We start from the raw sequence: 56613 nt of genomic DNA, 5'->3' as shown, positions 1-56613 counted from the left end.
GGTTTGAGTGGAAGTTCGGTGTGGCGGCGATCATCGCCAATTTGCACGACGTGGTGATCATCCTGGGGTTCTTTGCGTTCTTTCAGTGGGAGTTCTCGCTGTCGGTGCTGGCCGCCGTGCTGGCTGTGCTGGGCTACTCGGTGAACGAGTCGGTGGTGATCTTTGACCGGATTCGGGAAGCCTTCCGCAAATACCGCAAGATGACCACCGCCGAGGTGATCGACCACGCCATCACCAGCACCATGAGCCGCACCATCATCACCCACGCTTCTACCGAGGCGATGGTGCTGTCGATGCTGCTGTTTGGTGGGCCCAGCCTGCACTACTTTGCGCTGGCACTGACTATCGGCATTCTGTTTGGCATTTATTCGTCGGTGTTTGTCGCGGCGGCCATTGCAATGTGGCTCGGGGTAAAACGCGAGGATCTTGTCAAGCCCGCCAAGAAGGACGGGGATCCCAACGACCCCCATGCCGGGGCAACCGTTTGACCCGGTAATATCTGCCCATGCAGCCCACGCCCTCTTCCGTTCCGCAGCGCCGACTGGCCCGCCAGGCACGCCAGCGGTTCGTGGAGGGGCTTTGCGCAGGTCTGCCCGACCTGGACAAAACCGTGTTGGATTTCGTCACCACGTTGATGACCCAAAACGGCACCGCCCGCGAGATGCAGTCCCGCCGCGATGCATGGATGCTGTACCAGCAGCACAACGCGGCCTGGATTGATCGCGCTGGCAAGGTTTTGCGGGAAGCGCTGGCCCCCCACATCAGCACCACCCGAGGCAGCCAAGCGCACGCAGGATTGGGGAGCAGCCAGTTCGAGCTGCTGAGCGACGATGTGGTCGAAAACAAGATCGTCGCCTCCCGCATGGCGCTCACGGTGAGCGAGCAGGTCAGCAACCAGTTCGATACCCTGCGCCAACGCACCCAGTCGCTGGAGGGCCAGGAGCTCGATAACAGCGACATCCTGCGGCCTGACACCGTGTGCCTGCTGCTGGTGGAGCAATGGGTGGAGGCTGGCCTTCCCCGCACCGACTTGCTCACGGTGGTGGACCCTCTGCAGCGTGAACTGGCCAACTTGCTGCAAAAGCAGTACCAGGCGGTGAATGTTTTCTATGTGGAGCAAGGCGTCACACCGCAAAACGACCTGAAGTCGCGCGTGCGCCGCACTTCCGGCGCAAGCGTCACGGGCAGCGGCAGCGAATCGGGCGCAGGTGGGTTGGCGTCTCAGGCACTCGCCCAAACGCGAGAAGCCATGGCCGCCGCACGAGGGGGCATGGGAGCGCAACAGCAACCTCCGTGGGCGGGCCAACACCCACAACAGCGCGTGCAGCAGCCCTCGGGCGGCTACCTGCAGCAACGGGGGATGCAACAAGCTGGCTACGCCACAGGCATGACCCCTCTGTCGCGCGCCCGCCAAAGAGCGCAAGGCGTGATGGGACAGCTTCGCCGGTTGCTCACGCAGCCTGCCACGGGCTTTGACATGGTGAATGCGCCGCCTGCGTCGGCGGCGCTCGCCCACGCTCTCACGGCGCACCGAGTGCATGCAGACACTTATTACAGCGGCGTCGCCACGCTGATGGAGGACTACAGCCCCGCGGCCGTCGTGCAGTTGGTAGGCACCGTGCGCGAGCGGTCCACCGAGCTCAAGAAGAAAGCGAGCACTGCGGGCGAAAAAGCCATCATCGAAGTGGTGGCGCTGATGTTTCAGAGCATTCTTGCGGAAGACCGTATTCCGCCCGCTGTGCGGGTGTGGTTTGCGCGCCTGCAGGTGCCGGTGCTGCGCGTTGCTCTGGCAGAGCCTGAGTTTTTCAGCAACCTGGACCACCCGGCCCGCAAGCTGATCGACCGCATGGGTGCGTGTGTGATGGGCTTCAATGCGTCCAGCATCAACGGCAGCGCGCTGGAAGCAGAAATCCGCCGCGTGGTGCAGGTGATCGAGCAATATCCGGAAACAGGGCGGCGCGTCTTCCAGCTGGTCTATGACGAGTTCGAAAAATTCCTGTCCAAGTTCCTGACTGAAAAGCAGGCCACATCGCGCCTGGTCAGCGTGGCCCAGCAGGTCGAGCAACGAGAAACTTTGGCTATCCAGTACACCATCGAGCTGCGCACCATGCTGCGCGACATGCCTGTGCGCGATGAGATCCGCGAGTTTCTGTTCAAGACCTGGGCGGAGGTGCTGGCCTTGTCGGCGGTGCGCGATGGTCCGCAGCACGCCGATACTATTTCGCTCAAGCGCACGGCAGCAGACCTGGTGTGGGCAGCCAGCGCCAAACCCAACCGCAGTGACCGTGCACAAGTCATTCAAAATCTGCCTGGGTTGTTGCAACGCCTGCGCCAGGGTTTGACGCTGATGAACGTGAACGGAGAAGCCCAGGATGCCCAGATCAAGATCCTGACCGACACACTGGCCGATGCCTTCCTGTCCAAGACGGCGTCCATCCCGCAAGCGCATATCGACGCCATGGCCAAGCGACTGGCCAACCTCGAAGACTTCATCAGTGACGCAACGCTGGGGGACATGCCACTCAATGCCGACAACATCGAAATGATGCTCGGCATCGATGCATCCTCCATCCATGTGGTGGCCGACAACGGGGCCCCGGTGGATGAGGCCATGGTAGTGTGGGCACAGCAGCTACAGCCTGGCACCTGGTACACGCTGGACCACAACGGTGCCTCGGCCCAAGTCCAATATGCCTGGCAAAGCCAGCGCAAGCAGTTGCATCTGTTTGCCGCGGTGGACGGCAGCAGCTACCTTATCCAGTTGCGCCGTCTGGCGGCCTACTTGCAGGCAGGCCTGCTGGTTGCCCAGGATGAAGAAGGCTTGACCGTGCGCGCGACCCGTGACGCCCTGGCCAAGCTGGATGCCAACCCCGAGCGGTTGCTCGACTGACTCGGTATGTCGTCATTGCAGCAATCTGACTACCTTAGATTGCCGTAAAGCGTGACTCCGTAAGCCACTGGGACACTTCGCAATTCGCGGAATGGCCCGGTCCAAAACTCACGCACTGCCCATCCGCTGAAACAAACCGCCAGGCAAGCGCGCCACGCGACCTTCCAGCTCCAGTTCCAGCAACGCCACCTGCAACGACGCTGCATCCATGCCCGTGCGGGCGACGAGAGCATCCACGCTCATGGGATCAAAGCCCAAGGCTTCGAGCAGCGGGTCGTCGGGTTCATCAGGTGCCGTGGTCAAGTCCTCAGCGTCAGAAGGCGCAGTTGTCGCGGTCAGCCCCGGTGCAGAAGGCAACCGCAGCTCTTCGAGGACATCCTGTGCCGACTCGACCAGTTTGGCGCCCTGGCGTATCAGCGCGTGGCATCCGCGCGACTGGGGTGCGTGGATGGAGCCAGGGATCGCAAACACCTCTCGGCCTTGTTCCGCCGCCATCCGCGCAGTGATCAGCGAGCCCGAAGCCAGCGCCGCCTCCACCACCAGCGTCCCCTGCGAGAGCCCCGAGATAATCCGGTTGCGCTTGGGGAAGTTGGCGGGCAGCGGCGGTGTGCCCAACGGATATTCGCTGACCAGCAGCCCATTCGCTACGATCCGATGAGCAAGATCGAGGTTCTTGCGAGGATAGACACGGTCCAACCCCGTCCCCACCACGGCGATCGTGGCGGCTACAGGGGCATCCGGCACTGCCGCATCCAGCGCCCCTTCGTGCGCTGCGGCATCGACCCCCAGGGCCAGGCCAGACACGACGGTGAGGCCCGCACTGTGCAGGGCCCGTGCAAACAGCCGAGCATTTTCTGCCCCTTGCGCTGTAGGGTTGCGGCTTCCCACTATCGCCAAACACCGCTCCCGCGGAAACAGCCGCTGTTGTTCGAGCCAACGCGTCGGCCCCATGACATAGAGCATGAGCGGTGGATCTTCTGTGTCCAGCAGTGCCTGCGGAAAGCGCGCATCGCCCAGCGTCACCACAGTGCGCCCAGGCCCTGCTGGGTTCGCATCGGCCAGCCACTTCCACGTAGTCTCCAGGAGGTCGCTCCACGTAGGAGGCAATTCAAGCAGCGCGCGAGCCTGTACGGGAGTCACGCACTGCAGGAGTGTCGCTTCTGGCTGCTGGAAGATGGCTTGCGGCAGACCAAATGTGGACAGCAGACGCCTGGCGGCGCCGTTGCCGACGCCCGGGGAGAGGGTCAGCCGAAGCCACCCTCCAAGTTCTTCGCGGTCCATGGGATGAATAAACCAGTTGCAGGCACCGGCACGGATTCAGCAAAAACCCGCAGCCAGTGCAACTGACCCGTGACTTATTCTGGATTGACCAAGCGGTCACCCACACGCACGCCATTGCGGACATCAAGGATCAACACGTAAGACACCCGGTCAAACGTGCGAAATACCATGGCCATCCCATTGGTTTCGCTGGGCAACTTGATCATTTCCTTGGAATCGCTGGTGGCGTCCTTGATTCGCTCACCCTTGGTAAGAATGCTCAGCACATGGCCAGGCTCCATGCCATCGCGCGCGCCCATGTTGATGGAAACCACCTGGTTCTGCGCTGCATAGGCAACGGCAGATTCACCATAGATGGAGACCACGCGCGCGTCCACGGTGCGCTCTGGAGCACGTGGCGTGTAACTCACGAAGCCGCGGCCGGGTTCAGCCAGCAAGCGGTCTCCTGCGCGGATTTCTTCTTTGGTGCCGGATATGTCCACCGTTGCAGGCACTTTGTCTTTGGTGAATCCGCCCTTGCCGTCCGGCACATCTTCTGTGGTCTCGCCACGGATCAGTTCTGCTTTGCCCAGGTACTGGGCTTCGTAGCCCAGGATGTCGCCGCTTACCGGGTCCTTCAATGGTTTCGCGTTGCGGTACACGCGGTAATACCGTTGCTCGCCAGGGGCCACGCGCAATGGGGCAGACTCAATGCCGCGGGCGTAGGCGCGATCACCCTGGGCCATCAAGACCCGCTCTTCGGTTGTCGCCACGATTCTTGGTGCCCGCTCCAGTACCGAAGCATCTACGACCACGGGCTCCACCAGGAATGGCTCGATCAGATGGGGCTTGAGAGTAGGAAGTGCGGTGCCCAGGAGGCTGTCGCTGCGCGTACGGGGTGAAACGCGCACGGTCTCCGATGCACCGGGCGGGCTGGTCCGCAGGCGCGCGTAGCCACCTTCCTTGTCCAGATACAGCGTTTGACCAGGAAAGATCAGATGCGGATTGGGAATGGCCTTGAGGTTCATCCCCCACAGCTCGGGCCAACGATAAGGCCGCAGCAGGTACATGCCCGAGATACCCCACAAGGTATCACCACGCTTCACCGTGTAACGATCCGGCGCATTGGGCGCCAACTCCGACAGGGGAATTCCGCGCTCGGAGACTTGCTGGGCGGTAGCGCGCTGGCCACCGCTAATTGGATAATTCTGCGCCTGAACAGGGGCAACCAGCATAGCGCCCGCGATGATGGAGAGCGCGCCCAGGGCGGTACGCCGCACGCTGGTGAATGCCGTCATGTTGTTCCTTTTGTCATGCATTGTGAAACGCCCCCTCACTGGCGCCACGACACCCGCGGCATGCGGGTGACCGGGCAAATTCGTTACCTACCGCCTCAGATTCTCTGCTCAAGCCCTTGATTCGGCAACGATTATTGGGTTTACGGGGTGCAGCAGGCCCCAAAAGTGGCGAAAATAGCGACATCTCTTACCTGCATCCATGGCAATCCTTCCCATTCTCTGCTACCCGGACCCTCGGCTTCACAAGGTGGCGCAACCCATTCAGGCGGTGGACGACCGCGTCCGGTCCCTCGCATCCGACATGCTCGCCACCATGTATGACGCCCATGGCATCGGCCTGGCCGCCACGCAGGTGGATGTGCATGAGCGGCTGGTGGTGATCGACGTTTCAGAAGAGCGCAACGAGCCGCTGGTGCTGATCAACCCCGAAATCGTCTGGGCCAGCGCCGAGAAACACCTGAACGACGAAGGTTGCCTGTCTGTGCCGGGCATTTATGACGGTGTGGAGCGTTTCGATGCCGTGCATGTACGGGCATTGGACGCCCAGGGCACCTCGCGCGTGATTGATGCAGAGGGTTTGCTGGCCGTGTGTATCCAACATGAAATGGACCACCTGATGGGCAAGGTGTTTGTGGAATACCTCTCGCCGCTCAAGCGCAACCGCATCAAGACCAAGATGATCAAGCAGCAGCGCGAGGCCCGCGAGTGATTCGTTCAGCACTCTGCACCCTGCGGGGCAGCAGAGTGCTGACGCGCCTGGCGTTCGTGCCGTTCGTGGCGTTGACACTGCACCTCGTTGGTTGCGCTTTGCCCGCCAAGGAAGCGCCAGGGGCTGTTCAGTCTGAAGTGATTGCCCGCCTGGGGCCGCCCACTGCCATATTTGCGCTGCCGTCCGGGCAGCGGCTGTTGTATTCCGAGCTTCCCGCTGGTTTTGAAGCGTACAACCTCGATTTCGACGCCACAGGCAGGCTGGTGCGCAATGAACAGGTGCTGACCCAGACCCGGTTCGAAAACATCCCCACCGGCGTGTGGACCCTCGCTGGCGTGCAGCGCACCTTCGGCCCTCCTTTGCTCGTAGAGCGAGTGTCCCGCTTTGATGGCGACATCTGGACCTACCGCTTCCGCCAGATCTCCGACCCGCGCCTTGCCCACGTGCACATTGATCGCCAAGGCATCGTGCGCCTCGTGATGTTCACTGACGAGCTGCCCCTCTTCGACAACGCGCGCGATTGAGCGCTTATCTTTCGACATTGGTCCCCATGAGAGTCATATTTGCCGGCACGCCCGAGTTTGCCCGCGTCGCGCTGCAGCGTTTGCTGGATGCAGGGTTCACCGTCCCACTGGTCCTCACACAGCCCGACCGCCCCGCGGGCCGGGGCATGAAGCTGCAGGCATCGCCCGTCAAGCAGTGCGCGCTGGAGCAGGGCATTACCGTGGCACAGCCCCGCAGTTTGCGGCTGGACGGCAAATACCCGGACGACGCAGCCGCCGCCCGCGAGGCCCTGCTGGCCGCGCAGGCCGATGTGATGGTGGTGGCCGCCTACGGCTTGATCCTGCCGCAGTGGGTGCTGGACCTTCCGCCCAAAGGGTGTTTAAACATCCACGCCAGCCTGCTGCCGCGCTGGCGCGGCGCCGCACCCATCCACCGCGCCATCGAAGCAGGTGACGCAGAAACGGGCGTCACCATCATGCAGATGGATGCGGGGCTGGACACTGGCGACATGCTGCTTTTGGAGCGCGTTGCCATCACGCCCACAGCTACCACGGCCACGTTGCATGACCGGCTGGCATCCCTGGGCGGCCGGATGATTGTGGAAGCCCTGGAGCTGGCAGCTTGCGGCGGGCTGCATGCCACACCGCAGCCATCGGAGGGCATCACCTACGCCCACAAGATCGAAAAGGCTGAAAGCGCCATCGACTGGTCGTTGCCTGCAGCGGCCATTAGTCAGCGCATCCGGGCGTTCGATCCGTTTCCTGGCGCCAGCACCGAAGCAGGCGGGGAAACCATCAAGATATGGTCTTGCGAAATTGATAGCAGCCAGCGCTTACCAGACAAGCGCTACGGGCATATTTTGTCTATAAACGACGCCGGGATCACCGTGGCCTGCGGTCAGGGCGCTCTGCGCCTGACCACCTTGCAACGCGCGGGCGGCAAGCGTTTGCCTGCGGCAGACTTTCTGCGCGGTTTCGACCTGGCAACCGGCACAACCCTGGGCAGCACCACGTCGCCCGACCCCGCGCCTGCGACCCCATGAGCCACACGGCGACCATCCGCCGTACGGTGCGCCACCCGTCGTTCCGGCTCGCCGCGCTGGACATGGCGGGCACGTCGCTGGGCATTGCCGCCTGGGGCCTGGTGACCGGCGTGGCCATGGTCAAAAGCGGCATGCCCGTGGGCATGGCCATGTTCATGTCCCTGGCGGTCTATGCAGGCAGCGCGCAGCTGGCGGTCATCCCGCTTTTGTCGGTGGGCGCTCCCTTGTGGGTGATCTGGCTCACGGCCGCGTGCGTCAATCTGCGCTTTGTGATTTTCAGCAGCATGTGGCGCAGCTACTTTGCGCACTTGCCGCTGCGCAAGCGTCTGGCCATTGGCTACTTCAGTGGGGATGTGATCTATGTCGCGTTCATGAAGCGTTTCCCCGACCCACGGCCAGAACCCGAACAGATTCCGTATTTCTGGGGCGCCGCCAGCAGCAACTGGCTGGCGTGGCAGGTGCCGTCGATTGCGGGCATCCTGCTGGCTAACGCTGTACCGCTGTCTTGGGGCCTGGGGTTTGCGGGCGTGCTGGCGCTGCTGGGCGTGTTGCTGTCGCTGCTGTTTGACCGCGCCACCTGGCTGGCCACCGGCGTGGCCGCCACCGCAGCCATTGCCGCATTTGCGCTGCCCCTCAAGCTCAACATCCTCGTCGCGCTGGCCGCAGCCGTGGCTGCGGGCCTGCTGATGGAGGCGGTAGACCGCCGCCGTCACAAGCCCGAGTTGCTGCTGGTGCCCGCCAACAGCGTGATGCCCCCCGAAGAACGGGAGCATGTGGCTGCGGGCGATGTGGTGCCGCTGCGTGAAGAGCGTCATCCATGAGCGCCGTGCCGGGCCGCCCCAAACAAGCTCGCACCGCAGTGCGCAGCACGGAGGTTTCCAGATGAGCTGGTCCTGGATCGGCCCTTTCATCGCCATCGTGGGCTTGGCGGTCATCACCATCGTCTCGCGCTCGTTCTTCATGATTCCCGAGCGTGAGCTGCCGATGCCCGACTGGCTCAAGCGGGGCCTCAAATACGCGCCCCTGGCCGCTCTCGCCGCCGTGATCGCGCCCGAGATCCTGATGACCCAGGGCGAGTTCATCGACACCTTCATGGACGCGCGCCTTCCTGCTGTCGTCTGTGCCAGCGCCTACTACTTCTGGCGCCGGGGCATCCTGGGCACCATCGTGGTCGGCATGGCGGTGTACTTGCCCCTGCACATTGGCTGGGGCTGGTAGAGAAGCCCCCCTGAGCCGCTGCGCGGCTTCCCCCCAGGGGGACGACGCCAGTGGCCTGGCAGAGCCAGTTCCACGGCGTCCGCTGGCATGGTGCGTGCCGGTTGCACAGTCTTCGCTAACTAAAATGGCAGCCCGCAAGCCCATCCACTTCACACCTCCCGACATGAACATCCTCCGCTTTTCCGACCTGTGTGCCCAGGGCAAGGCCCAAGGCCAGCGCGTTTTCATCCGTGCCGACCTCAATGTTCCGCAGGACGACGCCGGGCACATCACCGAAGACACCCGCATCCGTGCATCCATCCCCTGCATCCGCATGGCGCTGGACGCGGGCGCTGCCGTCATGGTGACCAGCCACCTGGGACGCCCGACCGAAGGCGAGTTCAAGCCTGAGGATTCGCTGGCGCCCGTTGCCGCCCGCCTGGCCGAGCTGCTGGGGCGCGAGGTGCCGCTGGTCTCCAACTGGGTGGACGGCGTCACAGTGGCCCCCGGCCAGGTCGTGCTGCTGGAGAACTGTCGCCTGAACGTGGGCGAGAAGAAGAACAAGGAAGAACTTGCGCGCAAACTGGCCGCGCTGTGCGACATCTTTGTGAACGACGCATTCGGCACCGCCCACCGCGCTGAGGGCACCACCTACGGCATCGCCCAGTACGCGCCCGTCGCGTGCGCCGGCCCGCTGTTGTCGGCCGAAATCGATGCGCTCACCAAGGCCCTGGCCCACCCGCAGCGCCCGCTGGCCGCCATCGTGGCGGGCTCCAAGGTGTCGACCAAGCTCACCATTTTGAAGAGCCTGGCCGACAAGGTGGACCAGCTCATCGTGGGCGGCGGCATTGCCAACACCTTCATGCTGGCCGCCGGCCTGCCGATTGGCAAAAGCCTGGCCGAACCCGACCTGCTGGACGAAGCCCGCGCGGTGATGGCCGCCATGAAGGCACGCGGTGCCGAGGTGCCGATCCCTACCGACGTGGTCACCGCCAAGGCCTTTGCCGCAGACGCACCGGCCACCGTCAAGGCGGCTGCCGACGTCGCTGCCGATGACCTCATCCTGGACATAGGCCCACAGACCGCCGCACGCCTGGCCACGCAGCTCAAGTCGGCCGGCACTATCGTCTGGAACGGCCCGGTGGGCGTGTTCGAATTTGCCGCGTTTGAAAACGGCACGCGCGAACTGGCCAAGGCGATTGCCGAATCTCCCGCCTTCAGCATTGCGGGCGGTGGCGACACCCTGGCGGCCATTGCCAAATACGGCATTGAAAAGCAGGTGGGTTACATCTCCACCGGCGGCGGGGCGTTTCTGGAAATGCTGGAAGGCAAGACCCTGCCAGCGTTCGAGATTCTGGAAAAGCGCGCAGCGGCATCTGTCTGAGCGCGCTCAGGGCCGCCGCGTGCGGCATGCCGGGGCAAGAGCGAAAGAAGCGGCCTTGTGTGGGCCGCCCCCTAAAATCACGCCCCATGACCTTTACCGACATGCTGCGCGACGCCACGGCGCAGAACAACTCTCTGCTGTGCGTGGGCCTGGACCCGGAGCCCACGCGGTTTCCTGCGGGGATGCAGGGCGATGCGCACAAGATTTATGACTTCTGCGCGGCCATCGTCGATGCGACGGCCGACCTGGTCTGCGCCTTCAAGCCCCAGATCGCCTACTTTGCCGCGCACCGCGCCGAAGACCAGCTCGAACGCCTGATGCAGCACATGCGCGCCAACGCGCCGCATGTGCCGGTCATTCTGGATGCCAAGCGCGGCGACATCGGCTCCACGGCCGAGCAGTACGCCAAGGAAGCGTTCGAACGCTACGGGGCCGACGCGGTCACGCTCTCGCCCTTCATGGGGTTCGACTCGATCGAGCCTTACCTGGCCTACCACGGCAAGGGGGCGTTCCTGCTGTGCCGCACGTCCAACCCGGGCGGTGACGATCTGCAGACCCAGCGCCTGGCCAGCGTTGAGGGCCAGCCGCTGATGTACGAACATGTGGCGCGCCTGGCGCAGGGGCCATGGAACAAGAATGGTCAGCTCGGCCTTGTGGTGGGTGCCACCTACCCGCAAGAGATTGAACGCGTGCGCACCATTGCGCCCACGCTACCGCTCTTGATCCCCGGCGTGGGCGCACAGGGCGGCGACGCCGCAGCCACGGTGCGCGCCGGGCTGCGCGATGGCGGGCCGATCATCGTGAACTCGTCGCGCTCCATCCTGTATGCCTCCAAGGGCGACGACTTTGCTGCAGCAGCGCGCACCGAGGCCCAGCGCACCCGCGCGGTCCTCGAAGCGGCCCGCGCGCGCTGACGCCCCACTTTCAGCTCCCACAGCCTTCGCGCCGCCGCTGCACCCGGACATCCCCATGCAGCTCAAATGGCTCGAAGACTTCATCGTGCTCGCGCAGGAGCGCAGCTACACCCGTGCTGCAGAACTGCGGCATGTCACCCACCCCGCCTTTGGCCGCCGCATCCGCGCGCTGGAGGCCTGGGCCGGCACACCGCTGGTGGAGCGCGGCGGTGGCCCCGTCACCCTGACACCTGCCGGACAAAGTTTTCTGGAAACAGCGGGCCACATGGCGCGCAGCCTCTCTCAATCGCACGAGGAACTGCAGAGCCTGGCCGGGCGGCAGGCCCGCACCGTGACACTGGCCACCGGGCGCACCCTGGCCCGCACCGTGGTGGCCGACTGGCTGGTGCGGCTGCAGCCGATCCTTCAAGGCGCTGAGCTGTGCATCCGCACCCGCGCGTTGGCCGACACGGTGGCGATGCTGGAACGCAACGAGGCCGATTTCTCGCTGGTCTACCATCACCCTGCGCTGGCCATACGGCTGGATGCGCGCCATTTCATGCATGTGACGGTGGCGTCGGACCGGCTGGTACCCGTGTCGCGTGCCACGGCGCAAGGCCAGGCGCTGCACCGGTTTGGGCCCGACGCCACGCGGATTCCATACCTGGCCTACGCGCCGCAACTGGCACTGGGTCGGCTGGTGGAGGACCACCTGGCGCAAAACCCGCACGCACCGCGGCTGCAGCGGGTGGTGGAATGCGACTCGGCTGACGCCCACTACGAGTACGTGCAAAAGGGCCTCGGGGTGGCGTGGCTGCCGTGGTCCATGGTGCACGCCGACTGCAAGGCCAAGCGCCTGGCCCTGGCGGGCGATGCGCGCATGGAAGTGCGTTTTGACGTACGCCTGTACCGGCCCAAGCGCCGCCTGGGGCCTTTGGCCGAGGCGTTGTGGAAGGCGATGGCGCAGCGCTGACCCTTCGGGTTTTCATCAGGGCGTTGAACAGTATTGGCAAGGGTTGGTGCCGTTTCGGCACCACGCAGGCGAGGGCGACTTTTCACAATGAGGCCACACCAGCGCACTTTTCAACAACGCGCCTTTGCACCTCACGTCGCCTCACCGCCCCATACAACCCAAGGACCCCACCATGAAGAACACTCCCTCTCTGCGCCGCACCGCCTTGCTATGTGGCATGGCACTCCTGGCTGTGCCCGCCTTCGCGCAAGACGTCTACCCCTCCAAGCCCATCACCATCGTGGTGGGCTACCCGCCGGGCGGCAGCACCGACCTGACCGGCCGCAACGTGGCCCTGGAGCTGAGTGCCAAGCTGGGCGTGCCGGTTGTCATTGAAAACATTGGCGGTGCCGGCGGCGCCATCGGCGCGCAGAAGGTGGCCAGCGCGGCACCCGATGGCTACACCTTTCTGGTGGGCGCCAGCAACGAGCTGGCCATCGTCAATCTGGTGAACAAGAAGATCAAATACAGCACCAAGGATTTCACCGCCATTGGCCTCGTGGCCTCACAACCGCTGGTGCTGGTGGCCTCCACCAGCTCGGGCGTCAAGAACCTGGCCGAGTTCACGCAGAAGGTGTCCAAGAACCCGGGCAAGTTCAGCTACGGCAGCTCGGGCGTCGGCACATCGCTGCATCTGGCAGGCGAGATGGTCAAGGAACAGGGCAAGCTGTTCATGACGCACATCCCCTACCGCGGGGTGGCGCCGCTGACCAACGACCTCATGGGCAACAACCTGGAATACGGCGTGTTCGTGCTCTCCAGCGGCCTGCCGCACATCAAGAGCGGCAAGGTGATTGCCCTGGGCACCACCGAAGCCAAGCGCTCGGCCACCACGCCCGACATCCCGGCGCTGGCCGAAACACCGCAGTACAAGAACGTGGACATCGGCGTGTGGTTTGCGCTGATGGGGCCGGCCAACCTGCCCAAGCCGGTGTTCGACAAGGTGAAGAAGGCGCTGAACGACACCCTGCAGTCGCCAGACTTCAAGAAGAAGATGGAAGCCAGTGGCTCCACCGTGGCTGCCCCCAACTTCAACATCGACCAGTTCCTGGTGACCGAAGTAGCCAAGTACAAAAAGATTGTTGAATTTGCCAAGATCGAAGAATGAGCACCGCCGCACCCCACAACACAGCCGTGCAACCATTGGCTTTTGAGCTGCCCGCACCCGACATCACCGCCTGGCGCGCAGGCGACACCGGCACACCCGGCGTTTGGCACTTTGACTCTGGCCAACCCGGACGCCACGTTATGGTCAGCGCCCTGGTGCATGGCAACGAGCTGTGCGGCGCCTGGGCCTTGAAGGGCCTGCTCGAAGCGGGCGTGCGGCCGCAGCAGGGCACGCTCACGCTGGCGTTCTGCAACCTCGATGCCTTCGACCGGTTTGACGCGCAAAACCATGACGCCTCGCGCTTCACCGACGAAGACCTTAACCGGCAATGGCTGGACGAGCGCATTGACGCTGCCGACACCAACGAGCGCCGCCGCGCCGCCGCGCTGCGGCCGTGGGTCGCGCAGGCCGACTGGCTGCTCGACATCCACTCCATGCACGAGCCCTCGGCCCCGCTGCTGCTCACCGGCATCCAGCCGCGCAACCTGAGGCTGGCGCGTGCCATGCGCTCGCCCGAACACATCGTGGTGGACGCAGGCCACAAGGACGGCGTGCGCATGCGCGACTACGGACGCTTCGGCCTGCTGGACGACGAGGGCGGCGACACGCGCTCGCTGCTCATCGAATGCGGCTTCCATGGCGACCCGGCCAGCCGCGCCGTGGCACAGGACCAGTGCGTGCGCTTCATCGAGCAATCTGGCGCCATCAGCGCCGACGCCCTGGCGCAGCAACTGCCCGGCTGGCGCCTGCCCGATGCGCCCCGCCAGTGGGCGCTAGAGGTAACCGGCCCGGTGGTGGCCACCAGCAGCGCCTTCCGTTTTGCGGCGCCCTACACGGGGCTGGAGCTGTTTGAAAAGGCTGGCACCGTGATTGGCGACAACGATGGCGTGCCGGTGACAACGCCGTACGACAACTGTGTGCTGGTGATGCCCTCGGTGCGCCAAGCGCGCGCGGGCGTGACGGTGGTGCGGTTCGCGCGGCGCAGGGCGCTGTAAGCGCGCAGCAAGCGCTGCAGAGGGGGCGGGTGGTTGGCTAGGAGCCCCCGCCCCTGCGCATTCAAATACTATTAAATTAATAGCTGCCAGCGCTTATCTATCAAGCGCTAGAGGCCATTTTGGCTTGTATTTTTGGCCCCAGCACCACACAGGCCAGCGCGGCTACCACCAGCGCAATACCCGCCCACTGCCACGGCGCCACGCCCTCGTCCAGCAGCAGCCAGCCTGCTGTGAGCCCCACCACCGGCACCGCCAGGCTGAACGGCGCCACGCGGTTGGCGGGGTAGCGCTGCAGCAGGTTGGTCCACAGCGCATAGCCGACGATGGTGGCCGCCCAGCCCAGATAGGCGACCGACGCCCACGCCAGCAGCGGCACATCCACAAACGTTTGCCACTGCAGCCAGCGCGCGGCATCGGGGTCAAACACGGCAGACAGCGCCACAAACGGCAGCACCGGCACCAGGCTGGCCCAGATGACGAATGCCAGCGGGTCAAACCCCGGGCTTTGCTGCTGCGCCAGGCGCGACACGATGTTGGACGACGCCCACATGGCCGCGCCACACAGCGTCAGCAGCAGCCCCGCCAGCGTGGTGGCTGCCGCCACCCCCACGCCAGACCCTGGGCCCACGTAGTTCATGGCAAAACACACCAGCCCCAGGGCGGCCAGCACCATGCCCCACCGCAGGGGCGGGCCCGGCCGCTCACGCAGCAGCGCAAAACCAAACAGCGCCGTGAAAAACACCTGGGTTTGCAGCAACACGCTGGCCAGCCCGGCCGTCATGCCCACCTTGAGGCCGATAAACAAAAAGCCAAACTGCCCCACGCCCTGGAACAGCCCAAACAGCACCACCCAGCGCCAGTGCATGCGCGGCGGGCGCACCAGCAGCACCAGCGGCAGCGCCGCACACAGGTAGCGCGCGGCGCCCAGCTGAAAAGGGCTGAAGCTGCGCAGCCCCCATTTCATGGCCACAAAGTTCACACCCCACAGGATGACCACCACCAGCGCGGCCAGCAGGTCGCGCGCACGCAGGGGGCCGCCAACCAGCCCTGACCCTTGCCCGGACACCGGCGCCGTCACGCTGCAGCGCGCGCAGCGTCGATGTGCGCTTGCGCCCGCTGGGCCAGCGCGATGTCACCGGGGGTCTCTGGGGTCCACTTGTCTACTGCAAGGGGCTCGCCGTCGGCACCGACGGCGGTGTAGACCGCAACGCAATGCACCACGTCCTCCAGCGGCGCGCCGTGGATGGGCCCGCTGCGCACCTCGACGGCCAGGCTCAGGCTGGCGCCTTGGGTCTGGGTCAGGCGGGCATGCACCTCCACCAGATCGCCGGGGCGGATGGGGCGCACAAAGTCGGCGCCCCCCACAAACTCCGTAATACACGCCCCCTTGGCCCATGCGCTGGCGCACGCGTACCCAGCTTCGTCCACCCAGCGCAATACCGTGCCCCCAGGAACACGGCCTGCCTGCAGCAAGCTGCTTTCAGACGCCAGAAAGCGCAGGGTGATTGAGTGCATGCGGGGTGCTCCAGAGAAGGGGGAGGCTCATTATTCTCCAGCCACCCATTTGCCGTCGGCGGCGCACCGCCGAGCCGCCAACCCGCAGGCGTGCTGACCTGCTGGCGGGCCCTGCTCACTGTGGTGGTGGCGTTGGTACCTGCGCCTGGGTCTCAAACACCCCATGGCCGGCACCCCAAACACTATCATTTCAATAGCTGCTAGCGCTTTATGAATAAGCGCTAGCACCCATTTTTACCCATATTTTCCGTGCCAAGACGCTCCGACGGCTCCACCCCCAACTCCTCCAGCTCTGCCGCCGTGAACACCCTTGACCGGGTGTGAAAGGCCTTGCCCTCCGGCCCCTCCAGCGAGAAGGTGCCGCCCGTGCCCTCAATCACGTCGATGATGAGCTGCGTGTGCTTCCAGGTCTCGTACTGCGCCAGGCCCATATAGAACGGGCAGCCACCGATGTCGCCCAGGTACACATCGCCCGCCCCCATGGTGATCTCGCCGGGCAAAAAACAGTTGGCCGCGCTGTTGTCGCAGCAGCCGCCCGACTGGTGGAACATCAGGTCGGGGCCGTGTTTGGTTTTGAGGAATGAGACCAGCTCCAAAGCGGCGGGCGTGGCGATGACTTTTTCGACCATACGGTTCTCCTGCATGCAATGCAAAAAAGCAAACGCGGCAAGTTGGAACAACGAGCCGCGTCAACAGAAGCGCTTCCAGCGGTTCACAAACCGTTCCTGGCTAGGCGTCTTCGTCGCAGACAGTGGCAGCGCCACGGCAAGACGGAGCAACGACGCCAGGGACGGTTTTTGGACCGCCACCCAAGATCAGAAGAAGCCCAGCTTGTTTTCTGAGTAGCTCACCAACAGGTTCTTGGTTTGCTGGTAGTGGTCCAGCATCATCTTGTGCGTCTCACGCCCAATGCCCGATTCCTTGTAGCCGCCAAACGCCGCGTGCGCCGGGTACGCGTGGTAGCAGTTCGTCCACACACGCCCAGCCTTGATCGCGCGGCCCATGCGGTAGGCCACGTTGCCGTTGCGGCTCCACACGCCCGCGCCCAGGCCATACAGCGTGTCGTTGGCAATTTCCAGCGCCTCGGCTTCGTCCTTGAAGGTGGTCACGGCCAGCACCGGGCCGAAGATTTCCTCCTGGAAGATGCGCATCTTGTTGTGGCCCTTGAACAGCGTGGGCTGTACGTAGTAGCCGCCTTCCAGGTCGCCGCCCAGGTGGGCCTGGCCGCCGCCGGCCAACACTTCGGCGCCCTCTTGCTTGCCCAGGTCCAGGTAGCTCAGGATCTTGGTCAGCTGCTCTTTGCTGGCCTGTGCGCCCATCATGCTGTCGGTGTCCAGCGGGTTCTTGTGCTGGATGGCGGCCACGCGCTTCAAGACACGCTCCATGAACTTGTCGTAGATGCTTTCCTGAATCAGCGCGCGGCTCGGGCAGGTGCAGACCTCGCCCTGGTTGAACGCGAACAGCACCAAGCCTTCGACGGCCTTGTCCAGAAACGCATCGTCCTTGTCCATGATGTCGGCAAAGAACACGTTGGGGCTTTTGCCGCCCAGCTCCAGCGTGGCGGGGATCAGGTTGTTGGCGGCGGCCTGCGCAATGACGCGGCCGGTGGTGGTGGAGCCGGTGAAGGCGATTTTGGCAATGCGCTTGCTGGTAGCCAGCGGCATGCCGGCTTCGCGGCCGTAGCCGTTGACGATATTGAGCACGCCGGGCGGCAGCAGGTCGGCAATCAGCTCGGCCAGGATGAGGATGGAAATCGGCGTGGACTCTGCGGGCTTGAGCACCACGCAGTTGCCCGCGCCAATGGCGGGCGCCAGCTTCCACGCGGCCATCAGGATGGGGAAGTTCCACGGAATGATCTGGCCCACCACGCCCAGCGGTTCCTGGATGTGGTACGCCACGGTGTTCTCGTCGATGTTGGACAGGGCACCTTCTTGCGCCCGCACGCAGCCCGCAAAGTAGCGGAAATGGTCCACGGTGAGCGGGATGTCGGCGTTCAGCGTTTCGCGGATCGCCTTGCCGTTGTCTACCGTTTCAGCGTAGGCCAGCAGCTCCAGGTTCTGCTCGATGCGGTCGGCAATTTTCAGCAGGATGTTGCCGCGCGTGGCGGCGTCGGTCTTGCCCCAGGCGTCGGCGGCGGCATGGGCGGCGTCCAGCGCCAGTTCGATGTCTTCGGCCGTGGAGCGGGCGGCCTGGGTGTAGACCTTGCCGTTGACCGGCGAGATCACATCAAAGTACTGGCCCTTGACCGGGGCCACGAACTGGCCGCCGATGAAGTTGTTGTACTGGGGCTTGTAGACGATCTTGGCGCCTGCGGCGCCCGGGGCTGCGTAAACGGTCATTGCGTTGTCTCCTGCGGTTGTTGTGTGCATCGGGCGGGCCCTGCGGCCCTGTCCGATGCGCAACCTCTACTCAAGACCCATGCCAGCACGCCTTGGCGCGGGGGCCGTTGATTTCATTGCGCTTTTTTGCAGGCCCGGCACGGCGCGTGGTGCGGCGGACAACACTGGGCTGTGCCAGCACGGCACACCTGTCACGAAATGGAACAGTTGGCGCCACCCTTGCGCCAACGCCCTTGCACCGGGCTACGCTGGCCGCCATACTGGCCCTGCCAACCACCAAAGCAGGGCACCATGACCCTGCACGGAGACAAAGCGTGCGCCCCAACACATCCCCCGTCGCCCTGCGACAGGCCCGCCAGCACCTGCTGGACTCTGGCCAGTGCCCCAGCGGCCTGGTGGACGAGCGCCTGGCGCGCTCCTGGTCGCGCAGCATGGCAGCGGGCCTGGTGCCCACCGGGCGGCCCCAGGGCATTGACCACCCCAGCAGCGGCACGCTGCGCCAGGTGCTGGCCAGCAACCCCGAGCTGCTGGCGCATTCGCGGCCCGTCATGGAATACCTGTTTGAGCAAGTGCGCCACAGCCAGAGCGTGGTGGTGCTGGCCGACCGGCGCGGCATGCTAATGCACACGCTGGGCGACCCGCACTTTGTCGACAAGGCCGAGCGCGTGGCGCTGACCAGCGGTGCATCCTGGCACGAGGCCCACCGGGGCACCAACGCCATCGGCACGGCCCTGGCCGAGGCCTGTGCGGTGGAGGTGCATGGCGGCGAGCATTTTCTGGAGCGCAACAGCTTTCTCACCTGCGCAGCCTCGCCCATCCTGTCGGCCACCGGCGAGCTGCTGGGCATCCTCGACATCTCGGGCGACTACCGCAACGGCCACGCCCACACGCTGGGCCTGGTCAGCACCGCTGCGCGCATGATCGAAAACCGCCTGCTGGCCGCCACCTGCAAACGCAACATCCGCCTGCATCTGCACAGCGCACCCGAGGGCATTGGCAGCGTAGCCGAGGGCATCGTGGCGGTGTCGGCCGACGGCTGGATCGTGGGCGCCAACCGCGTAGGCCTGGCGCAGCTGGGCCTGCACGCGGGCGACGTGGGCGCCACCTTGCTGGAGCGCGTGCTGGACGTGCGGCTGGATGACCTGCTCTCGCACCACAAGCGCCGTCCGCACCAGCCGCAGGCCTTGCGGACACCCCACGGCGCCTTGCTGTTTGCCCAGGTGCAGATCGATGCCGCCGCGTGGGTCACCCCGTCGCAGTCCACCACGGCGGCCCGCACAGCGCCCGCGCAAGACGCACTGGCGCTGCTGGACACCGGCGACGCCCGCTGGCGCGCCGCAGCTGACAAGGCCCGCCGCGTGGTCGCCAAGCCGATCCCGGTGCTCATCCAGGGCGAATCCGGCGTGGGCAAAGAGGTGTTTGCACGCGCCCTGCACGCCAGCGGCCCGCGCCGCGACGCACCGTTTGTGGCCATCAACTGCGCCGCCATTCCTGAGAACCTGATCGAATCCGAACTGTTTGGCCACGTGGCCGGTGCCTTCACCGGCGCGCGCAAGGAAGGCCACCTGGGCCGCCTGCGCGAAGCCCATGGCGGCACGCTGTTCCTCGACGAAATCGGCGACATGCCGCTGGCCCTGCAAACCCGCCTGCTGCGCGTGCTGCAAGAGCGCAGCGTGACGCCCGTGGGCGCCAGCAAGGCCGTGCCGGTGGACTTTGCGCTGGTCTGCGCCACGCACAACCAGCTTATGCAGGCGGCGGAGCAAGGGCGGTTTCGGCAAGACCTGTACTACCGCATCAACGGCCTCACCGTGCAACTGCCCGCACTGCGCGAGCGCAGCGACTTTGTGGCGCTGCTGCAGCGCCTGCTGGCCGACCTGGCCACCGAGCAGGGCCTGGGTTTTGACGTGCAGACGGCCCCCGACCTGCTGGCCCGCCTGGCCGCCTACCCCTGGCCCGGCAACCTGCGCCAGCTGGCCAACGTGCTGCGCACCGCCTGCGCCATGCTGGCCGAGGGCGAAGACACGCTGGGCTGGGACCATATGCCCGACGACCTGGTGCAGGCGCTCACGGCGGCGCCCGCATCCCCGCGCAGCGAAGCCGCAGCAGGCACTGGCACGGATGTCCTGCCCGCCGCCCTCAGCCTGCAGCAGCTGTCCCAGGCCGCCATCGACCAGGCGCTGCAGGCCGCTCGCGGCAACATGTCGCAGGCAGCGCGCCAGCTGGGCATCAGCCGGCAGACGCTGTACCGCAAGCTGAAGATGCCTGTGCCTTGACGGCAGAGGGCGGGCTGCCGCCCGCAGGGTTTGCTATGCATTTGAGAGTTGGTGCCGCATATTGCACTAGCGCTTGAGGCACTTTTTACTCAAATTTCAGAGCCCGGCAGGGTCAGGACGCGGCTCGCGCCATCAGACACCTGCGACAACTCCACCCAGCGGCAACACCAGCCGCGCCCGCAGCCCCACGCCGGGCCCGCTGTGTAGCTCGAGCCGACCGCAGTGGCTGCGCACCACGCGCTCCACGATGGCCAAGCCCAGCCCCGCGCCCGGTGCGCCGGTGCGCGCATGGCCGCCCCCGCGTGCAAAGGGCTGGCGCATGCGGTCGATCTCTTCGGCGGTGATGCCGGGGCCCTGGTCCTGCACCTCCAGCCATACATGGGTGGCGTCTGCCCCTGTGCGCAACACTACCGGCGGCGCACCGTGGCGCAAGGCGTTTTCCACCAGATTGTCCAGCGCGCGGCGCAGGGCCTGGGGGCGCACAGGTGCCTCAGGCAGGGTACCCAGCTCCAGTTGCAGTGCGCGGCCATGGTCGGCCTGCGCCTCGGCCACAGCCTGGGCCAGGTCGTTGAGCGATGCGGTGGTGGGCGCCTCGGCCTCGCCGCTGCGTGCGAACTGAAGGAATTGGCCCACGATGCCATCCATCTCGTCGATGCCGCGCGCCATGCTGGCCGCAAGCGGTGCATCGACCTGCGGACCCGCAATCTCTACCCCCAGGCGCAGCTTGGTCAGCGGCGTGCGCAGGTCGTGCGACACACCGGCCAGCATCAACGCGCGCTCCTGCTCGGCCGCAGCCAGGCTGTGTGCCATGTGGTTGAAACTGCGGCCGACGGTGGCAATTTCTTCGGGCCCGTCCTCCGGCAGCGGCGCGGGCGGCTGGCCCTTTGCCAATTGCCGGGCCGCTGTCACCACCTGCGCCAGCGGTCGGTTGATATGGCGCTGCAGCCACCAGGCCCCCAACAGCGCCAGCAGCATGCTGGCCAGCGTTGCGGCCAGCCAGGCGCCGGTGAACTCACGGCTGGGGAACACGCTGGGGAGGTTGAGCCAATAGCTCTCGGCGCCTTCCGCGCCCTCGTGCACCACACGCAGGGACAGCACGCCGGTGCTGTCGCGGCGCCATAGCGGTTGCGGTGTCTGTGTCGCAGCATGGTCCGCACCCAGACGGCGCGACACCGCCTGCACAAACTGCCGCTCCATGGGCGACAGCAGCGCGCGCCGCGCTGCGCTCTCCGGCGCAACGGGCGGTGCGGACAACACGGCCTGCCTGTTGAACGCCTCGACAAATGCCACACGCTGCGCCGGGGGCAGTGCCTGCAGCCCCGAGCGCATCGCAGACACGTTGCGCGCCACGCCATCGGCCACCTGCGCCACGCGGGGTTTGAAGATCATCTGTCGCACCAACACGGCCGCCACCAGTTGGCCCAGCACGATGAGCACGGACATCAGCAGCAGGTTGCGCCCGAGCAGGCTGCGCGGCCAAAGCCCAAAGCGGCGGGGCAGTGTTGCGGGCGCTGTCACGGCTTGCCTCCTCCGCCTAGCGCCGCGCCATCGGGCACAAACACATAGCCCACGCCCCATACAGTGCGGATGTGGCGCGGCTGGGTCAGGTCGGCCTCGATGAGCTTGCGCAGGCGCATCACCTGTACGTCGATGCTTCGGTCGGTGGCCGTGTGGTCGGGGCCATAGGCCAGGGCCATGAGCCGGTCGCGGCCCAGCGGGCGCTGCGGGTTCTGGGCCAGCGCCAGCAGCAGGGCGAATTCGCCGGTCGTGAGGGGAATGTCCGCCCCCGCCTTTTCCAGCCGCCGCTCGGCGGGCAGCAGCACAAAGTCGCCAAACGCCAGCCGCCCCTGCACGCCGTACACGCCCTGCGGCCCGGTGTGCGCGCCCAGCATGCGCTGGCGGCGCACCAGGGCCTGGATGCGGGCCAGCAGCTCGCGCGGGTTGAAAGGCTTGGGCAGGTAGTCGTCTGCACCCATCTCCAGGCCGACGATGCGGTCTACCGGGTCGCCGCGTGCGGTGAGCATGAGGATGGGAATGGTCTCGCCCTGCGCGCGCAGGCGGCGGCAGATGGCCAGGCCGTCCTCGCCCGGCATCATCACGTCGAGCACCAGCACATCAAAGCGCTCGCGCTGCAGCAACACATCCAGCGGGCCCGCGCCATCGACAGCGCGCACGGAATAGCCCTGGTCGATGAGGTAGCGCTGCAGCAGGGCACGCAGGTCGGGCTCGTCATCGGCGACCAGGATTTTGGCCAGGGGGTCGGTCATGGGCAGGGAGCAACGTGGCAAGTGAAGGCGGCGTGGTGGCAATGGTAGGCGCTACTTGGACGGTACGGCGGGCCATGAACCCCCAGCCATGACAAGGCATGACGGCGCCGCAGTCGTTTGTCATGGTTTGTCATACATCGGCGGATTTCTGCCATCAATGGCTCACACCCGGGACCCACAGTACGGCCATGCCACATCCCAAGGCAAACCCCAAGGAGTCGACCACCATGCCTTTGCTGCCCCACCCCGCTGACAACGACCTGCTGCACCGCCCCGCGCTGGCAGCGGGTGTGCTTGTGTTACCCGCCCTCGCCACCCTGGGGCTGAGCGCCGTGCTGGCGCTGGCCGCCCCCACCGAAGCGCAGGCCCGCACCCGCCGGAGCGTGGAACACAACGCCGATGGCAGTACCACCACCCACACCGGCGTGGCCCGCAGTGGCCCGAACGGCGTGATGCTGCGCGGCCGCACCGCCACCACCGATGGGCAGGGCAGCGGCAGCGTGACCAGCCGCGGCGCAGCCGTCGGCGCGCAGGGCGGGGTGGCCGCACGCCAGGGCAGCACCACGCGCAGCGCAGACGGTAGCGCCAGCCACAGCGGCACGGTGTCCGCCCAGAATGCCCAGGGCAGCCTGCACAGCAGCGGCGGGGCGAGCCGCAACGCCGACGGCACCGTGGCGCAGGCCCGCAGCACCACCGCCACCAGTGCGGTCACCGGCAACAGCGTGCAGACGCAGAGCAGCTACAGCAAGGACAGCGGCTTGAGCCGCAGCGCCACCTGCTACGACGCCAGCGGCACGGCCATGGCCTGCCCCACCCGGCCTTGAGATGGGTCACACCTCACACCGCCATCACCTCCCCTGATTCACACGTCCTTTTCCAGGAGTCTTCCCATGTCCCTGCGCCACCTCCTCACTGTGGCCGCCCTTGCCGCCCTCACGCTGGCCACCACCAGCGTGCAGGCCCAGACCACCGCGCAAGCCACCCCACAAAACGGTGGACGCCTGCGTGCCCTGATCGCACAAAAGCAAGCGGCGGCTACCGAGGCCGCCCTGCCCACAGGCGTGCAGCGCATTGCCGATGTGCCTTATGGCGCGGACCCTGCACAGCGCATGGACGTGTATGTGCCCACCAGCCCCACAGGCGCTGGCACGGGCACCAACAGCCTGGTGGCCAGCGCGGTGCGCGCGCCGGTCATCTTCATGGTGCATGGCGGCGGCTGGCGGCATGGCGACAAGGCCATGGGCCGTGTGGTGCAAGAGAAGGTGAACCGCTGGGTACCCAAGGGCTTCATCCTCATCTCCATCAATTACCGCATGCTGCCCAATGCCCCTGTGGCGGTGCAAGAGCGCGACGTGCAGGCCGCCCTCATGGCTGCGCAGCAGCGCGTGTCCACCTGGGGTGGCGACCCGAGCCGCTTAATCCTCATGGGCCACTCGGCCGGTGCCCACCTGGTGGCCCTGCTCAATGCCCGCGCCCCGCAGGCCTTACGCGAAGGGGCCTGGCCGTGGCTGGGCGCGGTGTCGCTCGACAGCGCTGTGATGAACGTACCTGCTTACATGCGTGCGCCGCACATGCCGCTGTACGACGACGCCTTTGGCAGCGACCCGGCCTACTGGCTGGCGCTGTCGCCCTTTCACCAATGGACGGCGGGCGCGCCGCCGATGCAGATGGTGTGTTCTACCGAACGGGCCGACCAGCCTTGCACGCAGGCCGATGCCATGGCCCGCCACGTGCGCAACCAGGGCGGCCGCGCCGAGGTGCTGCCGCAGGACCTGGACCATGGCGAAATCAACGCCCAGCTGGGGCTGGAGAGCGACTACACCCGGGCGGTGGAGGTCTTCATGGGATCGCTGGACGCTGAGGTGGCGCGGCGGTTGCGGTGTGGCGCTGCCATTTGCTATTAAATAAATAGCTGTTAGCGCTTTATTTATAAGCGCTGGAGGCCATTTTTATTAAGATTTAGCCCGCAGATTTAGCCCGTAGGTGTTGCGCCAGATACGGCGCCAGATACCGCCCCGTGTGACTGGCCGGGTTGGCCGCCAGCTCCTCGGGCGTGCCCACGCCCACCACGGTGCCACCGCCCGCACCACCCTCGGGGCCCATGTCGATGAGCCAGTCGGCGGTTTTGATCACGTCGAGGTTGTGCTCGATGATGACGATGGTGTTGCCCGCATCGCGCAGCTGGTGCAGCACCTTGAGCAGCAGGTCAATGTCGGCAAAGTGCAGGCCCGTGGTGGGCTCGTCCAGGATGTAGAGCGTGCGGCCGGTGTCGCGTTTGGACAGCTCCTGCGCCAGCTTCACCCGCTGCGCCTCACCGCCTGAGAGGGTGGTGGCGGCCTGGCCGAGGCGGATGTACGACAGGCCCACATCCAGCAGCGTCTGCAGCTTGCGGGCGATGGTGGGCACGTCCTTGAAGAAGGCGGCGGCGTCTTCCACCGTCAGCTCCAGGATCTGCGCGATGTTCTTGCCCTTCCACAGCACTTCCAGCGTCTCGCGGTTGTAGCGCTGGCCGTGGCAGATGTCGCAGGGCACGTACACGTCGGGCAAAAAGTGCATCTCCACCTTCACCACGCCGTCGCCCTGGCAGGCTTCGCAGCGGCCACCGGCCACGTTGAAGGAAAAGCGCCCAGGGCCGTAGCCACGCTCCTTGGCGGTGTTCACCTCGGCCATCAGTTCGCGGATGGGCGTGAACAGGCCGGTGTAGGTCGCGGGGTTGCTGCGTGGCGTGCGGCCAATGGGGCTTTGGTCTACGTTGATGACCTTGTCGAAGTATTCGATGCCCACTATCTCGTCGTGCGGGGCTGGCTCTTCGTGCGCGCGGTACAGCTGGCGGGCCACGGCAGCGTACAGCGTGTCGTTGACCAGCGTGCTCTTGCCCGAGCCCGACACGCCCGTCACGCAGGTGAGCAGCCCCACCGGAAAGTCCACCGTCACGCCCTTCAGGTTGTTGCCCGTGGCGCCCGCCACGCGCAGCGCCTGCACGGCGCCCTGGCGCGCGTGGTGCTCGGCCATGCGTTCGGCGCGGCGTTTGCTCGCCTCGGTTTGCGGAAAGCGCGATTTGGCCTTGGCCTCCACCACAGGCGCAGCTTGCTCCAGTACCGGCAGCCAGGGCGTGCGGCGCTTTGGCACGGCAATGGTGCGCGCGCCCGACAGGTACTGGCCGGTGAGCGACTGCGCATTGGCCCGCACTTCGTCGTACGTGCCCTGCGCCATCACGCGCCCGCCGTGCACGCCCGCGCCGGGGCCCATGTCGATCACATGGTCGGCGGCGCGCATCATGTCTTCGTCGTGCTCCACCACGATCACGCTGTTGCCAATGTCACGCAGGTGTTTGAGGGTGGCGATCAGGCGGTCGTTGTCGCGCTGGTGCAGGCCGATGCTGGGCTCGTCCAGCACGTACATCACGCCCGTGAGGCCCGAGCCGATTTGTGACGCCAGGCGAATGCGCTGCGCCTCGCCGCCGCTGAGCGTTTCGGCGCTGCGGTCCAGGCTCAGGTAGCTCAGGCCCACGTCGTTCAAAAACTGCAGGCGCGTAGCGATCTCGCGCACCACCTTGTCGGCAATCTCGGCCTTGGAGCCCGTGAGCTTCAGGTCGTTGAACCAGGTGTGGGCGGTGTTCAGTGTGGCGTGGCTCACTTCGAAGATGGCGCGGGCCTGCTCGCCCTCGCCCAGCCGCACGTGGCGGGCTTCACGGCGCAGGCGGGTGCCGTGGCATTCGGGGCAGGGCTGCGTGCTACGAAAGCGCGCCAGGTCCTCGCGCACCACCACCGAATCGGTCTCGCGGTAGCGTCGCGACATGTTGGGGATGATGCCCTCGAACGGGTGTTTCTTGGCATACACCTTGCCCTTGGAGGCACCGCTGTCCATGATGTAGCTGAAGGCGATTTCTTCCTCGCCCGAGCCGTGCAGGATGGCGTGCTGCACGGGGGCAGGCAGCGATTCAAACGGCGCCTCAATGTCAAACGCGTAGTGCTTGGCCAGGCTCTCCAGCATCGCAAAGTAGTAACCGTTGCGCCGGTCCCAGCCCTTGATGGCGCCGCTGGCCAGGCTCAGCGTGGGGAAGGCCACCACACGCGCCGGGTCGAACACATCGCGCTGGCCGATGCCGTCACACGCGGGGCATGCGCCCATGGGCGAGTTGAACGAGAACAGGCGCGGCTCCAGCTCGGGCAGCGAATAGCTGCACACCGGGCAAGCAAATTTGCTACTGAACAGGTGCTCTTGCCCCGTGTCCATCTCCAGCGCCAGCACACGGCCATTGCCCTCGTGCCCCCCCACGCGCAGCACCGCCTCGATGCTTTCGGCCAGGCGCTGCTGCAGGTCGGCCCGCACCTTGATGCGGTCGATCACCACGTCGATGTTGTGCTTCTCGGTCTTTTTGAGCTGCGGCAGGTTTTCGTGCTCGTAGATCTGCCCATCCACCCGAAAGCGGATGTAGCCCAGCGCCTGCATCTGCGCAAACAGCTCGGTGAACTCGCCCTTCTTCTCGCGCGCCACGGGCGCCAGCAGCATGAGCTTGGTGTCCTCGGGCAGGGCCAGCACGGCGTCCACCATCTGGCTCACCGTCTGCGCCGCCAGCGGCAGGTTGTGGTCGGGGCAAAACGGCGTGCCGGCGCGGGCGTACAGCAGGCGCAAGTAGTCGTGGATCTCGGTCACGGTGCCCACGGTGGAGCGTGGGTTGTGGCTGGTAGCCTTCTGCTCGATGGAAATCGCAGGCGACAGGCCCTCGATCAGATCCACATCGGGCTTGTCGAGCCGCCCCAGAAACTGCCGCGCATAGGCCGAGAGGCTCTCCACATAGCGCCGCTGCCCTTCGGCATACAGCGTGTCGAACGCGAGGCTCGACTTGCCCGAGCCTGACAGCCCGGTGATCACCACCAGCTGGTTGCGCGGGATGTCGAGGTCGATGTTCTTGAGGTTGTGCGTGCGCGCGCCGCGGATGCTGATGCGCTGCTCGCGCAGGACGCGGGCCAGATAGGCACCATCGTCGGGTCGGGCAGAGGGGTCGGCGGCAGCGGGAGGTGGGTTCACAGGGCGGGCTCGGTGCAGGAAAACCAACCATGATAGGTCACCGGCATATTCCGCGCAGCTCTTCCATAATCAGCGTTCCATGCCCGCCGCGCGCTCTCTGCCCTCCACCTTGTTCACCACCGACCAGCAGGTTGGCGAGGCCCGCTTTGACGCGTGGCGCAGCAGCATTTCGGTGGTGTTTGATGTCGCGCCTCTCGCCATGGAGCAAATAGCCTCTTTCCAGGCGACGGTGCAAGCCACGCACCTTGGCAACCTGCTCGTGGGCGACCTGCACTTTGCGGGGCAGCAGTTCATGCGCTCGCAGGCCCGCGTGCTGCGCGACGGTCTCGACCACTATCTGGTGCAGTGGTATCGCACGGGCGGCTTTGTGGGCCAGCGCGACGCGGGCACCGACATGGAGGTGCGTGGTGGCGACATTGTCATTCTGGACCTGGGCCGTACCCTGCGGACCTTTGCGCGCCTGTCGCATGTGCTGACCCTCATCGTGCCGCGCGATCTGATCCATGAGGCGATGGGCGTTCAGGATTCGGACCTGCACGGCACCGTGCTGCGGGGCGATTCAGCGCTGGGTGGCTTGCTGGGCGACCATCTGCTGTCGCTGCAACATCGCCTGCCCGGCATTGCGCTGGATGATGCACCTGCCGTTGCCCGCGCCACCGTGCAGATGCTGGCGGCCTGCGTGCTGCCCAGCGCACGGACCCGCCACGAGGCGCGGGCCGCCATCGACGGCGTGACGCTGGAGCGCATACAGCGCCATATCCAGCGCCACCTGAGCGCCGACCTGAGTGCCGAGGCGTTGTGCCACACCTTCGGCATCTCGCGCAGCGCGCTGTACAGGCTGTTTGAACCTCTGGGGGGCGTAGCCCACCATGTGCAGCAGCGCCGTTTGCTGCAGGCCTACCACACATTGTCCAACCCGGCCAACCGCCGCCTGCGCGTGGCAGAGGTGGCCGCGAGGGCGGGGTTTGCCAGCAATGCCCACTTCAGCCGGGCGTTCCGTGCGGCTTTTGACCTGGCACCCTCAGAGGCAAGGGCGCCCTCCCACCTGGCCGGGGGCCATGCGCCCCACTTGCACGGCCATTCGCCCGAGTACGCGGCCTGGGTGCGGGGCTTGCACGGCGCTTACGGCAGTCTCTGAGCCCCGGCCTCTGCGGTTGGGCCGACGCCATGGCACAGACTGGGACGAACAGTCAACAAACGCTGGACCCACAGGCAAACCGCTGCGGGGGCGCCGCATACGATCTGGCACACCCCATGAATCCCCGGCGAGGCGCCCCGCGCCCACCCAGGGACAGCGCACCCACCCATGCCGAACGCAGCTTTTTTGTCGCCCCATCAACGCCCGTATTCCGCCGCAGGCCGCGCCAATGTGCGAGCGGGCGTTGCAGGGACGGTATTCACTTGGGCGCTGGGCGCCACGTTTGCCGCCTGTGCGGAGGTACCTCCGCCCCGCACCCCGCCTGCGCAAGACACTGCCGCAATGACGGTGGCCCTGTACCAGCCCGACCCACACGCGGCTATAGGGCTTGGCGGGGGCCCCACACCGGCAGCGCAACGCCCATCCCCCGCGCCTGCGCGGCCTGCAGCGGGTGGTGTGCACCGGCACCACGACCAATCCAGCATTCCCACCCCCATCGACAACCCTTGGGCGCTGGGCCTGCTGGCCGGGGTGGTGGGCTGGATGGCGTGGATGGACCGGCGCCAAAAGCGGCACAGACGCTGACTTCCGACCGCCACGGCGCCCAATGGGCGAAAATCCCGGTTTTGCTTCCTCGGGCCTTAGCGCACACCGTGCCGGATTCTTCTTCCTTGTCAGCCGCGGCCGCAACGCGGCCCCCTACACCCAGCAGCGACATGACCCCGCTGGAGCGCCGCTCCAGCGTCAGCTTGGCGCTGATCTTTGCGTTGCGCATGCTGGGCCTGTTTCTGGTGCTGCCCGTCTTCGCGCTGGAGGCACGCAAGTACCCGGGGGGCGACGACCCTGCGCTGGTCGGATTGGCCATGGGTATTTATGGCCTGACGCAAGCCATGCTGCAGCTGCCCCTGGGCCTGGCGTCGGACCGGTTTGGCCGCAAGCGCGTCATCGTGCTGGGCTTGCTGGTGTTTGCGGCCGGCAGCTTGCTGGCAGCTCTGGCGGATTCATTGACCGGGCTGCTGGTGGGCCGTGCTCTGCAGGGCGCGGGGGCGGTGTCGGCGGCGGTCACGGCGCTGCTGGCCGACCAGACGCGTGATGGGGTGCGCACCAAGGCGATGGCGCTGGTGGGCGGCAGCATTGGGCTGATGTTTGCGGTGGCGCTGGTAGCGGCGCCGGTGCTGACGGCGCACATCGGGCTGGCGGGCCTGTTTGGCCTGACCTGCGCCCTGGCGCTGGCGGGCGTGGCGGTGGTGGTGTGGTGGGTGCCACCCGAGCCCGCGCTGCACAAGAACGCCCCCCGGGGTCGCCTGGCCGATGTGTGGGCCCACCCCGACCTGCTGCGCCTGAATCTGGGCGTGTTTGTGCTGCACACGGTGCAGTTGTCGATGTGGGTGGCGGTGCCTGCCATGCTGGTACAGGCGGGGCTCAGCAGAGACCATCACTGGCAGGTGTACCTGCCTGCCGTGGTGCTGTCGTTTGGCGCCATGGGCGGCCTGTTTGCGTTGGAACGCGCGGGCCGGCTGCGAGCGGCGCTGCTGGGTGCCATTGCGCTCGTCCTCGTTGTTCAGGCCGGGCTGGGTGCGCTGGCCGTCAGTGGTGTGGCGCCCACGCTGTGGGTGCTGGGGCCGCTGATGTTTGTCTTCTTTTGTGGGTTCAACGCGCTGGAGGCCAGCCAGCCCAGCCTGGTCTCGCGCATGGCGCCTGCGGCCCTGCGCGGCGCGGCACTGGGCAGCTACAACACTCTGCAGTCCCTGGGCCTGTTTGCAGGGGGCGCGCTGGGTGGCGCGCTGGTGAAATGGGCGGGCGCACCCGGCCTGTTTGCAGCCACCACCGCGCTCACGGCACTGTGGCTGGTGCTGACGTGGCCCCTGCGGCCGACGGGGCGCGGCGGCCACTGAGCACTGCCCCAAAGAGGTTCCAGACAGCCACAGTTGCGGCACAATGGCGCGTTTGGCGCCCGGAAACCCCCTCCAAATCCGGCGCTTCCACGTTACCGAAAAGGCACACACCCCCATGGCATCCATCAACAAAGTCATCATCGTCGGCAACCTGGGCCGCGACCCTGAAATGCGCACGTTTCCCAGCGGCGACCAGGTGGCCAACGTGACCATTGCCACCACCGACAAGTGGAAAGACAAGCAATCCGGCGAAATGAAGGAAGCCACCGAGTGGCACCGCGTCGTGTTCAACGGCCGCCTGGCTGAAATCGTGGGCCAGTACCTGCGCAAGGGCTCGCAGGTGTATGTCGAAGGCAGCCTGCGCACCCGCAAATGGACCGACCAGAGCGGCGTTGAAAAGTACAGCACCGAGATCCGCGCCGACCAGATGCAGATGCTGGGTGGCCGCCAGGGCATGGGCGGCCCCGGTGGCGCCGGAGGTGGCCAGCAAGGCGGCGGCTATGACGACGGCGGTGACCAGGGCGGTTACGACCAGGCCCCACGCCGCGCGGCGCCTCCTCCGCGCCCGATGGCAGCCCCTGTTGCACGGCCCGCGCCTGCGCCAGCCGCACAGGCACCGCGTGCGGCTTCGGGGTTTGATGACATGGACGACGACATTCCGTTTTGAGTCGACACGTCACACCAGGATGGGTAGGGAGGTTGTCCTATCATCCGCAAAAAAGCCCTCTGCCTTTGCTGAGGGCTTTTTTTGTGCCCGGGCGCAGGCTGACACCGCCATCTGGGCAGCAGCAAGACAGACGACAACGCCTGCCCCACCGACTGGTCGAGTGACGGACTGATCGACAGACCGGCCGGTTGTTGTTTACACCCCTGAACCATCGTCGAAAACGTAGCGCCCGGTAACACCGTCGCAGTCGATCTCGCACCCACCCATCGGGCCGCAAACGCACGCTGGCCTGTGCCTTTTACACGGGGCGGTGGCAGCAGCACCCCTCCAGTTTGTCCAGTGCGGCGCACTCGCTACGAAGCCAACAATTTCTTACATCAGATACGCCGGACTCGCAGATCATCGCGGGCTTGTCGCAACTGTGTTCCCAAAAACCAGGCGGCAATTTCGGCTCAAAAAACCAATATCTAACAAAGAGAGAGGGATCGTTATGCCTAGCTTCGTCCGCAAAATTCTGATTTTCATCACCGGCTATGCGTGGCTGCTACTACTGGCGGGGCCCGGCCTGATTGCACTGTCGGTGTACAGCGGATGGAAGGCCGATGGCGACCATGCCTACGCCGCGCGAGAAAGCCTGGAATCCGTATCAGGCACCGTCACGCAAGCGTCTGAAGTCACCGTCAAGCGTAAGCGCCGTTCCACCAAGAAATACTACGAGATCAGCGTGCAGCCCGAGGCCACCGGCGCTGAAGCGCGCAAGCTGCGCATTGACCACAGCACGCCCCAGCAACTGGTGGGTAATTTGATCGACGAAAAAATCACCGCCCTAGTGGACAAAAGCGACAACGACCTGGTGTACGAGGTGGTGGCCGAGGGCACTCAGGTGATCAGTTACGACACCAGCAAGCAGCGCATGCAGGCCGAAGCGGCCTCATCGGCCAAATCCTTCAGCGGCGCGGGTACGTGGATCTTTGCGATCTTCCTCACGTTGATCGGTGCGGCAGGCGTGTGGTCCAACCGCAAGCTGCGTGCTGCACAAGACGCGTACCTCGCAGCCGCCTGATTTCAGTTTCAAAAGAGAGGGAGGGAGGAGCGCCCGGTTTGGCGCCTTCCCACATTCAAATAACCAACGGAGGAAGAAGAAACCATGAATCCCAATGCACTGACCCCCTCGACGCCCGAAGGCGCACCGTTTGAGCGGCGCGACTTCATCGTCTCGACCTATAAACACCTGGGCGTTGCCATGCTCGCGTTTGTGCTGCTGTCTGCCGTGCTGATGGTGTCCGGCTTCTCCGGCACCACGGCCAAGATGCTGCTGGGCAGCGGCAACAAGTTCATCTGGCTGGGCGTGATGGGCGCCTTCATGCTGGTGGGCTGGCTGGCGTCGCACCTGGCCGACAACTCCGACAACCCCCAAACGCAGCTGATGGGCCTGGGCATTTACGTGCTGGCAGAAGGTCTGATCTTTGCCCCCATGTTCGGCATCGCGCAGATCGTGGCCCCCGGCGCCATTGGTTCCGCGGCGTTCATCACGCTGCTGCTGGTGGCTGCGCTCACCTGGACGGCGTTCACCAGCAAAACCGACTTCTCGTTCCTGGGCGGCATCCTGAAGGTGGGCGGCCTCGTGGCGCTGGGCACCATCATCGCGGGCGCCATCTTTGGCTTCAAGCTGGGGATCTGGTTCTCCGGAATCATGGTGCTGTTTGCGGGCGCCTGCGTGCTGTACGACACGTCGCGCATCATTCGCGACTACCCCGCCGACCGCCCCGCAGGCGCGGCACTGCACCTGTTCGCATCCATCGCGCTGATGCTTTGGTATGTGTTGCGCATTCTGATCAGCCTGGCGACCAACGACGATTGACGGGGGCGGTCTCCGCAGACAGAAAAGGCCGGAGCGATACCCGCTCCGGCCTTTTCTTCTTGGGGCGCCAAAATCTAAGCCAAAACAGGCTCTAGCGCTTTATACACAAGCGCCATTAGCTCACTAATCAATAGCAAAACTTGTCGCAGTGCTCGGCACTGTGGGCACTACGGCGCGAGGCCGTCCACTGTGGCAATCACGCCACCTCCCAGGCACACCTCACCGTCATACAGCACCGCGCTCTGCCCGGGCGTCACGGCCCACTGGGCCTCAGGGAACTGCAGCGCAAAGCCGCCCTCCGCAGCCTCCAGCGAACAAGTGGCATCTTGCTGGCGGTAGCGGGTCTTGGCGGCATAGGCGCCCGGCGTGGGCGCATGGCCGGCGCACCAGCTCACGTCCTGTGCCACCAGGCGGTGCGACAGCAGCCAGGGGTGGTCATGCCCCTGCACCACGCGCAAAGTGTTTTTGGCAATGTCTTTGCGGGCTACAAACCACGGCTCGTGCTCGCCACCGCCGCGCTGGGCACCTTTTTCCTTGACGCCGCCAATGCCCAGGCCCTGGCGCTGGCCTATGGTGTAGAAGCTCAGCCCCACATGATGGGCCAGGGTGCGACCCCGGTCGTCTTGGATGGGGCCGGGCGCGTGGCTGATGTAGCGGTTCAAAAATTCACGAAACGGCCGCTCGCCGATGAAGCAGATGCCGGTGGAATCCTTCTTCTTGGCATTGGGCAGCTTGATGTCTTCGGCAATGCGGCGCACCTCTGTCTTGTGCAGCTCACCCACGGGGAACAGCGTTTTGGACAGCTGTGCCTGGTTCAGGCGGTGCAGAAAATAGCTCTGGTCCTTGGATGGGTCGAGCCCCTTGAGCAGCTCGAAAAGGCCGGTGTTGGTATTCTGACGCGCACGCGCATAGTGCCCCGTCGCAATCTTTTCGGCGCCCAGGCGCATGGCGTGGTCGAGAAAGGCCTTGAATTTGATCTCGGCGTTGCACAGCACATCGGGGTTGGGCGTGCGCCCCGCCTGGTACTCGCGCAGGAACTCGGCGAACACCCGGTCTTTGTAATCGGCCGCGAAGTTCACGTGCTCGATCTCAATCCCGATCACGTCCGCCACGGCGGCCGCGTCCACGAAGTCGATGTTGGACGAGCAGTATTCGCTGTCGTCGTCATCTTCCCAATTCTTCATGAAGATGCCGACCACTTCGTGGCCTTGTTGTTTGAGCAGGTGGGCGGTCACGGCCGAGTCCACTCCGCCCGAGAGGCCCACGACAACACGTTGTTTGGGCTGTTTGGTATTGGCAGTCATTGCCCCGATTGTATTTTTTGCGCCGCGGCCGCCGTGCGCGGGCGCACAGAACGCGTAGCCACCAGCAGGTCATAGAGCTGCTGCGCAGCGGGCGACAGCGATTTGCCCCTGCGTTTGATGAGGCCCATCTGGCGCGTCACCACCGGTTCGACCAGCGGAATGCTCACCAGCGTGGGGTGGTCCTTGCCCGGCATGGCCAGGCTGGGAACGGCCGCCACACCCAGGCCCGCTTCCACCAACCCGAGCAAAGTGGTGACATGCTTGGCTTCGTACAGGCACTGGGGACGGTCGGGCACGTTGGCCAGCGCCAAGTCCATCAGCAGGCGGTTGCCCGAGGTCTTGCCCACCGACATGAAGTCGTGCTGGCCCAGCTCGGCCCATGTGACCTTCTTGCGCCGCGCCAGCACATGGTCGCGCCGGCAGGCGGCCACGAAGCGCTCGGCCAGCACGGGTTTGAACTCGATTTCGGCCTCCTGGCTGCCGATGAAATTGAGGCCAAAGTCGGCATCGCCCTGCGCCACAGCCACCAGCACCTCGTTGGCGCTGGCGTCGTGCACCTTGACGCGAATCTTCGGAAAACGCTCGTGGTAGCGCTTAACCACCTGCGGCAGGAAGTAATACACGGCCGAGGGCACGCAGGCAATGGTGACCTCGCCCATGCGGCGAGCGGCTACGTCGCCCAGGCCCATCAGCATGCCGTCCAGGTCGTCCAGCCACACGCGGGTCTTGCGCGCAAAGTCGCGTCCCACGGCCGTGAGCGTCACGCGGCGCGTGGTGCGGTCGAGCAGGCGTACGCCCAGCGCTTCTTCCAGCTTGTCGATGCGGCGGCTGAAAGCGGGCTGCGACAGATGGATGGCCTCAGCTGCAGCGCGAAAGCTATTCAACTCAGCCACAGCGGCAAACGCCTGGATATCAGCAAGATCGAATTTGTTGTTCATGGACATGGGCTTTCAAGACATTTCGCTGTTGCGCAGCACGCATCAAACGATCAGAACATTGCAATTCACGAACGTGATTTCAACATGTACAAGACTCACCTGCCTATTGCGTCGCATGCATCAATCATTGCCAACAATGCAATTCACAGAACAGATGAAGCGTCGCACCATGCCGACCCATGAGCTACAACCTTCCTTGCGTTCTGATGCGTGGCGGCACTTCCCGGGGGCCGTTCTTCCTGGCCGACTGGCTGCCGCAAGACCCTGCGGCGCGCGACCGCACCCTGATCGCCGCGCTGGGGTCGCCGCATGAATTGCAGATTGACGGCCTGGGCGGCGGGAACTCGCTGACCAGCAAGGTGGCGATCGTTTCGCGGTCGGTGCATGCCGGCTGCGACGTGGACTACCTCTTCGCCCAGGTCAGCGTGCAAGAGGCCCGAGTGGACACGCGGCCCAACTGCGGCAACATGCTGGCGGGTGTGGGGCCTTTTGCCATCGAGCAGGGCCTGGTGGCTGCATCGGACCACGGCAACACCACCACGGTGCGGGTCTACAACGTCAATACCCGCTCACGCATTGATGTGCAGGTGTGCACCACCGGAGGCCGTGTGCACTATGACGGCGATGTGCATATCGACGGCGTGCAGGGCACTGCGGCGCCGGTGCTGATGAACTTCCTGGACGCCTGGGGCGCCGTCACCGGCCAGATCTTCCCGACGGGGCAACGCATCGACACCATCCACGACTTGCAGGTCACCTGCATCGATGCCGCCCAGGTGATGGTGCTCGTGCGGGCAGCGGACCTCGGCCTGCGCGGTAACGAGAGCCCTGCAGATCTGGATGCCAATGCCGAACTGCTGTCCAGGCTGGAAGCCCTGCGGTGCGAAGCCGGTCTGCGGATGGGCATGGGCGATGTGTCGAACAGCGTGCTGCCCAAGCCCGTGATCGTGTCGGCGAGCGGGCAACCGGGCAGCGTCGTCTCTCGCTATTTCACCCCTCACCGCTGCCACCGCTCACACGCCGTGACCGGCGCCATTGGCGTGGCCGCCGCCCATGTGCTGCCGGGCACAGTCATTTCTGACACCCTTCAACCCACGGCGGCGGGCAAGCGCCGCGTGGAGGTTTTGCACCCGGCGGGCCGCATCCATGTGGACGTGGAGCTTGCTGAGGTGGACGGCCAATTCAAGCTGGTGCAGGCCGCACTGGTCCGCACGGCACGAAAGATTCTGGAGGGCACGCTGTTCGTTTCAGAAAACGCATTCACCCACTGATTTCAAACCCCATACTTTTAATGACAGGAGACAAAAAATGATGCCCAACCACTTAGTGCCATCGCGCACACGCCGCACGCTGCTGGCAGCAGCCGCCCTCGCTACAGCTGTGCAACTGTTCCCCACACTGGCACACGCAGCGTATCCCGACAAGCCCATCACCCTTGTGGTGCCCACCGCTGCCGGTGGTGGCAACGACGGCATGGCACGCGTGGTGGCGCTCAAGCTTTCCACCCTGCTCGGGCAACAGGTCATCGTGGAGAACAAGGCTGGTGCCAACGGTGCCATTGCGGCAGAGTTCGTTGCCCGCGCAACGCCTGACGGTTACACAATTCTGTTTGGGTATATCGGCACGCACGGCATGAGCCCGGCGCTGCAGAAGCTGCGCTACGACCCGATCGCGCAGTTCGAGCCCATCGGCATGGTGAGCTACTCGCCCACGCTGATGGTGGTGTCCCCCAAGGTGCCGGCCAAGACCGTGAGCGAGCTGGTGGCGCTGACCAAGGCCAAACCCCAGGACTTCAACTATGCCTCGGCCGGCAACGGTACGGCCCCGCACTTCTCGGCTGAAATCTTCAAGCTGGAAAGCGGCGCGCAGATGGCCCATGTGCCCTACCGCGGCGCGGCCCCCGCCATGAACGACACGATGGCCGGGCAGACCCAAGTCATGTTCCCCAGCCTGTTCTCGGCCTACCCCCACGTCAAGAACGGCAAGCTGCGCGCCTTGGCGCTGGCGGGCCCCAAGCGTTCATCACTGTTGCCCGATGTGCCCACGCTGGAAGAGGCGGGAGTGAAGGGCGTCGAGATCACGCAGTGGTACGCCCTGTTTGCGCCCGGCAAAACGCCCAAGCCCGTCGTCGATCAGCTCAACAAAGCGCTCAACACCGCCCTGGCCGACAAGGACGTGGCACGGCGCATTGAAGAACAAGGGGCCGTGGTGGACGCCAGCACACCCGAGCAACTGGCCCTGACCGTGCGCCAGGAGATCGCGAAGTGGAAGGGCGTGGTGCAAAAGGCCCAGCTCACACCGGATTGAGGCAGGGGAAAAACCTTTGCACGCGACTTTCAGATTCACAAAACAATGCAGGAGACATCCATGAGAAAAGTAGCAGGAGCGCTTTGCGCTGCGCTTGCAAGCACCGGTGCGCTGGCGCAGACCAGCGGCGTCACGCTATACGGAACGGTTGACCTGGGCCTGCGCCATGGCAACGGCCTGACAGCCTCCAACGCCGCAGCACCGGGGTCATCACACAGCCTGGGCAGTGGCATCCACACCACTAGCCGCTGGGGGCTGCGCGGGAGCGAAGACCTGGGCGGTGGTGCCAAGGCGCTGTTCCAGTTCGAAAGCGGCCTGAACGCCGACACCGGCGCCTCTGCCAACGCCAGCAAGTACTTTGACCGTGCGTCCTGGGTCGGGCTGCAAGGCGGCTGGGGCACGCTGGCCTTGGGCCGCCAGACCACCACGCTGGCCGACGCCATCTCGCCCGTGGACCCACTGGGCATGCGCTTTGCCAGCTTCAACCCCAGCATCGGCGTGGCCGCGCTCAGCCAGCACGGCCTGGGCATCGAATTCGGCAGTGCCGGGGCCACCTCGGGCTCGTACCGGCTGGACAACTCCATCAAGTACACAGGTCGATTGGGCGGCTTCACCGCACGGGCCATGTGGGGCATTGGCGAAGTGGCTGCACAAGCATCGGCCCTGTCATCGCGCGGGGTGGGCCTGGCCTATGCCGCCGGTGGCTTTGCGGTGTCTGGTGCCTACCAAAGCTTCAAGGACACGAACCAGCGCACGCTGGACGGCGCCACACTGGGCGCCGCCTACCAATGGGGCACCGTGCGCCTTGCAGCCAACGCCGCGCGCAGCGAGGCCGAAACAGCCGCTGGCAGGCACACGGTGCAGCGCGTGCTCTCGGCAGGCGCCACTTGGTCCGTCACGCCACTGTTTGACCTGACAGCGGCGTACTACAAGGTGGACCGTGCTCGCACGGGCGCCGCCGACGGTGGTTATGGCCGTTTGGTGGCCTTTGCCGAATACAAGCTCTCGCGCCGCACCAAGCTCTATGCGGAGCTGGACAACACCCGCTGGCGCAATGGCTTTCAGGGTGCGGCCAACAAGCCCCACGCCACGGGCGTATCGGCAGGGGTGGTGCACTCGTTCTGACGCGTCGGCGTTCTGGCAAGGGCGGTGTGGGTGATCGCACAGGCACTGGTGGGACTGTGCGACCATCGCCCCATGGAACTGCGCCAGCTTCGCTACTTCGTCCGCATCGTCGAACTCGGCTCCATGGGCCGTGCGGCGCTCGACCTGAACATGGTGCAGTCGGCCCTGAGCCAGCAGATCAGCCGACTGGAAGGTGAGCTGAGCACGCGGCTGTTGCAGCGCACCAGCAAGGGCACCGTACCCACCGAAGCGGGGCTGGCGTTCTTTCGCGAGGCCCAGCTCACCCTGCGCCATGCCGAACAGGCGGCCCGCGTGGCACAGCAGGCGCGCCTGTCGGGCACCGTGAGCGTGGGCCTGGCGCCCACCACCGCGTCGGTACTGGGCGTGCCACTGATGCGGGCCATGCGCGAGCGCTACCCCGATGTGCGGCTCCACATGGTCGAGACCCTGTCGGGCCACCTCTCCAACATGCTCAACGCGCGCCAGCTGGACCTGGCCGTGCTGTTCGACACCCAACCCGCGCGCCGCTGGAGCGTGCTACCCCTGCTGGACGAGCGGCTGTTCCTCATCCGCAGCGCCCACGGCGGCGCCAGCACCTTGCCCGCCCGGCTGCCCAAGCGGCTGCGGCTGGCTCAACTGAAGGCCGAGCCGCTGATCCTTCCCACCGGCCCCCACGGCCTGCGCAGCCGCATCGATACCGCCTTTGCTGCAGCGCAGGTGGCGCCCCATGTGGCCATGGAGATCGACTCGCTGGCCATGCTGATGGACGCCGTGAACGCGGGCCTGGGCAGCACGTTGCAACCCTGGGCTGCTGTGGGGCGCTACCCCGACGCCAACGAGCGCTTCGGCCTGGCCGAGCTGTCCGATGCGCCGGCCAGCCGCCCCGCCGCACTGTGCAGCCTGTCGGACGATGAACTCTCGCCCGCCGCCCTGGCCACGCGCGTGGTGCTGGCCGACTGCGCGCGGGCGTTGGTGCAGTCGGGCAGCTGGGTAGGTGCCACGCTGGCGTAGTCCCACCCCAAATGATCTCAAGCCATCACGAAACGTGATGGCCCCATGCCCTTTCGGGCCTGCCCACACCGGGGCGAAATTCTTACAGTGGCGCCACACCCCACGAATGGAATCCCACGGTGCCAAATACCCCCCACTCTGCAGAACCCACTGCGGTCGATGTGCTCGTCATCGGCGGCGGCAATGCCGCCCTGTGCGGCGCGCTGATGGCGCGCGAGGCGGGCGCCAGCGTGCTGCTGCTCGAATCGGCCCCGCGCGCCTGGCGCGGCGGCAACTCGGCCCATACGCGCAATCTGCGCTGCATGCACGATGCGCCGCAGGACGTGCTGGTCGATACCTACCCTGAGGAAGAGTTCTGGCAGGACCTGCTGAAGGTGACCGGCGGGCTGACCAACGAACACCTGGCGCGCCTGGTGATTCGCGAGTCGAGCACCTGCCGACCCTGGATGCGCCGCCACGGCGTGCACTTCCAACCCGCGCTCGCAGGCACGCTGCATGTGGCACGCACCAATGCGTTCTTCATGGGCGGTGGCAAGGCGCTGGTCAATGCGTACTACCGCAGCGCCGAGCAGCTGGGCGTGCAGATCCGCTACGAAGCGCCCGTGGAGCGCATCGAGATGGACGGCAGCCGCTTCATCGCCGCGCACCTGGCCAATGGCGAGCGCATCGCCGCCAAAAGCTGCGTGCTGGCCGCAGGGGGGTTTGAATCGAACCGCGAATGGCTGCGCGAGGCCTGGGGCCAGAACGAGCGTGGCGAGTGGCCTGCGGACAACTTCCTGATCCGCGGCACGGCCTATAACAAGGGCGTGTTGCTCAAGCACCTGCTCGATGACCACGGCGCCGACCGCATTGGCGACCCCACGCAGGCGCACATGGTGGCCATTGATGCACGTGCGCCGCTGTACGACGGCGGCATCTGCACGCGCATCGACTGCGTGTCGCTGGGCGTCGTGGTCAACCGCGAGGGAGCGCGCTTCTACGACGAGGGCGAAGACTTCTGGCCCAAGCGCTATGCCATCTGGGGCCGCCTGGTGGCGCAGCAGCCGGGGCAGATTGGGTACTCGATCATCGACAGCAAGGCGATTGGCCGCTTCATGCCGCCGGTGTTCCCGGGCGTGAAGTCCGACACGCTGCCCGAGCTGGCGCAAAAGCTCGGCCTGCCCGTGGACCGCTTCATGCGCACGCTGAACGACTACAACGCTGCCTGCCGCGTGGGCCAGTTTGACCACACCACGCTGGACGACTGCCACACCGAAGGCGTGGCGCCCGCCAAGACGCACTGGGCGCGGCCCATCGACACCGGGCCGTTCTACGGCTACGCGCTCAAGCCCGGGGTCACCTTCACCTACCTGAGTTTGCACACCGACGACACCACCGCCGTGCGCTTCAAAAACCAGCCCAGCCCCAACTTGTTTGTGGCGGGCGAAATGATGGCGGGCAACGTGCTGGGCAAGGGCTACACCGCCGGGGTGGGCATGAGCATTGGCACCGCCTTTGGCCGCATTGCGGGCACGCAGGCGGCTTTGGCATCAAAACAGCCTCCAGCGCACATCCCACAAGCGCAAACAGCTATGAAAAACGTAGCCCCCACGCTCGTCACTTCGTGTACTGCGCTGCCCCCCGAGGGGGCGCGTTTTGCCTTGGGGCGGCCCGGCGGCAAAACAGGAGTAAATAATGCAAACGCTTGAAGCCCTGACGCGCGACGCCCGGGCGCTGGCGAACGGCGAGATCGTGCTGTCCGCGCCTGAAACCGAGGTGGCCCGCCAGCTGCAGATCTGCAACGCCTGCCGCTACTGCGAAGGCTTTTGCGCCGTGTTCCCGGCCATGACGCGGCGGCTGGAGTTTGGCAAGGCCGACATCCACTTCATTGCCAACCTGTGCCACAACTGCGGTGCCTGCCTGCATGCGTGCCAGTACGCGCCACCGCATGAATTTGCGGTGAACGTGCCGCAGGCCATGGCCCAGGTGCGGGGACAGACCTATGCCGACTACGCCTGGCCGCCCGCGCTGGGCCAGCTCTACCAGCGCAACGGCCTCACGTTGGCGCTGGCCCTGGTGGCGGGCCTCACGCTGTTCATGGCGTTGGCCGTAGCGCTGCACGGCCAGGGCCTGGGTGCGCTGTGGCAGTCGCCCGTGGGCGGCTTCTACGGCATCTTCCCGCACAACCTGCTCGTGGGCCTGTTTGCGCCGGTGTTCCTGTTTGCCGTGCTGGCACTGGGCCTGGGCGTGCGCCGTTTCTGGAGCGATATCACACCCGCCACCAGCGGCGCGCCGCTGAGCGCGCCCGCCACGGCCGAGGCCACCGATGCGGTACTGCGCCTCAAATACCTGGACGGCGGCCACGGCGACGGCTGCCACAACGAGGACGACGCCTACACCCTCTCGCGCAGGCGCATGCACCACCTCACGTTCTACGGCTTCATGCTGTGCTTTGCTGCCACCAGCGTGGCCACGCTGTACCACTACCTGCTGGGCGCGCCCGCGCCCTACGACCTGCCCAGCCTGCCCAAGTTGTTGGGTGGCATCGGCGGCGTAAGCCTGGCGATTGGCACGGCTGGCCTGTGGCGGCTGAACCTGCGCCGCCACCCCGAGCACGGTGACGCCGCGCAAAAACCCATGGACCGCGCCTTCATTGCGCTGCTGTTCCTCACGGCCACCAGCGGCCTGGCGCTGTGGGCAGCGCGCGGCACCCCTGGGCTGCCTTTGATGTTGTGCCTGCACTTGGGCGCAGTGATGGCGCTGTTTGCCACCATGCCCTACGGCAAGTTTGGACACGGCATCTTCCGCACCGCATCGCTGCTGCGCCACGCGGTGGAAAAACGCCAGCCCAACCCGATTGGACTTGGCGCCGACTGAGCACCTAGCCATCCCCACCCACAACACCAACAACCCACGATGAAGGAGACACCGATGAAAAAACGCACCCTGCTGCACACCCTGGCGCTTGCAACCGCCGCACTGGCCCTGGCGGGGCCCGGCCATGCCAAGGACTTTCCCCCCAAGAAACCCGTGACCCTGGTGGTGGGGTTTGCCGCCGGCGGGGCGGCCGATGCGGCCGCCCGCCTCATCGCCAAAAAGCTGGGCGAAAACATTGGCCAGTCGGTGGTGGTAGACAACAAGGGCGGTGCGGGCGGCAACATCGCGCACCAGTTTGTGGCCAATGCGGCTCCGGATGGCACGGTGCTGCTGTTCGGCTCCGTGGGGCCGCTGACCATTGCGCCGCACTTGATGAAGCTCACCTATGACTCCTTCAAGGACCTGGCGGCGATTTCGGGGGGTGTGAACTTTCCGAACGTGCTGGTCGTGCACCAAGCTGCAGGCGCAAAGACGCTGGCAGAGTTTGTGCAGCTGTCCAAGAAGAAGCCTGGCAGCGTGGAGTTTGCTTCCACCGGCGCGGGATCTGCATCGCACCTGGCAGGGGAGCTTTTCAACCAGCGGGCGGGCATCGACATGACCCACGTGCCCTACAAAGGTGGGGCACCCGCCTTGCAGGATTTGCTGGGCGAGCGCATCACGTCCTACTTTGCAGCCCCACCCACGGCCCTGCCGCACATCGAAACAGGCAGGCTGATCCCGCTGGCCACCACGGGTCTCACGCGGCCAGCCTATCTGCCCAATATCCCCACCGTGGCGGAATCTGGCTTTCCGGGGTTTGAGGCACTCAACTGGTATGCCTTTGTGGCGCCGGGCAAGACGCCTGTGCCGCTGCTGGAGCGCTGGAACCAGGAGATCGTCAAGGTGTTGAACGACCCTGCCGTGAAGGACGCACTGAACAAGCACGGCCTGACGCCCCAGCCCACAACGCGCGCCGAACTCACCGCCTTCATGAAGAAGGAGTCGACCCAGTGGGCCGCCATCATCAAGGAGCGCAAGCTCACCGCGGATTGAGTCGGCCGGTGCTCTTCACCGATCTCATGCGGTGGCGGCGGGCGCATGCTTCGCCCGCACCAACCCCTCGCCCAGCAGCTGCGCTAGCCACTGGCTGAGCGCGGCGGCATCGCCCGCCCACAGCCCCTGCTCCAGGAGCGCGGTGCACGCGTCGTGCACAGACAGTCCGATGTGCAGATGGCGCACCAGCGCGGCCTCGGTGGCATCCAGCGTTCGGAAGTGCGGCTGGAATCCCTTGCGCCACACCAGCAAGGCTGCGGGCGCTGGCAGCAACACGGCCTCGGGCACCTCGTCATCGGTATGGATAGCGTTCCACAGGGACACCACATTGGTGGTCACCGTGCGCAGCAAGGCGCTGGGATGCAGCATATCGGCGCGGGTGGTCCAGTCGCCAGAGGCCTGTGCGCTGTCCAAATCGAGCACCGGAACATCTGCACCGTCAAACCGGGTACGCAGGTCCCAGTCGAGCTGGGCCAATTCATACAGTTCAGGGTTGTCGGGGTACTGCTGGCGCAGCGCATCCACCAGCCCCTCGCCGTAGCGGTTGAGGCTGCGCGTGTGCGGCGGTTGGTCCACGGCATAGGCGCGCGCATGTGCGTCGAAGGTGTCCGAGCCCATGTACAGGGTCGTCTTGGCGTAGGTATCGGCCAGCACCTCGGCCAGCCGCGCGCGGTAGGCGTAGTGGTAGATGGGCAGGCGGCCGGTGATCAGGTCGTCGGGCCGTTCGGGGGGCGGCGGATCAGCTAGCACGCATTCGGCAAATTGGCGCTGCACCGCAGCCAACCCGGTCGGGTCCGCCGTGGGGGCCAGGGAGATGGAGGTGATCGCGACAGGCTCGGGTGGGGCCACATGCTCGGCGGCAACGCGCCGGGCGATGGCCATTTCATCCAGCAGCTCGGCCAGCGGCGGGATGTGGTCATCGCGCTCGATCATCGCGGGCACGGCACCAAAGCGCTGGCAGGCCTGGGCATACAGGTCCCACACCGGTTGCGCCACGGGGTGGTCGTGCGTGTCGATGATGTGGTCGCCATTGTCGCTGTGCCCAGCCAAGTGAATTTGCTGCACCCGGTGCGCAGGCAGGGCATGCAGGTAGGTCAGCGGGTCAAAGCCATGGTTCACGCTGCTCACGTAGATGTTGTTCACATCCACCAGCAGCAGGCAGTCGGCATCTTGCGCAATGTGGGCCAAAAACTGCCACTCGCTGGCGCTGTCGTGCCGGTAGCGGACATAGCTCGACACGTTCTCCAGCACCAGCCTGCGGCCCAGCACATCCTGCGCGCGGCGGATCTGGGTGATGACGTGCCGCGCAGATTCGTCGGTGTAGGGCAGGGGGTACAGGTCGTGCAGCTGCTCGGGGCCGGGGCCCGTCCAGCACAGATGGTCAGACACCCACAGCGGTTCAAGGCGATCAGCCAGCGCCTTCACGCGCTGCAAATACGGCACATCCACGCCCTGCGCCGCACCGATGGACATGGCCACGCCGTGCATGGCTACGGGGTAGTCGCGCCGAATGGCATCGAGCACCGCCAGAGGTTTTCCACCGTCGATGAGGTAGTTGTCGGTGATGATTTCCAGCCAGTCCAGCGGCTGCTTGCGCGCCAGGAAATCGGCGTAGTGCTGCGTGCGCAGCCCCAGGCCAAAGCCCGTGCCGCGCGTAGCGATGGGGTCATGTGCCATGGCGAAATCAAAGTGTGAGCATCGGCCAAGTGCGATGCAACTGGCGCGGCCCAAGGCGAGCACCGCCGCGCAAGGGCCGCCCCGCCGCGCTGGCGGTGTCCCCCTCCCGCGCAGCGAGAGAGGGGGAAGGCGCGAAGCGCCTCAGGGGGAGCTTCATCTCACCCCTTGATATCGCCGATGGTGCCCTTCTCCATCAGGCACTGAGCGGCTGTCTTGGCCTTGAAGCCGTGGCCCTTGCAGGCGTTTTGGCCCTTGCAGGCGTGCTCAGCCGTGGAGCAGTCGCTGTTGCCCTTGCAGTCGTGCACGTTGTAGCAGTGCACCTTGTCGTTGGCGGCAATGGCGGCGCCTTTGGAGCCCTTGGGCGCGTCGGCTGCAAAGCTGGTGGATGCCAGTGCCAGCAGCGCGGCAGACAGGGCGAAAGATGCAGTGGTCTTGGTGTTCGTGGACAGCATGGCGGGTAACTCCGTAGGCGTTAAGGGATGAGTAATCAGGTGGTTAGATCGCGCTGCACCGTGCCGCGCTCTCTGCCTGGTAATTCGTCCCCCGCACGCTGCGGGTTACATGCAGTCCAAAAAACTTTTTTGCGTGGTGCCTCGGCGCTATTGCGCAGAGGGTTCGGTCACCGAAATGTCGGTGTGCACCAGCGTCAGCGGAAACCGCTGGCCCGCCAGGTAGTCCTCCAGGCAGCGCAGCAGCAGGGGGCTGCGATGGCGCTCGGGGCAGGCGCGGATCTCATCGGCCGTGAGCCACAGCGTGCGCACGATGCCGGTGTCGAGCGTGCGCCAGTCGTGGTGCGTGCCCAGCGAGCCCGCAAACGCAAAGCGCATGTAGGTGATGTCGTCGCCCGTGCGCGTCTTGGTGAAGCGGTTGAGGTACACGCCGATCAGCGCCGTGGGCTCGAAGTCGTGGGCGGTTTCTTCCAGCACCTCGCGCGCGCAGGCCTGGATGGGCGATTCGCCCGGGTCCAGGTGGCCTGCGGGGTTGTTGAGCTTGAGGCCGTCCGTGGTCTCTTCCTCGACCAGCAGAAAGCGGCCATCGCGCTCGATGAGGGCGGCCACGGTGACGTTGGGTTTCCAGCGGTGGGGCATGGCGCGCATTATGACGAGGACAGGTGACGCCGGGCCTACAGGTTGCGCGCCATGTAGACAGCGCCCTCGCCATAGCTGGCAAGGCGTTCCCGCTGCGCCACATCTGCCAACGGTTGCAGCACATAGCCATGGCGCTCCCAGTACACCTGCGAGCCTTGCACCGAAACCAGCGCGCTGTGCAGCAGGCCTTGCGATGCCGCCTGCGCCCACAGCGGCTGCAGCAGCGCGCGCGCCAGGCCTTGCCCTGCGCGGGCGGGCAACACCGCCATGTCGTGCAGGTACAGCGTGTCGGGCTGGGCCACCGCCTCAAAGTCGCCGTGCAGCGGGGTGACCTTGCCGCGCACGCTGCGGTATGCCGCCAGGTAGGCACACACCGTGCCACCCTGCTCCAGCACCAGCGAGCAATTGGCCAGGCTGGCCAGGCGGCGCGCAAACACCCCGCCACTCTCCACAAATCCTTCGCCATAACAAGCCAGCTGCACGGCCAGCAGGTCGGCCAGATCGCTCAGCGCCAGCGGGCGCACCACCACGGACATGAGTGAGCTTGGTTCGATCAGTGCGGCAGCACGGGCGCCTGTACAAAGTCGTCCAGCGACAGGCCCTTTTCCTTCAGCAGCGCCTCCAGCACCGGTTGCAGGCGGCCCAGGCTCTCCTGCACGGCCTCGCGCACCGTGTCCACCACCACCTGTGTGCTGCGCTCGATCTCGATGTTCAGGCGGTCGCCCACCTTCTTGTTCTCAAACACCGTGGCGCGGCGGGTCTCGGGGATCATCCAGATCTCGAACCAGCCCTCTTGCCGGTTCACCTCGGCCACCGTCAGGCTCGCGCCATGGATGGCGATGTAGCCCTTGGCAAAGATGTAGCGGCGAAACGCCTCGGGAACGGCCACGCGCCACACGAGGTTGTTGTCGAACTCGCGGCGCTCAATCAGCGTGCCGGTGAAGTCCACATGGCCCGACAGCGGGTGCCCGCCGATTTCAGCACCGTCCTTGGCGGCACGCTCCACATTCACACGGTCGCCCTGCACGTAGCTGCCCAGCGTGGTGATGTTCAGGCTCTGCAGCATCACGTCGAAGTTGGCCTGCGTGGGCGACAGGATCTCGGTGACTGTGAGGCACACGCCGTCGGTGGCCACGCTGGCACCGATGGCGAGGTCCTGGCAGAAGCCCTCAGGAAAATCGAGAGTGAAGGTGCGCAGGCCTGCGCGGTCTTGGATGGCGGCAATGCCTGCCGTGGCTTGGACGATGCCTGTGAACATGGTGGCGCGGCTTGTGGAGCGTTGGGAGGGGAACCGGGAATTTTGCCACCCGGCCCCCACCGCGCGTTGGCGCCGGGTTACTTGGCCCGCAGAAGTTCGCCCACTTCCAGCAACACCAGCTCGTTGTCATCCGCCTTGTTCGGCTCGCGGCTGCTGCTGAACGGCAGGTTGTTGTCGTTGCCCACCACGATGTGCGTGCTGTCCACAATGTCCACGTTCTCGATGGTGAAGAACGGGAAGGTGAGCACGCCGTTGTTCAGCGGCTTCTTGGCCAGGCGCTGTGGGTCCTGGATGTTCATGAGGTCGATGTAGCCCACCTTGCGGATCTCGCCGCCCACATTGGCGTCGCTCATCTCGATCTTGTAGACACGCTTGAACTTGGCCAGGTCGTGGAAGCAATCCGTGCGCTTCTGGCCTTCGGGGCAGGCCTTGTCGGCCGTGCCTTCGCCGTTGTCGCGCTCGATGATCAGGCCCGTGGTGCCGTCGATCATGTTGAAGTCGCCAATCGCGTGGTGGTTGGCCTCCAGCACGTACTTCCAGTGGCGGCCGGTCCATTGCTCGGTCTTCACGTCGAACTCCAGCACGCGCAGGTACTGCTTGCCGCCCACGTTTTCATACGCCTTGGCATCGTCGTTCCACAGCGCGCCTTCCAGCAGGGCGTAGAGCTTGCTGCCGTCCTTGCTGGCGGCCATGCCTTCGTAGCCCTTGGAGCGCTTGACCGCAAAGGTGGTGGGCTTGGCATCTGGCGCACCGGGCAACAGCGCACCGGGTGCGTCGGGCGAGCGCACCACCTTGCCGTCCACCTTGGTTTCGAACACCGCCAGCACCTTGCCGTTCATGTCTGTCTTGATGAGGTAGGGGCCGAACTCATCGCCAATCCATAACGCGCCGCCCGCAAACTGAAAACTCTCGGGGTCGAAGTCGGCACCGGTCAGGTAGCGCTTGTCGGTGCCTTCATGCGTGATGCGAAACGGGATCTTCTTGTCGGGGTCGTGCAGGAAGATGGTCTTTTGGCGGTTGAACTGGCCGCTTTTGAAGTCCACCGTGTAGTGGCTCAGGTGCAGCATGAAGTCGGGCGAATTGGCCTTGCTGCCCGCGCCGTTGTCCGTCAGCAGCCAGAAGCTGCCATCAGCCATGCGCTTGATGCCCGAGTGGCCCTGCACCGGCTGACCCTGGAAGGGCAGCGACACGCCAGTGTTGCGGCCACCAGACTGGCCCATCACCGAGCCCACGGCATCCACGCGGCGCGGCGTGGTGAATTTGCCGCTGACCTGCAGGTCCTGCGGTGCGTCCTGGGGGGCGGCAATCAGCGTGAGGGCGGGCAGCACGGCATGGCCGGCCAGCGTGGCGGGGTAGGCCTGTTGGGCAAATACAGAGGACGACGCGGCGCACAGCAGTGCGGCAGCAATCAAAGTGGGCAGGGGTCGGAACATGGTTGAAATGGGAGCAAAGAGGAAGCCCGCAACCATGCCGCGCGACCATGACGGGGTGGTGAAGCAGAGATGACGATGCCGTGACGGAAGGAGATCTCGATAGCTCACCACGCAGACGCAGTTCACCGTGACGGCTGTTGCTGACCTTGCCAGTGAACGCCTGCAGCACATTGGCAAGCACCAGCGGGCCCAACAAGACGAGAAAGCGACAGTCAGGCGAGGGGTTCCGGGGCGCTGTGGATGCACACCGGCGTGCCCACCGCCACCCGGTCAAACAGATCGATCACGTCAGCGTTGGCCATTCGCACGCAGCCGTGCGATACGGGCACGCCCAGGGGCGAACCGTCAGGGCAGCCGTGGATGTAGATAAAGCGGCGCAGGGTGTCCACCGTGCCGCCCCGGTTCACGCCGGGTTCGCAGCCGGTGAGCCACAGGATGCGAGTGAGGACCCAATCGCGGCCCGGGTGCTGTGCCGCCAGATCGGGGGACCACACCTCGCCGGTGGTCCGGCGCCCCACAAACACGGCGCCCGGCGCACTACCCGCGCCCACTTTGGCACGGATGCGGTGCTGGCCGCGGGGTGTACAGCCGCTGCCGTTGCGCTCGCCCACGCCGTTCAGGGCGGTGGAGATGGTGTAGCTGCGCTCTATGGCCCCGCGCACCACCAGGTGCAGCCGCTGCTGCGCTACGTCGATGTGCACTTCGGGGACAGCCATCGGGGGTCAGCCTGCCGCCACCAGCCCGGCGCCATGCCCGCGCGTAAACGCCTCTTCAAACACCGAGTAGCCCGACCAGTCGCTGTGCGCAAACGCGAGCCTTGCGGTGGTGGGTGTGGGTATCCAGGCAGAACGCTCACCATTTGATAGCTGCTTGCGCTTACCAGATAAGCGTTGGAGGCCAATTTGGCTTAAAAACTGCTGTGTACCCGGCACCGGGATGGACATGGCGTGGCCGTAGCGGGTGATGTCCATGCGCGTGGCGCGCTCGCGCAGGTCGGGGTGGGGCACGGCCAGGGCGGCCAGGGCAGCGTCGGCCCACTGCTGCCAGGGCGCGGTGGCCAGTTGCTGGCGGGCATCGGGCATGTCGCCCAGCGCCTGGTAGTAGGTGAGCACGGTGGGGCCGGTGATGGCAGCGCGCATGTCCAGCCGCTGGTGCCCGGCGTTCACATAACCCAGGCCGCCTGCGGTGGGGTCTGCGTAGAGCACGTTGTCCCACGCGGGGGCGGCGCCGGGGCGGTCGGTCAGCGGAGTGTCGATGTGGATGTTGGCCACCAGCCAGGGCGCCCACTGCAGGCGCTGCGCGGCGGCGGTCAAGAACGCGGGTGGGCTTTGCACCACGCGCGCGGCCACAAACACGGGCAGCGCCACGATGCAGCGCGGCGCTTGCCAGCGCTCCACGCTGTCGGTGGCGTGGTTGAAGGCGTCCACCTCCACGCCGTGGCGGGTTTCGGTGATGCGCAGCACGCTGGTGGCGGTGCGCAACTGGCCTCCGCCTTGGGCATTGCTCTGCAGCGGCGCGGCCAGCTGCGCGGTGATCCAGCCATTGCCCTCGGGCCAGGTGAGCACGCTTTCGCGCGCTTCGTCCACCGCCTCGCCCGGCGCATGAAAGCCGTGGCGGCTGGCGAAGTAGTGGATGCCCGCCCAGGCCGACACGCTACCCGTGCCCGCGCCGTAGTCGTCGCGACAGCAGTAGTCCAGGTACCAGCGCAGGTGGGCGTCATCCAGCCCCTCCTGCGCCAGCCATGCACTGAAATTCATAGCATCCAGCGCTTGATGGGTGGGCGCTAGCGGCTGTTTTGAGCCCCAAATCCTGAGTGCGGGCATCGCAAACCGTGCCGCCTTGGCCTCTCGCTCCACCGCGTGGGCAAAGCGGCGGTACTGGTCCAGCGTGGCCTCGCCCACACCCTGCACGGGCAGCAGGCCCTCTTGCCACTCGCCCTCAAAAAACAGGCGCTCTTGCGGGCTGTGGCACAGGTGGCGCTCGTCGTATTGCCAGCGCCCCGCCAGCCGGCGGCGCAGGCCCAGTTCTTCCAGCAGGTCTTGCACCTCGCGCGCATCGTCGCCGGGCACGGGCAGGTAGTGCGCGCCCAGCGGGCAGGGAATGCCGTTGACAGCACCGCCGCGGCTGTTGCCGCCCGCGCTGTCTTCCAGCTCCAGCAGCGCAAAGTCCTGCACCCCCGCCAGCCGCAGCGACCGCGCTGCTGCCAGCCCCGCCACACCACCGCCCGCAATGATGACCTGCGCGCGCCGCACCACGGTGGGCGCGGGCAAGCTGCCGGTTTTGAGCAAGTCGCGCAGCGCATGGCCGCGCGCCATGTCGATGCCGGTGAAGCCGCCTTCCAAGACGCGCGCGGCCTTGTCGCAACCCGGCAGGAGCACCGTGGCGGCCGTCGAGGCGGCGGCGGTGGCGAGAAATTGGCGGCGGTGCATGGGAGGCTGATTCTGCTTCAGCGTTGAAGGGCGCGGCGTTCGCAACCGGCACGCTCCGATGCCAGCGCACCCGTGGAACTGGCTTTGCCAGGCCACCGGGTGCGTCCCCCTGGGGGGAAGACGCGAAGCGGCTCAGGGGGGCTTCTCAATGTTTTCCCCACTCGCGCTCGTACGTATGCACCAGCGCCTGGTTCGACAGCCGGTTCACCTCGCTCGGCACCCGCGCCATGTCGAGCGGAAAGTCAAACAACAGGGGCAGCGTGTCGGCGCTCAAGAACCGCAAATCGGCTGGCAGCGCATCGGGCAGGCGCCAGGGGCGGCGGCTGGCGACGATGAAGCCCCATTCGCCAAAACTGGGCACGTGCGCGTGGTAAGGCGCGGTGGAGAGACCTACCGATTCAATGGTCTGCGCCACCGTCCAGTAGCTTTTGCGCGCCACCAGGGGCGATGTGGTCTGCACCACCGCGTAGCCGCTGGCGGCCAGGCGGCGGTCCAGCAGGGCATAAAAGCTGTTGGTGTAAAGCTTGCCGATGGAAAAATTGGTGGGGTCCGGAAAGTCCACCACGATCACGTCAAAAACATCGGTCGTCTGCTGCAACCAGCCAAACGCATCGGTGTTGACGATCTTCACCTTGGGGTTCTGCAGCGCCTGGCCGTTGAGCTGCGCAAGGCGCGGGTTCTCGCTGAAGATTTTTGTCATCGCCGGGTCCAGCTCCACCAGCGTCACCGACTCGACCGAGGGGTACTTGAGGATCTCGCGCACCGCCATGCCGTCGCCCCCGCCCAGCACCGCCACCATCTTCGGTGCGCCGTGTGCCGCCATCGCCGGGTGCACCAGGGCCTCGTGGTAGCGGTACTCGTCGGCCTGCGCAAACTGCAGGTTGCCGTTCAGGTACAGCCGGTGGCCCGCCCGGCCCTGCGTGACCACGATGCGCTGGTAGGGCGACGCGGTGCTGAACACGATGCGGTCCTGGTAAAACTTGTCTTCGGCAAAGGTGGTGATGTGCTCCGCCCCGGCCAGCGCACCCAGCAAGATGCCCAGCACCAGCACGCAGGCCGCCAGGTGCGCCTTCAGACGCCGCAGCTCGCGCCGGAACAGCCACACCGCCCACAGCGCCACGGCCGCGTTCATCACGCCAAACAGCAGCCCCGTGCGGATGAGCCCCAGGTGCGGCACCAAGAGCAGCGGAAACGCCATCGACACCACCAGCGCGCCCAGGTAGTCAAATGTGAGCACCTGCGAGACCAGGTCCTTGAGCTCCACGTTGCGCTTCAAGATACGCATGACCAGCGGAATCTCCAGCCCCGCCAGCATGCCCACCATGAACACCATGCCGTACAGCAGCAGCCGAAAAGCCCCCGGCGCGTAGGCATTGGCCAGAAACAGCGTGGCAGGCAGCAGCCCGCCAATCAGCGCCACCATCAGCTCAATGCGCAAGAAGTGCGCGGGCAGTTGCCGTTCAAAGTAGCGCGACAGCCACGAGCCCACGCCCATGGCGAACAGATACGTGCCGATGATGGTGCTGAACTGCAGCACCGAATCGCCCAGCACATACGACGCCAGCGCCCCCGCCGCCAGTTCGTACAGCAGGCCGCAGGCGGCCACCACAAACACGCTGGCGAGCAGGGCGACTTCGATGGGGCGGGGGCCGGTGGGCGGGGCCGGTTCCGCCAGGTGCGGCGAATCTGGCAAGTGCGGCAAGTGCGGCGACGGTGCTTGCGCCATGGTCAGGCCAGCACCGCGTTGATTTGCTGCGGCAGGCCCTGGCCATCTTGCTGCTTCGTCAGCCAGCCAAACACCGCACGGCCACCGCTGGCCTGCGCCCACAGCGCGCCCACCTGGCTCTTTTCAATCTCATACGGGTCGCTCAGCAAATGGGCGCCTTTGTATTCGAGCAGCGCCACGCGGCCATCCACCAGCTCGGACATCAAGTTGAACGCTTCTTCCGCGCGCGTTTTCCTGGAAGCGCTGCCGGTGCTGCCGTAGTGCGACACGGTCTGCAGCAACCAGTAGGGGACCTGATCGGCAGGAGAGAACGCGGCTGCGCGGTGGAGCCAGTCGAGGGTGGGCATGCGTGGGGTCTCAGCGGGGGTTGGCTTGGCGGGGTTACAGGTCCGTGCGGTGCGGGCCGGTCAGGTACGACTCATACAGATTCACGTTCTTTTCATCACATCCCAACCGTTTGGGCTAAGCCTGTCGAAGCCATGCGCGGCGCTTCGACAGGCTCAGCGAGAACGGTTTGAGATTGTTGAACGCATTCCGGAATCAAGCGCCGCAGCATTTCTTGAATTTTTTGCCGCTGCCACAGGGGCAGGGGTCGTTGCGGCCCACCTTGGGGGTGTCGCGCACGGCGGGCAAGGTCACTGGGTGCGCGGGGTCGGTGCCATGGGTGCGCCGATAGCGCTGCCACCAGTCGCGCACGGCGTACACCGTGATGATGAGTGAGGGCAGGAGTTCTTTGCTCTCGGCTTCGAGCTGGAACTCTGGCCGGTCGGGGTTGTAGCCCATGGAGTACAGCACCACGGGGCCGAGCAGGGTCGCTGCTTGGGGGTCTGCCATCAGTGGCTCCCACTCGTCATCGGTGGCCACGGCCCGCCGAAAGCCTTCGGCCCAGTCTTTCAGCTCCCACTCGCCTGTGCGATTGCCTTTGGCATTGAGCTTATAAGGCGTGATGCAGTCACCCTCTGCCACCTGGGACGACAGCGGCGTGTAGAGGGCGTCCACCGAGGCTTCGGCCGGGCGCACCACCAGGGCGGCCTTAATGTCGGTATAGCGGTGCAGCAGCAGTTGCAGCAGGCGCTGCTGGCGCGCCGGGTCGTGCGGCAGGGGCAGCGTGGGCTGGGCAAAGATGTCTTCCAGCCAGTCGTGCACAGGCACCGGGGACGGACCTGCTGCGATGGCGGTCAGGTAACCGTCGGCCATGTCGATGGTCATGGCGTCGTCGTCCAGCGCCGGGTCGGCCATCAGCTCGAACAGTTCGTCGATTTCGGCGTCACTGAGGCGGGGCTGGGTGTCCCACGGGCGGCTGTGGAGCATGTTCCACGAGAAGAATTCGTTCATGGGCTTGCGGTGTGAGGCGGCGCGGTGGACATGGGGTTGCGTGCGGCAAGGGGTGCCGCGACGCGGTGGCCGCGCTGCGATGTGGATTTGCGTGGCGTTGCTATGGGATCTTGTACGCCGGAATTTTCACACGGGTGCTGTGCCCACGCCCACCGCACCAGCCACCGTCCTCAGTGAATCGCCGCCGCCACGATGATGCTGATGCCCAGGCACATCGCGGCCACCACCAGGCCCAGGGCCTGGTTTTGCTTTTCCACAATTTCGCGCCACAGGTCGTAGGGCGTGATCTTGTCGATGATGATGAAGGCCAGCCAGAAGATGATGATGCCCATCAGGGCATACAGCAGCGTGCCGCCGATGGACAGGGGCTGAAGCCATTCGAATTTGGTCATGCTGTTCTCCGGTGAAGTTCGGGTTGTTTCGAGGTTACTTGTGGCTGCCGCCCGATGAATATCCGCCGTACGAGCCCCCGGAGCTGCGGTAGCTGGAGGACGAGGAGCAGTTCTCGACCCGGGGGTCGCAGCTGGAGCAGCGGCTGAGCACGATGAGCAGGATCAGGATCACCACGGCGAGCAGGATGATGGTGCCGCAGCCCAGGCCCGACTTGGCCACGAAGGGGCCGGGGTCGTCGCGCTGGAGCACGTCCGCCTTGTCTTCGAGTTTGAAGGCCTTGGCCACAGTGTCGCTGGAAATCTTGTCGCCTGAAGACCAGGTGACTTCATTGGGGGTTTGCTCCAGCGAGAGCAGGCCTTTGGCGCTGGCAAAGTCGCGGTTGCTGGTTTTCTGCCCGCGCGTGACCTGCCAGTAGAACTCGCCCAGCACGTAGGTGGTTTCGGCCTGGTAGGTGTACTTGAGCTCGTACTTGGTGCCCATGTACGTGGCGCTGCGGCCGTTGGAAGAGAGCTGCGGCGCGCCGGTGGTGGGGCGCACCATGCTCCAGCCTTCTTCGGAATCGACCAAAAAGGCAAAGCCGCGCTTCTGGTTGTAGAGCAGGTATTCGCTCCAGCCGAAGTGTTCATCGTCGCCGGGCTCCACGCCCATGCGGTGCTGAAATCCCACCACCTGCCAGTGCACGCCCTGGAGTTGGCCTTTGCTGCCCAGCGGAATGATGGGCTGCACGGGCTCGTCTTGTTCGGCCGAGCGCAGTTCGCCACCCACGCCGCTGCTCAGGTCGATGACGCTGGCGCACGAGCCGCAGGTGATGCTTTTGGTGCCCGCCAGCTTGACCTGCACGGGTGCGCCGCAGTGGGGGCAGTTGAACTGGCGGCCTTTTTCGTCTTTGGCGGATTCGTCTTTGAGGCCCTGGAGCTGCAGGTCTTCGAGCAGCACGGACTTGCCGCGCTCCACGCTGGGGGGCGTGTGGCCGTAGTCGATGCTGACCACTTCGCCTTCGGCACTACGCAGCTCGACCATGCCAAAGGGCTGGCCCAGCGGCGGGAGTTTGGGCAGCTCGCCCTGGGCCGATATCAGCTGTGCCTGGCCGGTGTAAGCCACGCTGTAGGGCTTGCCGTTGATGGCGGTGGTGGTGCCGATGCGAAAGCGCTCGGGCGCGGGCATTTCGCGGCCAGGGTCGATGGGGCGGGTGAAGACGTAGGCGCCGTTGTCCTCGCCCAGCGTGGCCAGGGTGCCGTCGTTGAGGAAGGCGGCCCACTCGGTCCAGACCCCCGCGTCGCCTTTGTATTGCAGGCGGCCAATCAGGGTGAAGGGCACATCCTTGCCGTCGAGCTGGATGCGCCCGCTGGCCATGAGCTGCAGGGGGCTGTGGTCGTCGAACAGCTCGGCCATCTTGCCCAGGCGCGTGAGCACGTCGCCGCTG

The 56613-nt window shown here is 65.7% G+C and carries 52 protein-coding genes (1 of these 52 only partly in view); 28 read left to right on the top strand and 24 right to left on the bottom strand.

What is annotated here, in order from left to right:
• On the top strand, window positions 1-488 hold the 3' portion of the coding sequence (gene secF, locus ACK4OE_RS02605; protein WP_409882797.1) for a protein translocase subunit SecF. The gene continues 463 nt to the left of window position 1, outside the view; the window shows 488 of its 951 coding nt (coding positions 464-951); its start codon lies beyond the left edge, outside the window; the stop codon is at window positions 486-488.
• A 17-nt stretch (window positions 489-505) separates the two neighbouring features.
• Window positions 506-2890: a DUF1631 domain-containing protein gene (locus ACK4OE_RS02600; RefSeq protein WP_409882796.1), complete on the top strand. Its 2385-nt coding sequence runs from the start codon at window positions 506-508 to the stop codon at window positions 2888-2890.
• A 108-nt stretch (window positions 2891-2998) separates the two neighbouring features.
• On the opposite strand, the gene dprA is transcribed toward ACK4OE_RS02600, so the two are convergent.
• Together dprA and ACK4OE_RS02590 are read right to left on the bottom strand one after the other, a co-directional pair.
• Window positions 2999-4171, bottom strand: coding sequence for a DNA-processing protein DprA (dprA, locus tag ACK4OE_RS02595; RefSeq protein WP_409882795.1), 1173 nt, complete (start codon window positions 4169-4171; stop codon window positions 2999-3001).
• Window positions 4172-4245: 74 nt separating this feature from the next.
• Window positions 4246-5448: a LysM peptidoglycan-binding domain-containing protein gene (locus tag ACK4OE_RS02590; protein ID WP_409882794.1), complete on the bottom strand. Its 1203-nt coding sequence runs from the start codon at window positions 5446-5448 to the stop codon at window positions 4246-4248.
• A 199-nt stretch (window positions 5449-5647) separates the two neighbouring features.
• Here ACK4OE_RS02590 and def point away from each other — a divergent pair, with 199 nt between their 5' ends.
• The 10 genes from def (at window position 5648) to ACK4OE_RS02540 (ending at window position 14292) form a co-directional block, all read left to right on the top strand.
• Window positions 5648-6157: a peptide deformylase gene (def, locus tag ACK4OE_RS02585; protein WP_409882792.1), complete on the top strand. Its 510-nt coding sequence runs from the start codon at window positions 5648-5650 to the stop codon at window positions 6155-6157.
• Window positions 6158-6192: 35 nt separating this feature from the next.
• A complete protein-coding gene (locus ACK4OE_RS02580; RefSeq protein WP_409882791.1) occupies window positions 6193-6681 on the top strand; it encodes a hypothetical protein in 489 nt (162 codons plus the stop codon).
• A gap of 26 nt (window positions 6682-6707) precedes the next feature.
• Complete coding sequence (fmt, locus tag ACK4OE_RS02575) at window positions 6708-7703, top strand: methionyl-tRNA formyltransferase (protein WP_409882790.1); 996 nt, start codon at window positions 6708-6710, stop codon at window positions 7701-7703.
• Window positions 7700-8524 (top strand): AzlC family ABC transporter permease, encoded by an 825-nt coding sequence (locus ACK4OE_RS02570; protein WP_409882789.1) that lies wholly within the window; start codon window positions 7700-7702, stop codon window positions 8522-8524. Before fmt ends, ACK4OE_RS02570 begins: the two co-directional genes overlap by 4 nt.
• Window positions 8525-8585: 61 nt before the next feature.
• Window positions 8586-8921 carry an AzlD domain-containing protein gene (locus ACK4OE_RS02565; protein WP_409882787.1) on the top strand — a complete coding sequence of 112 codons (336 nt, stop codon included), beginning with the start codon at window positions 8586-8588 and terminating at the stop codon, window positions 8919-8921.
• Window positions 8922-9084: 163 nt separating this feature from the next.
• Window positions 9085-10284 (top strand): phosphoglycerate kinase, encoded by a 1200-nt coding sequence (locus ACK4OE_RS02560; RefSeq protein WP_409882786.1) that lies wholly within the window; start codon window positions 9085-9087, stop codon window positions 10282-10284.
• A gap of 86 nt (window positions 10285-10370) precedes the next feature.
• Window positions 10371-11198: an orotidine-5'-phosphate decarboxylase gene (gene pyrF, locus ACK4OE_RS02555; RefSeq protein ID WP_409882784.1), complete on the top strand. Its 828-nt coding sequence runs from the start codon at window positions 10371-10373 to the stop codon at window positions 11196-11198.
• 55 nt (window positions 11199-11253) lie between these two features.
• A complete protein-coding gene (locus tag ACK4OE_RS02550) occupies window positions 11254-12150 on the top strand; it encodes a LysR family transcriptional regulator (RefSeq protein WP_409882783.1) in 897 nt (298 codons plus the stop codon).
• Window positions 12151-12322: 172 nt separating this feature from the next.
• A complete protein-coding gene (locus tag ACK4OE_RS02545) occupies window positions 12323-13297 on the top strand; it encodes a Bug family tripartite tricarboxylate transporter substrate binding protein (RefSeq protein ID WP_409882781.1) in 975 nt (324 codons plus the stop codon).
• The gene (locus ACK4OE_RS02540; RefSeq protein WP_409882780.1) at window positions 13294-14292 is read left to right on the top strand and encodes a succinylglutamate desuccinylase/aspartoacylase family protein; all 999 of its coding nucleotides are present in this window, start codon (window positions 13294-13296) and stop codon (window positions 14290-14292) included. Before ACK4OE_RS02545 ends, ACK4OE_RS02540 begins: the two co-directional genes overlap by 4 nt.
• A 100-nt stretch (window positions 14293-14392) precedes the next feature.
• Here the strand turns inward: ACK4OE_RS02540 and ACK4OE_RS02535 are convergent, their stop codons facing one another.
• From ACK4OE_RS02535 to ACK4OE_RS02520, 4 genes are all read right to left on the bottom strand, one after another.
• On the bottom strand, window positions 14393-15370 hold the full coding sequence (locus ACK4OE_RS02535; RefSeq protein WP_409882778.1) for an EamA family transporter: 978 nt from the start codon (window positions 15368-15370) through the stop codon (window positions 14393-14395).
• Window positions 15367-15807, bottom strand: coding sequence for an acyl-CoA thioesterase (locus ACK4OE_RS02530; RefSeq protein WP_409882777.1), 441 nt, complete (start codon window positions 15805-15807; stop codon window positions 15367-15369). The genes ACK4OE_RS02535 and ACK4OE_RS02530 overlap by 4 nt, the downstream gene beginning before the upstream one ends.
• 221 nt (window positions 15808-16028) lie before the next feature.
• Window positions 16029-16436 carry a DUF779 domain-containing protein gene (locus tag ACK4OE_RS02525; protein ID WP_409882776.1) on the bottom strand — a complete coding sequence of 136 codons (408 nt, stop codon included), beginning with the start codon at window positions 16434-16436 and terminating at the stop codon, window positions 16029-16031.
• Window positions 16437-16622: 186 nt separating this feature from the next.
• The gene (locus ACK4OE_RS02520; RefSeq protein ID WP_409882775.1) at window positions 16623-18146 is read right to left on the bottom strand and encodes an aldehyde dehydrogenase family protein; all 1524 of its coding nucleotides are present in this window, start codon (window positions 18144-18146) and stop codon (window positions 16623-16625) included.
• Between the two features lie 314 nt (window positions 18147-18460).
• Here ACK4OE_RS02520 and ACK4OE_RS02515 point away from each other — a divergent pair, with 314 nt between their 5' ends.
• Window positions 18461-20419 carry a sigma-54-dependent Fis family transcriptional regulator gene (locus ACK4OE_RS02515; RefSeq protein WP_409882774.1) on the top strand — a complete coding sequence of 653 codons (1959 nt, stop codon included), beginning with the start codon at window positions 18461-18463 and terminating at the stop codon, window positions 20417-20419.
• Between the two features lie 132 nt (window positions 20420-20551).
• On the opposite strand, the gene ACK4OE_RS02510 is transcribed toward ACK4OE_RS02515, so the two are convergent.
• Both ACK4OE_RS02510 and ACK4OE_RS02505 read right to left on the bottom strand, forming a co-directional pair.
• A complete protein-coding gene (locus ACK4OE_RS02510; RefSeq protein WP_409882773.1) occupies window positions 20552-21937 on the bottom strand; it encodes an ATP-binding protein in 1386 nt (461 codons plus the stop codon).
• The gene (locus ACK4OE_RS02505; RefSeq protein ID WP_409882772.1) at window positions 21934-22686 is read right to left on the bottom strand and encodes a response regulator; all 753 of its coding nucleotides are present in this window, start codon (window positions 22684-22686) and stop codon (window positions 21934-21936) included. Before ACK4OE_RS02505 ends, ACK4OE_RS02510 begins: the two co-directional genes overlap by 4 nt.
• Window positions 22687-22913: 227 nt before the next feature.
• Between ACK4OE_RS02505 and ACK4OE_RS02500 the strand changes: the two genes are divergently transcribed.
• The gene (locus ACK4OE_RS02500) at window positions 22914-23510 is read left to right on the top strand and encodes a hypothetical protein (protein WP_409882770.1); all 597 of its coding nucleotides are present in this window, start codon (window positions 22914-22916) and stop codon (window positions 23508-23510) included.
• A gap of 66 nt (window positions 23511-23576) precedes the next feature.
• On the top strand, window positions 23577-24590 hold the full coding sequence (locus ACK4OE_RS02495) for an alpha/beta hydrolase (protein ID WP_409882769.1): 1014 nt from the start codon (window positions 23577-23579) through the stop codon (window positions 24588-24590).
• Between the two features lie 55 nt (window positions 24591-24645).
• On the opposite strand, the gene uvrA is transcribed toward ACK4OE_RS02495, so the two are convergent.
• A complete protein-coding gene (uvrA, locus tag ACK4OE_RS02490) occupies window positions 24646-27717 on the bottom strand; it encodes an excinuclease ABC subunit UvrA (RefSeq protein WP_409882767.1) in 3072 nt (1023 codons plus the stop codon).
• 79 nt (window positions 27718-27796) lie between these two features.
• Between uvrA and ACK4OE_RS02485 the strand changes: the two genes are divergently transcribed.
• The 6 genes from ACK4OE_RS02485 (at window position 27797) to ACK4OE_RS02460 (ending at window position 33278) form a co-directional block, all read left to right on the top strand.
• Window positions 27797-28855, top strand: coding sequence for a helix-turn-helix domain-containing protein (locus tag ACK4OE_RS02485; protein WP_409882766.1), 1059 nt, complete (start codon window positions 27797-27799; stop codon window positions 28853-28855).
• A gap of 168 nt (window positions 28856-29023) precedes the next feature.
• A complete protein-coding gene (locus ACK4OE_RS02480; RefSeq protein WP_409882764.1) occupies window positions 29024-29440 on the top strand; it encodes an IPTL-CTERM sorting domain-containing protein in 417 nt (138 codons plus the stop codon).
• Between the two features lie 131 nt (window positions 29441-29571).
• The gene (locus ACK4OE_RS02475) at window positions 29572-30750 is read left to right on the top strand and encodes an MFS transporter (RefSeq protein ID WP_409882763.1); all 1179 of its coding nucleotides are present in this window, start codon (window positions 29572-29574) and stop codon (window positions 30748-30750) included.
• Between the two features lie 115 nt (window positions 30751-30865).
• Window positions 30866-31417, top strand: a complete 552-nt coding sequence (gene ssb / locus ACK4OE_RS02470; RefSeq protein ID WP_409882761.1) for a single-stranded DNA-binding protein — start codon at window positions 30866-30868, stop codon at window positions 31415-31417.
• A 490-nt stretch (window positions 31418-31907) separates the two neighbouring features.
• On the top strand, window positions 31908-32480 hold the full coding sequence (locus tag ACK4OE_RS02465; RefSeq protein WP_409882760.1) for a hypothetical protein: 573 nt from the start codon (window positions 31908-31910) through the stop codon (window positions 32478-32480).
• An 84-nt stretch (window positions 32481-32564) separates the two neighbouring features.
• The gene (locus ACK4OE_RS02460; RefSeq protein ID WP_409882759.1) at window positions 32565-33278 is read left to right on the top strand and encodes a Bax inhibitor-1 family protein; all 714 of its coding nucleotides are present in this window, start codon (window positions 32565-32567) and stop codon (window positions 33276-33278) included.
• A gap of 167 nt (window positions 33279-33445) precedes the next feature.
• On the opposite strand, the gene mnmA is transcribed toward ACK4OE_RS02460, so the two are convergent.
• Complete coding sequence (gene mnmA / locus ACK4OE_RS02455) at window positions 33446-34582, bottom strand: tRNA 2-thiouridine(34) synthase MnmA (protein WP_409882758.1); 1137 nt, start codon at window positions 34580-34582, stop codon at window positions 33446-33448.
• Window positions 34579-35520, bottom strand: a complete 942-nt coding sequence (locus ACK4OE_RS02450; protein ID WP_409882757.1) for a LysR family transcriptional regulator — start codon at window positions 35518-35520, stop codon at window positions 34579-34581. The genes mnmA and ACK4OE_RS02450 overlap by 4 nt, the downstream gene beginning before the upstream one ends.
• Window positions 35521-35699: 179 nt before the next feature.
• Here ACK4OE_RS02450 and ACK4OE_RS02445 point away from each other — a divergent pair, with 179 nt between their 5' ends.
• From ACK4OE_RS02445 to ACK4OE_RS02415, 7 genes are all read left to right on the top strand, one after another.
• Window positions 35700-36791 (top strand): 4-oxalomesaconate tautomerase, encoded by a 1092-nt coding sequence (locus tag ACK4OE_RS02445; protein ID WP_409882755.1) that lies wholly within the window; start codon window positions 35700-35702, stop codon window positions 36789-36791.
• A gap of 40 nt (window positions 36792-36831) precedes the next feature.
• Window positions 36832-37827 carry a Bug family tripartite tricarboxylate transporter substrate binding protein gene (locus tag ACK4OE_RS02440; protein WP_409882754.1) on the top strand — a complete coding sequence of 332 codons (996 nt, stop codon included), beginning with the start codon at window positions 36832-36834 and terminating at the stop codon, window positions 37825-37827.
• 60 nt (window positions 37828-37887) lie between these two features.
• Window positions 37888-38952, top strand: a complete 1065-nt coding sequence (locus ACK4OE_RS02435; protein ID WP_409882753.1) for a porin — start codon at window positions 37888-37890, stop codon at window positions 38950-38952.
• Window positions 38953-39024: 72 nt separating this feature from the next.
• Window positions 39025-39963: a LysR substrate-binding domain-containing protein gene (locus ACK4OE_RS02430; RefSeq protein ID WP_409882751.1), complete on the top strand. Its 939-nt coding sequence runs from the start codon at window positions 39025-39027 to the stop codon at window positions 39961-39963.
• 119 nt (window positions 39964-40082) lie between these two features.
• Entirely contained in the window at window positions 40083-41651 is a 1569-nt protein-coding gene (gene tcuA / locus ACK4OE_RS02425) for an FAD-dependent tricarballylate dehydrogenase TcuA (protein ID WP_409882750.1), read from the top strand.
• Window positions 41638-42819 carry a tricarballylate utilization 4Fe-4S protein TcuB gene (gene tcuB / locus ACK4OE_RS02420; protein ID WP_409882749.1) on the top strand — a complete coding sequence of 394 codons (1182 nt, stop codon included), beginning with the start codon at window positions 41638-41640 and terminating at the stop codon, window positions 42817-42819. The genes tcuA and tcuB overlap by 14 nt, the downstream gene beginning before the upstream one ends.
• A gap of 54 nt (window positions 42820-42873) precedes the next feature.
• A complete protein-coding gene (locus tag ACK4OE_RS02415) occupies window positions 42874-43851 on the top strand; it encodes a Bug family tripartite tricarboxylate transporter substrate binding protein (protein ID WP_409882748.1) in 978 nt (325 codons plus the stop codon).
• A 24-nt stretch (window positions 43852-43875) separates the two neighbouring features.
• Here the strand turns inward: ACK4OE_RS02415 and ACK4OE_RS02410 are convergent, their stop codons facing one another.
• The 13 genes from ACK4OE_RS02410 to ACK4OE_RS02350 all read right to left on the bottom strand — a co-directional run.
• Complete coding sequence (locus ACK4OE_RS02410; RefSeq protein ID WP_409882747.1) at window positions 43876-45528, bottom strand: DUF692 family multinuclear iron-containing protein; 1653 nt, start codon at window positions 45526-45528, stop codon at window positions 43876-43878.
• Between the two features lie 158 nt (window positions 45529-45686).
• Window positions 45687-45980 carry a hypothetical protein gene (locus ACK4OE_RS02405; RefSeq protein ID WP_409882746.1) on the bottom strand — a complete coding sequence of 98 codons (294 nt, stop codon included), beginning with the start codon at window positions 45978-45980 and terminating at the stop codon, window positions 45687-45689.
• A 147-nt stretch (window positions 45981-46127) separates the two neighbouring features.
• Complete coding sequence (locus tag ACK4OE_RS02400) at window positions 46128-46616, bottom strand: NUDIX hydrolase (RefSeq protein ID WP_121422951.1); 489 nt, start codon at window positions 46614-46616, stop codon at window positions 46128-46130.
• A gap of 35 nt (window positions 46617-46651) precedes the next feature.
• A complete protein-coding gene (locus ACK4OE_RS02395) occupies window positions 46652-47152 on the bottom strand; it encodes a GNAT family N-acetyltransferase (RefSeq protein WP_409882744.1) in 501 nt (166 codons plus the stop codon).
• Between the two features lie 17 nt (window positions 47153-47169).
• Window positions 47170-47874, bottom strand: a complete 705-nt coding sequence (locus ACK4OE_RS02390; RefSeq protein WP_409882743.1) for a riboflavin synthase subunit alpha — start codon at window positions 47872-47874, stop codon at window positions 47170-47172.
• A 77-nt stretch (window positions 47875-47951) separates the two neighbouring features.
• Window positions 47952-49307 (bottom strand): esterase-like activity of phytase family protein, encoded by a 1356-nt coding sequence (locus ACK4OE_RS02385; RefSeq protein WP_409882742.1) that lies wholly within the window; start codon window positions 49305-49307, stop codon window positions 47952-47954.
• Between the two features lie 212 nt (window positions 49308-49519).
• A complete protein-coding gene (locus ACK4OE_RS02380; protein ID WP_409882741.1) occupies window positions 49520-50023 on the bottom strand; it encodes a L,D-transpeptidase family protein in 504 nt (167 codons plus the stop codon).
• Window positions 50024-50029: 6 nt separating this feature from the next.
• A complete protein-coding gene (locus ACK4OE_RS02375; RefSeq protein WP_409882740.1) occupies window positions 50030-51736 on the bottom strand; it encodes an NAD(P)-binding protein in 1707 nt (568 codons plus the stop codon).
• 145 nt (window positions 51737-51881) lie between these two features.
• Window positions 51882-53462 carry a polyamine aminopropyltransferase gene (locus ACK4OE_RS02370; RefSeq protein ID WP_409882739.1) on the bottom strand — a complete coding sequence of 527 codons (1581 nt, stop codon included), beginning with the start codon at window positions 53460-53462 and terminating at the stop codon, window positions 51882-51884.
• 2 nt (window positions 53463-53464) lie between these two features.
• Window positions 53465-53809, bottom strand: a complete 345-nt coding sequence (locus tag ACK4OE_RS02365) for a hypothetical protein (RefSeq protein ID WP_409882738.1) — start codon at window positions 53807-53809, stop codon at window positions 53465-53467.
• A gap of 193 nt (window positions 53810-54002) precedes the next feature.
• Window positions 54003-54797 (bottom strand): UPF0149 family protein, encoded by a 795-nt coding sequence (locus ACK4OE_RS02360; RefSeq protein WP_409882735.1) that lies wholly within the window; start codon window positions 54795-54797, stop codon window positions 54003-54005.
• 170 nt (window positions 54798-54967) lie between these two features.
• Window positions 54968-55189, bottom strand: a complete 222-nt coding sequence (locus ACK4OE_RS02355) for a DUF350 domain-containing protein (RefSeq protein ID WP_409882734.1) — start codon at window positions 55187-55189, stop codon at window positions 54968-54970.
• Window positions 55190-55223: 34 nt separating this feature from the next.
• The coding region (locus ACK4OE_RS02350; RefSeq protein WP_409882732.1) for a DUF4178 domain-containing protein at window positions 55224-56613 on the bottom strand (1390 nt) is incomplete at its 5' end.

It is taken from the genome of Acidovorax sp. (assembly GCF_046314175.1).
GTDB lineage: Bacteria > Pseudomonadota > Gammaproteobacteria > Burkholderiales > Burkholderiaceae_C > Acidovorax.
Note: the sequence above shows the minus strand (reverse complement) of the source record. Positions and strands in the feature narration are given on the sequence as shown.

What these genes read in the sequence shown, in the direction of transcription:
- ACK4OE_RS02600 (WP_409882796.1), top strand. Translation starts at nt 506, where the DNA reads ATGCAGCCCACGCCCTCTTCCGTTCCGCAGCGCCGACTGGCCCGCCAG.
- dprA (WP_409882795.1), bottom strand. Translation starts at nt 4,171, where the DNA reads ATGGACCGCGAAGAACTTGGAGGGTGGCTTCGGCTGACCCTCTCCCCG.
- ACK4OE_RS02590 (WP_409882794.1), bottom strand. Translation starts at nt 5,448, where the DNA reads ATGACGGCATTCACCAGCGTGCGGCGTACCGCCCTGGGCGCGCTCTCC.
- def (WP_409882792.1), top strand. Translation starts at nt 5,648, where the DNA reads ATGGCAATCCTTCCCATTCTCTGCTACCCGGACCCTCGGCTTCACAAG.
- fmt (WP_409882790.1), top strand. Translation starts at nt 6,708, where the DNA reads ATGAGAGTCATATTTGCCGGCACGCCCGAGTTTGCCCGCGTCGCGCTG.
- ACK4OE_RS02570 (WP_409882789.1), top strand. Translation starts at nt 7,700, where the DNA reads ATGAGCCACACGGCGACCATCCGCCGTACGGTGCGCCACCCGTCGTTC.
- ACK4OE_RS02565 (WP_409882787.1), top strand. Translation starts at nt 8,586, where the DNA reads ATGAGCTGGTCCTGGATCGGCCCTTTCATCGCCATCGTGGGCTTGGCG.
- ACK4OE_RS02560 (WP_409882786.1), top strand. Translation starts at nt 9,085, where the DNA reads ATGAACATCCTCCGCTTTTCCGACCTGTGTGCCCAGGGCAAGGCCCAA.
- pyrF (WP_409882784.1), top strand. Translation starts at nt 10,371, where the DNA reads ATGACCTTTACCGACATGCTGCGCGACGCCACGGCGCAGAACAACTCT.
- ACK4OE_RS02550 (WP_409882783.1), top strand. Translation starts at nt 11,254, where the DNA reads ATGCAGCTCAAATGGCTCGAAGACTTCATCGTGCTCGCGCAGGAGCGC.
- ACK4OE_RS02545 (WP_409882781.1), top strand. Translation starts at nt 12,323, where the DNA reads ATGAAGAACACTCCCTCTCTGCGCCGCACCGCCTTGCTATGTGGCATG.
- ACK4OE_RS02540 (WP_409882780.1), top strand. Translation starts at nt 13,294, where the DNA reads ATGAGCACCGCCGCACCCCACAACACAGCCGTGCAACCATTGGCTTTT.
- ACK4OE_RS02530 (WP_409882777.1), bottom strand. Translation starts at nt 15,807, where the DNA reads ATGCACTCAATCACCCTGCGCTTTCTGGCGTCTGAAAGCAGCTTGCTG.
- ACK4OE_RS02525 (WP_409882776.1), bottom strand. Translation starts at nt 16,436, where the DNA reads ATGGTCGAAAAAGTCATCGCCACGCCCGCCGCTTTGGAGCTGGTCTCA.
- ACK4OE_RS02520 (WP_409882775.1), bottom strand. Translation starts at nt 18,146, where the DNA reads ATGACCGTTTACGCAGCCCCGGGCGCCGCAGGCGCCAAGATCGTCTAC.
- ACK4OE_RS02505 (WP_409882772.1), bottom strand. Translation starts at nt 22,686, where the DNA reads ATGACCGACCCCCTGGCCAAAATCCTGGTCGCCGATGACGAGCCCGAC.
- ACK4OE_RS02500 (WP_409882770.1), top strand. Translation starts at nt 22,914, where the DNA reads ATGCCTTTGCTGCCCCACCCCGCTGACAACGACCTGCTGCACCGCCCC.
- ACK4OE_RS02495 (WP_409882769.1), top strand. Translation starts at nt 23,577, where the DNA reads ATGTCCCTGCGCCACCTCCTCACTGTGGCCGCCCTTGCCGCCCTCACG.
- ACK4OE_RS02485 (WP_409882766.1), top strand. Translation starts at nt 27,797, where the DNA reads ATGCCCGCCGCGCGCTCTCTGCCCTCCACCTTGTTCACCACCGACCAG.
- ACK4OE_RS02480 (WP_409882764.1), top strand. Translation starts at nt 29,024, where the DNA reads ATGCCGAACGCAGCTTTTTTGTCGCCCCATCAACGCCCGTATTCCGCC.
- ACK4OE_RS02475 (WP_409882763.1), top strand. Translation starts at nt 29,572, where the DNA reads ATGACCCCGCTGGAGCGCCGCTCCAGCGTCAGCTTGGCGCTGATCTTT.
- ssb (WP_409882761.1), top strand. Translation starts at nt 30,866, where the DNA reads ATGGCATCCATCAACAAAGTCATCATCGTCGGCAACCTGGGCCGCGAC.
- ACK4OE_RS02465 (WP_409882760.1), top strand. Translation starts at nt 31,908, where the DNA reads ATGCCTAGCTTCGTCCGCAAAATTCTGATTTTCATCACCGGCTATGCG.
- ACK4OE_RS02460 (WP_409882759.1), top strand. Translation starts at nt 32,565, where the DNA reads ATGAATCCCAATGCACTGACCCCCTCGACGCCCGAAGGCGCACCGTTT.
- mnmA (WP_409882758.1), bottom strand. Translation starts at nt 34,582, where the DNA reads ATGACTGCCAATACCAAACAGCCCAAACAACGTGTTGTCGTGGGCCTC.
- ACK4OE_RS02450 (WP_409882757.1), bottom strand. Translation starts at nt 35,520, where the DNA reads ATGAACAACAAATTCGATCTTGCTGATATCCAGGCGTTTGCCGCTGTG.
- ACK4OE_RS02445 (WP_409882755.1), top strand. Translation starts at nt 35,700, where the DNA reads ATGAGCTACAACCTTCCTTGCGTTCTGATGCGTGGCGGCACTTCCCGG.
- ACK4OE_RS02440 (WP_409882754.1), top strand. Translation starts at nt 36,832, where the DNA reads ATGCCCAACCACTTAGTGCCATCGCGCACACGCCGCACGCTGCTGGCA.
- ACK4OE_RS02435 (WP_409882753.1), top strand. Translation starts at nt 37,888, where the DNA reads ATGAGAAAAGTAGCAGGAGCGCTTTGCGCTGCGCTTGCAAGCACCGGT.
- ACK4OE_RS02430 (WP_409882751.1), top strand. Translation starts at nt 39,025, where the DNA reads ATGGAACTGCGCCAGCTTCGCTACTTCGTCCGCATCGTCGAACTCGGC.
- tcuB (WP_409882749.1), top strand. Translation starts at nt 41,638, where the DNA reads ATGCAAACGCTTGAAGCCCTGACGCGCGACGCCCGGGCGCTGGCGAAC.
- ACK4OE_RS02415 (WP_409882748.1), top strand. Translation starts at nt 42,874, where the DNA reads ATGAAAAAACGCACCCTGCTGCACACCCTGGCGCTTGCAACCGCCGCA.
- ACK4OE_RS02410 (WP_409882747.1), bottom strand. Translation starts at nt 45,528, where the DNA reads ATGGCACATGACCCCATCGCTACGCGCGGCACGGGCTTTGGCCTGGGG.
- ACK4OE_RS02405 (WP_409882746.1), bottom strand. Translation starts at nt 45,980, where the DNA reads ATGCTGTCCACGAACACCAAGACCACTGCATCTTTCGCCCTGTCTGCC.
- ACK4OE_RS02400 (WP_121422951.1), bottom strand. Translation starts at nt 46,616, where the DNA reads ATGCCCCACCGCTGGAAACCCAACGTCACCGTGGCCGCCCTCATCGAG.
- ACK4OE_RS02395 (WP_409882744.1), bottom strand. Translation starts at nt 47,152, where the DNA reads ATGTCCGTGGTGGTGCGCCCGCTGGCGCTGAGCGATCTGGCCGACCTG.
- ACK4OE_RS02390 (WP_409882743.1), bottom strand. Translation starts at nt 47,874, where the DNA reads ATGTTCACAGGCATCGTCCAAGCCACGGCAGGCATTGCCGCCATCCAA.
- ACK4OE_RS02385 (WP_409882742.1), bottom strand. Translation starts at nt 49,307, where the DNA reads ATGTTCCGACCCCTGCCCACTTTGATTGCTGCCGCACTGCTGTGCGCC.
- ACK4OE_RS02380 (WP_409882741.1), bottom strand. Translation starts at nt 50,023, where the DNA reads ATGGCTGTCCCCGAAGTGCACATCGACGTAGCGCAGCAGCGGCTGCAC.
- ACK4OE_RS02375 (WP_409882740.1), bottom strand. Translation starts at nt 51,736, where the DNA reads ATGCACCGCCGCCAATTTCTCGCCACCGCCGCCGCCTCGACGGCCGCC.
- ACK4OE_RS02370 (WP_409882739.1), bottom strand. Translation starts at nt 53,462, where the DNA reads ATGGCGCAAGCACCGTCGCCGCACTTGCCGCACTTGCCAGATTCGCCG.
- ACK4OE_RS02365 (WP_409882738.1), bottom strand. Translation starts at nt 53,809, where the DNA reads ATGCCCACCCTCGACTGGCTCCACCGCGCAGCCGCGTTCTCTCCTGCC.
- ACK4OE_RS02360 (WP_409882735.1), bottom strand. Translation starts at nt 54,797, where the DNA reads ATGAACGAATTCTTCTCGTGGAACATGCTCCACAGCCGCCCGTGGGAC.
- ACK4OE_RS02355 (WP_409882734.1), bottom strand. Translation starts at nt 55,189, where the DNA reads ATGACCAAATTCGAATGGCTTCAGCCCCTGTCCATCGGCGGCACGCTG.